The organism is Priestia sp. 40 (genome assembly GCF_049368575.1).
Lineage (GTDB): Bacteria > Bacillota > Bacilli > Bacillales > Bacillaceae_H > Priestia > Priestia zanthoxyli.
The window spans coordinates 57,459-115,129 of sequence record NZ_JBMPZA010000025.1; the positions used below are offsets into that span (position 1 = coordinate 57,459).

Sequence of the window (57,671 nt, forward strand, 5' to 3'; positions counted from 1 at the left end):
AATCCGAAGAATCTCCGGGGCAAATATGCTTCCCAAAACAGCAAGCACAATTCCGACTAAAAAGGTAAAAGTGAGCGTGGTACCGATAATTTCTTTGACGCGTTTTTCATTTTGTGCCCCGTACGCTTGCCCGATTAAAATGGAACTTCCTGAACCAATTCCAATTGAAAACGACACGAGCAGAAAAAACAGAGGAAAAAAAGCGGAAATAGCGGCTAACGCATCAACTCCAAGCGCTCTTCCGACAATAATACTTCCCGCCAGCTGACCAACGGACTGCATGGCATTACTTAACATGAGCGGAATCAAAAACACAAGCATCAGCTTACTGACGGATTTTTCTGATTCCACTACTTCACTTTTCACATCTTGATTCTTCACACCTATTTCTCCTTTGTATCAGCTTTCGGCGAATGATAGCCTTTTTCGCCGTAAGGCTGCAGCTTCTCTAACCATTTCGCTTCTAGTTTTAGCAAATCCTTTTTTGAAAGTGCTTTTTCTTCTTCTCTTTTAATCGTTTCCAGCATCTCAATTGAAAAAGCATCCGCACCATACGTATTCCACTCATCTTGAAGCTCTTTATTTTGATGAGTGTTCGTCTTTAACGTGAACTTTACGCCGTTTAACGTTTTGACGTTAGGCGTAGAGCCAATGTAAATCTTATCGTTTTGAAGGTTTTTAATTTGATACACGCCGCCTTCTGTTTTTACTTCTTTCGCTAGCTGCTTCATTTGTTTTTTATAGTCTTTCGAATCAGTACTCATCTCTGTCTCTCCTTTTCTCCAGTAGCTGCTTCCGTCTGCGCTGCGCTCTAAGAAACCGTACTCAATTAAATAGCGTCGCAGCACCGCATAATCGTCATAAAAAGGTGTTAACCTATCATTTACTTCTTTTTCGGTATACGTGCTACCAAAATCAAAATGCCCGCTTAATTCTTCAAGAACAACAAGACGGTGTTTTTCTTGCAAATGAAAAGTACGAAGCGGTCCGTTTAAACCTTGAGGAAAATTCTTCGCTAAAATTTTTTCACGCTCTTCATCACTGATGCTGTAGCGCTGACTTCTTCTAGGCGCCGTATTTGTTACGGGTACCGCCTTCTCTTCTTCCTCGTCGTTTAACAGTTCCATCAGCGTTAAAAACACTTTTGCCTGACGCTCTTTTTTCTTTAACGTAAAGCGGTGATTCCGAATGGTGGATGAACTGCCGATTCCCATTTCTTTTTGAATATCACTATCGCTTTTTCCTTCTTTAAAAAACTTCACTAAATTTTTTTGATGATCAGAAAGACCGGTTACCTCTTTATCTAGCCCTATCAAATGATGAAACACAGACCCGTGCTGCTGTTCAACATGAAGCTTCATATAGCGTTTTGCTTCATAAAAAACACCTTCCACCGGATAAATAATGCCTTTTTCAATACTTTCACCGCACAGTAAGCAGTGGTAGTGATCTTCGCTTTCCCCGTATCCTTTTTTCATATCTTCAAAAGATGATTCCCAAAACAAGTCGTTTACCATTTAAATAGACACCTTTCTATTTTGTTTATTAATTTATAAACAAATATATTATATGTTTATTAATATGTCAATTTTACGTTTATGATACATAAAAAGGGTTGAGACATAACGAAATGAATCCAACCTAAAGATGAACAAACGGGATACACGAGCTCGTATAAATCGCTTATGACACCGCAGTTGATTTCCGTGCAAGGCTTCGCTTTCCGCGGGCGGGCGCTGAGCCTCCTCGTTGCTTTCGCTCCTGCGGGGGCTCACCTGTTCCGCTTTTCCCGCAGGAGTCTTCGCCTTGCCCTCCAATCAACTGCTAGAAAGACCTATACATATGAAACCTACGTTTACCATAACTAAAAAAACGAACCGCTAATCAAACACGTTGATCAGTGGTTCGTTTTTCACTTGGGCTAAAATCATTTCGTCCCGGTCTCTTTGTTCCATTCACTTAAATACGGAAAATCCTTAGATACGACAGGCTCATCATTCAAAAGCGTAATTAACTCCAAGCTGTTACCGTCAGGGTCATTAAAATACACGCACGCCGCCGGCATCCACGTATGAACAATTGGCTCTGTCTGCGGCTTTCCAAACGACGTTTCTTCCGGTTCAATACCTTTTGAACGCAGCCACGTTAACGCTTCATGAATATCTGCTGCTTCAATTCCAAAAGCAAAATGACTTCTTTTCAACTCTTTTTCGTCCGTTTCCCAAAGACCAAGCATCTGCTTTTGTTCCCCAACAAAGAAAAAAGCACAGCGCCGCTCTTCAATTTTATGAACAAACGTCAGCCCAAGACGTCTATAAAATTCAATCGAATCCTCCAAATTCCGAACCTTCACATGCGTCTCATAAATACTCTTAATCATAGCCTCTCCTCCATCCTTTCCTACTACTATAAGCCATTTCACACCAAACAGCTTCCTAACAAAGAATGAAAAACAATCAGCCTTAAGAACGAGAAACACTCACACAAACGTACAGCTTGGAAATCCCGAAGAGCACTGTGGGTTTGACTTTGACTTTGAATTTGACTAAGGGTTTGAGGCTACCCCGCAAGGGGTGCCTCAAACCCTTAGGTCTAGAAAAACCCCCATGGCTGCACTTTAGCCATGGGGGTTTTTCTACATGGATAAATTAAGCGTGGGCTTTTGCGAGGCCTATGCAGATACCGCCTGAAATAATCAGTACACTCGCAAGAGATACATAGAATAATTGACGCTTCGTTTTCTTTTCTCCCAAGAAGACAATACCGCCAAAGATAGAAATAACGATACCCATTTGCGATAATGAAAAGCTTGTTGCTACGCCTAGTCTTGATTGAGATAAGAATAAGAACATGTTTCCAGATGCCCAGATTAGACCTGGTAAGATATTACGAATCGTATATTTGTTAAATGGCTTATGTTTGTATGTAATGATTAGACCACCAATTAACATACCGATTGCTTGCGGGAATAAAGCTGCCCATGCGTCTACGTTGAAAATACGTGCGATAACTACGTAAACTAAGAATCCAAGACTTGAAATGATAAGAGTGATAACTCCTTTTTTCGTTTGCCCTGGAGTCCCTTGTGCTCCTTCTTTTTTACCGTCTAATGAAGAAAGCACAACGCCTGCTAGTATTAAAAGAATCGCAATAGATCCAAGGACAATCGTTTGAAGCGTTGACCATTCTTTAAATACAATAACACCAAAAAGAGCTGTTGATACTAATTGCATACCCGTTGAAATCGGCATTGACTTTGAAACCCCAAGGTATGGAACACTTTTAAACTGATTGCTTTGACCTACTGACCAGAACAAACCTGAAACAATTCCGACAATAACAAGCGTTGGCGTTAACACCGGCTGAACAATCATAAACTGAACAAATGAAAGAATCAAAGCTCCAATAATTGTTCCCAGCGTTTGACTGTAAGGTCCACCGCCCATCTTCATACTAACTAAAATCATGCTTCCCCACGCAACGGAAGGAAGAACACCTAACAAAATATCCATCTTTCTCTTAACCTACTTTCCTATTTCTAATCTATGTACGTAGTACGTAATAACTTACTGCTTTTCTTTCACCAAGGGCTACACGCTTGTTCTCTCTCGAATATTCCCCCAAAGGTCTAGAAAATATATAACGTTTTCATAAATAGTGGTAAAACTGCTATTTCTTGCTGCTCGTATTATACTAACACGACCATTTATTATTTAGCTAGAAATTTTTTTGATTATTTTTTAAAAACAGAAAAAATTTTTTTCTTCTTGCTCCGCAGCCTGCTTCTCCCTCTTATGTGATCTGCAATCAGCAGAAACGGACGCCTCTGCTGATTGAAAATAAGATGAGATAAAGCCTTTTCATTTTAGTTAGCTACAGGCTTACAAAATTGCTCTACTACTTCTTTGGCTGGAATTGAACTGATCGCACCTTTTCCAGTTGTCGTTAAGGCACCGCTTGCATTTGCAAAGCGCAAAATAGCATCGTGGTCAGAGTCAAGAATAGCCGTTAAGTTTTCTTGTGACACATCGCGGCTTAATAGCTGATAAAGGAATCCTCCAATAAACGCATCTCCTGCACCTGTTGTATCAACAACTGCTACTTTGTAACCGTTTGATTCATAGACAGCTTCTTTTGTATAAAGCGTTGCGCCTTCTGCACCTTTTGTGAACACAACTACTTGAACGTCACCTGTAAATAGAGACTGAATCGCTTGCTGTTCATCTTCAATGCCTGTGATAAACGCTAGCTCGTCGTCTGAAATTTTGACAATGTGCGCTTGAGGAATAAATTCTAAAATTGTTTGACGGCATAGCTCATGGTCTTTCCACAGTGGAAGACGTACATTTGGATCAAAGCTGATAACGCCGCCTTTTTCTTTCATGCTTTTAATCGCTTTCATATGAGCGTATTTCATAGGACTTTCAACTAAATCAACCGAACAGAAATGAAGAAGATCGTTGCTTGCAAACCAATCAGGGTTAATTTCGTCTTCAGTTAGCAATAAATCTGCTGAAGGATTACGATAGAAGCTGAAATCTCTTTCTCCGTCTTCACGCAGAGAAACAAAAGCTAAAGCTGTGTTCGCTTCTTCTGTACGATAGACCATATCAGTACCTACTCCTACTTCACGAAGCGTATCTACTAGAAAGTCTCCAAACGCATCTTCTCCAACTTTTGTAATAAGCGCTGACTCATTACCGTATGTAGCAACAACTGCCGCAACGTTTGCCGGCGCTCCGCCTGGCACACGCGTAAACGATTCCACTTCTTTTAATTGAAGACCTTTTTGAGCTGGAATCATATCAATTAATACTTCACCGATACTAAATAACTTACCCATTCTATTCACCTTACTTTTCTTTTTTGTCATATTGTCATACTATGTTCCAAAAAATCCTTAAATCAAATTATACGTCCCAACCATCTTTTTCGTAAAGAGAAATTTCCAATTTATTTTAAAAAAATCGTAAATGATCGTTTTTTTCTGACAATCCTTTATTGGCCAAATCGCTTCCATCCCTTGTCAAATCTGGGATTAAAATGACCTTCTTACATAAAGATAGAGGGATAAAAAAAGCAATGTCCAGTTTTAACTGTTTATCTACTCATTTTTCGTTCGACATTTCCTCTCTTATTTCCTGTTTATTCGCCTCAGATATGCAAATAATGATAAAATTTCGTGTTTTTACCCCTATTTAAGAAGGAATAGCTTAAAACGTGTCGAATAGACTTAGGTAGGTATATGACATTATGTATGTTACACTAAATACAAGGCAAGGAAGGGAGAATCAGTCATGAAAATCAATGTTTTTCTAGACGACTATCGCAAGTGCCCTGACGGTCATGTTTTAGCCGAAACGATTGATGAATGTATTGATCTGCTAAGATCATTCGATGTTGAACATTTGTCACTCGATCACGATTTACTCAGCAAGACACGGAATGGATTAATGCTCGTGCATTTTATGGTAAAGCATCATTTATATGCCGATCGAATTACGATTCACTCCGCCAATCATCTAGGCAGCAAAGCAATGTACAACTGCTTTAAGGAAGCTCAAAAAGAGCATAAAATGCCAAACAACATTAAAATTCTAAGATGCCCTCTGCCTCTTCGATGATATCTGCACCCTCACACATTCATTTCAACAGAATCTGTCCGATTCAATTCTCACAGACATCCTGTTTCTATAAAATGAAGAACAATACTGCTTGTTCAATACGTATAGATGTGAATACGCTTTAAGCAGTTTATATTATATAGAAGAAAACCGCTCTAAAATACCGTTATGATAGCTTTAAAAGCAGACTATATGGTACAAAGAGCGGTTTTTTTGCTATTTAGACAGTTTTGCAGAATCCAAATCAGCTGAGAGAGCAGCCGGCTGTTTTTTAACTTCTTTTAGCTGCCTAGCGTTCACGAACCAGTAAATGCTTCCTACAAAAAGTCCTCCCCCTAAGATGTTTCCGAGTGTAACAGGAATTAAATTATGCAATAGTCCAGCAGCCGAAATCGTATCTGGATGCGGAAGCAATAAGGCTAGACCAAGAAACGTCATATTTGCCACGCTGTGCTCGTATCCTGAAGCAACAAATGCAAACAGCATCCAAAAAATAAGCATGATCTTTGCCGCATCGCTTTTAGTGCGCGAAGCGGTCCAAATCGCCAGACAAACAAGCCAGTTGCAAAGGATGCCCCGAAAAAACAATTCACTGACCGGCAAATTCATTTTTTTAGCTGCCATCGCCATAAGTAAATGATTCAGTTCAATTCCTTTAAACAAACCGGTTCCGGTAATTAACAAACAAAGCCCAAACGCACCTATCGCATTTCCGATAAAACACCACGTCCAGTTTTTAAACGTATCTTTCCATGTCGTGACTCCTGATAGCGTACTGACCGTATAAATCATATGATTCCCCGTAAACAATTCGGCTCCTGCAAATACGACAAGCAGGAGAGCAACAGCAAATGATAACCCCATCACAAGAGAAACGACCGGTAAAGAAGCAGAAGCTAAAGGTCCTCCTACCGATAGAGCTAATATAACGCCAAGACCTACGTAAGCACCCGCTAGCACGGCTAACAGCAAATAACTCGGCAAATGATCATTCACGAGCTTCGTTTTTTCACGGGCTAACTCATTCATTAACTGCAGTGAATTCTTAAGCAAAAGTGTTTCCTCCTTTTATTCATCTTAGACGCATACTTTTTCTTCTCTTTTTTCCAAAAACCAAGAAAGAGCAGAAGCTTGCTTTACCACTTCACCAATCACAATCATCGCGGGATTGCTCACTTGCTGCTCAGCAGCCGTGTCTACGATTGTACCAAGCGTACCTGTAACCGTGCGCTGATAAACCGACGTGCCTTGTTCAATAAGAGCGACCGGCGTATCCGCGCTTTTTCCGGCGTCTAAAAGCTGACGGCAAATATAAGGCAAGTTTTTAACGCCCATGTAAACCGCAAGCGTATCAACTCCTTTTGCTAAATGCTCCCAGCGAATACTTTCCGGCTTTCCGCTCAAACAGTGTCCCGTCACAACGGCAAACGAACGGCTCAGCTCACGATGCGTCACAGGAATTCCAGCATAAGCCGGTGCCGCGATGCCTGCTGTAATACCTGGAACGATTTCAAATGGAATTCCATGCTGAGCGAGCACTTCTGCTTCTTCACCGCCTCTTCCGAAAATAAACGGATCTCCGCCTTTTAACCGCACGACGGTATTTCCTTTTCTTGCGTAGAATACAAGCAAATCATGAATATCCTCTTGAGAAACGCAGTGATCACCAGGCTTTTTCCCGCAGTAGACGAGTTCTGCTCCTTCTTTGGCATACTGAAGAAGAACAGGGTTCACTAATCGGTCATATAAAATAACATCTGCTTTTTCTAAACATTTGGCTGCTTTTATTGTTAGCAAATCTGGATCTCCTGGTCCGGCTCCTACAATGTACACTTTTTCTGTTCTCATTTTTGCTTCGCTCCTTTTAGTGTGTCCCCTTGAATTTTTGTGGCGCGTTGAAAATCAACGCGCCGCGCTACTTATTCTTCAATTAAAAGATACAGCAAATCTCCTTCAACAGACGCTTCGTACGTGTTTACACATCCGCTATCAGGCTCTTGTACGTTACCGTCATGCAAGCAAATTTTCCAGTCGTGCATCGGACAAAACACCGAGTCGCCGCTCACGATCCCTTCACTTAGCACCCCGCCTTTATGCGGACAGCGATTTTCAATTGCCCGTATTTTTCCGCTTGATAGCTTAAACACCGCAATTTCTTTTCCGTTTACTTTCACTGTTTTACCAAGGCTTACTGGAAAATCATGAATCGATCCTACGCATACTTTTGTAATGTTTTTATTCACCATCTTTACTTCCCCCCAGCTTTATGATGTGACAACTGTTTCGAACAGCTCTTTTTTCGTCTTTTTGCTTTCGACGATTTCTTTCCAAGGATCACGGTACGTAGATAACGCTTCGTCCATACGCATATTCAGCTCTCTTCTCGTCTCAGCGTCATCAAGCACTGACTGGATGTGCGAAAGTCCCATGCGCTCAATCCATGCAGACGTACGCTCTAAATAATTAGCCGTTTCTCGGTAATACTGCAAATAAGCTCCTGTGATGTCCATCAATTCTTCGTCTGTTTTTACTTTATACAACAAATCTCCTCCCCGAAGATGCGTACCTCCATTTCCGCCCACGTAAATTTCCCAGCCGCCGTCAATTCCAATAAAGCCAATATCTTTAATGCCTGACTCAGCACAGCTTCTTGGACAAGCAGATACAGCCATTTTCACTTTATGAGGCGTCCATAGTCCTTCAAATTTTTTCTCAAGCGCAATTCCAACGCCCATTGAATCCTGCGTGCCAAAACGGCAAAACTGTTCGCCGACGCATGTTTTCACCGTTCGTAGCGACTTACCGTACGCGTAGCCAGAAGGCATATCTAACTCTTCCCATACGCTAGGCAAATCTTCTTTTTTAACACCAAACAAATCAAGACGCTGACCACCCGTCACTTTTACGAGCGGAATTTCATATTTATCAACAACATCTGCAATTTTTCGTAAATCTTCTGCGTTTGTGACGCCTCCGTACATGCGAGGAACAACAGAATACGTGCCGTCTTTTTGAATATTTGCGTGCATGCGTTCATTCACAAATCGTGATTCGCGTTCATCAACGTATCCGGTTGGATTCACCATACCTAAATAATAGTTTAGCGCTGGACGACATTTCGAACAGCCTTCTTCATTGTTCCAGCCGAGTACATTCATCACTTCACGCGTATGCGAAAGACCTTTTGCTTTGATTTCTTCGACAACTTCATCTCGTGAAAGAGTCGTACAGCCGCAAATCGCTTCTTTTTGAGCCGCTGCGTCAAAGTCAGCGCCAAGAGTATGCTGAAGCACTTCCGCTACAAGCGGTTTACATCCTCCGCAGGAGCGAGAGGCACTTGTACAAGCTTTGATTTCATCAACCGATGAGCATCCTTGTTTTTGGATAGCTTCCACAATCGTACCTTTTGTTACGCCGTTACAGCCGCAAATAATATCATCGGCGCTCATGCTTGCTACTAAGCTTTCACCCGCGTTACCGCCAGGTGGCTGTAAAATCGACACTTTTGCGACATCGGATACATCTTCTTGCTTTTGAATCATTGAAAACAGTCGATTTCCGTCGCTGCTGTCTCCAAAAAGAACGGCTCCTACGATTTGATTGCCTCGCAGAACAAGTTTTTTATAAATACCGTCTTGTTCATCGAACACTTTGATTGCTTTTTTCTCTTCATCTTCCGTGAAGTCTCCTGCCGAAAACACTTCAACACCTGATACTTTTAGCTGCGTGGATAAAACCGATCCTTCATAAGGCACTTTTTCTGCCCCGCAAATCGCTTTTGCTAATGCTTTTCCTTGTTCATACAAAGGTGCCACTAGTCCGTATACCATTCCTCTATGCTCTGCACATTCTCCGACAGCGTAGATGTTTGGGATATCCGTTTGCATATAGTCATTCACAACAATTCCTCGGTTTACGTCAAGTCCCGCTTCTTTTGCAAGCTGGACATTTGGCTTAATTCCAACCGCCATTACGACTAAATCAGCTTCTAAAAACGTCCCGTCTTTAAAAGATAATCCTTCAACTCGCTCATAGCCGACGATTTCCGCCGTTTGTTTTTCAAGCAAAAACTTCATGCCTTGTTTTTCTAATTCGTTTTGAAGCAATTTGCCGGCTGTTGGATCGAGCTGACGTTCCATTAAATACGGAGCTAAATGAATTACAGATACGTCCATTCCCAAATTTAACAGTCCGCGCGCCGCTTCTAATCCAAGCAGTCCGCCTCCAATAACCGCTGCTTTTTTATACTGCTGAGAGGCCTGCAGCATTTCATCCGTATCTTTTATATCTCGAAAAGCCGTAACTCCTTTTTTATCAGACCCTGGAATCGGAAGAATAAAAGGAAGAGAGCCCGTTGCTAAAATCAACTCATCATACGATTCTACTCTGCCGCTGTTTGTCGCTACTTCTTTTTTTACTGAATCAATACTCGTAACCGTTTCGCCCGTATATAATGTAATATTGTTTTCTTGATACCAGTTCCAATCGTTTAGCGTAATGTCTTCAACATTTGTATCTCCTTGCAGCACTTTTGACAGTAAAATACGATTATAGTTCGGATGCGGCTCGCTTCCGAAAATCGTAATTTCAAACGCTTCGCTTGAAACCTTCAATACTTCTTCAATCGCTCGAACTCCAGCCATTCCATTTCCAATCAATACGAGTTTCTTTTTTTGCATCTTCCATTCCTCCCCTGGCGTCTATACCTGCTTGTTTCAAAGATATATTTTTCATGCATCTTTAAAGATATATTTAAGATATATGAATTTTCTGAATCGTTCAACTTATGTGTTAGATTACCTAACACAGTTACGATATGTATGCGATTCCATTACTTTAACAGCAAGCAAAAAAAAATAAGTGGTCTAATTACTTTTTAATTTGGATCATCCTTTTCATTTTATTTTGTGATGTTTTTCACAACGTTAATGTAACAAAATGAAATAACCTGAGCTATGATAAAAATCACTCCTAAATGTTGATAAGCAGAAAATAAAAATCTTAAAAGTTCTTTATAAAGAATCAAAAAAATAAACTGTTCTTTATAGTATTTACTATCTCCCTCCTATTCTTTATAATGAATAAGAAAAAACCTTTATTAAGAACAGAACGGAGAATTAGCATGCCACTCGTAAACATCAAGAAGGTTTGGACCCCTTTAGAGTTTTTTGGCTTTAAGCTTTATAAGTGTAGAGATACAAAAAGCTACTACTATAAAACGAGAAAAAGCCACAATCTAGCAAAATTGTAAAAGAACAAGCCCTATTTCTTTTGAAACAGGGCTTGTCTTTTATTTTCCTGTAAACCAATTCACAATATACTCTCCCCACACCTCATTCCCTTTTTTCGTTAAATTACCGCTGTCTTTATTTATATACTCTCCTAAATGAAACGGCCAAATGAGCGAGTGATTCATATAATATACCCAGTTTGCTTCAGAGACTCCCCTGATTGCTTCTACCCCTTCTTCATAGGACTCCGTTTGTGAAATATATGGCTGTGACGGCTGAATCATAAGGGTTTTTTTCAAGTCTTTGAGCTGATGAATCAGCTTGTCTGTATTTTCAAGCGTCTCATCTAGCGTAAGGTGCTGATAATCATTTTTAAGAGGTGCTTCAAACAAAATAATGTTTGGCTGAAGTTGATCAATTTGATCGGCAATATGCGAGGATAAAAGCTCATCCGTTGTCCCGTTACCATATGAAAGGGTTTTAACCGTAAATACATCGCTTCCATATGTAGCTGCTAGCTCTTTTTTTAACTGCTGTGGCCACCCTGCTTCCTTTGCGGATGTGGCAATTACAAGAGTCAGAGGTTTTTTATTTGCGATAGATGACTCAATTTGCTTTGTGATAAAGTCTGGAAGATTTTTTGTATAAGCAGATACATCGGAAAACTGTTTTTCTTTATGTACAACAGCGGACTTCACTTCACTTGCCTGTGCTTCCGTTTGCTCTTGCCAGTGCTGCGTCCCCGCATACATCACCGCCCCGCACAAAATAGCCGCCGCCACATTTACCCCAACCATCGCCTTCATTCAATCTCCCCTTTACCCGTTTTTAAAAACAAACTATATTCTGCCCACCCAACTTACATTTAATAGAATAAACAAAAGGACAACCACAAAAATACTCCACTGAATTTGCCCAAAAAGGTTTACCTATGCGGCAGGCGCAAACCCGCAAGGGAGGGTGGCTGCCGCTTAGGTCTAGCAACTCTACCATCACCGCTCTTCCGTGATGGTAGAGTTGCTACATCGATATATAAATAGTATAGATTAGTAGAATTTGGAATGGGGGACCTTTCGTACGTAAAATCTCTACAAATACACGTATACTTCGCATATTTCCTAGCGAAACGTGAAGTTTCCGGGGAAATTACGTCACGTTTCTTAAAAAGAAAACATAATGTACGCTCATTCGCACATGTCATCTTCCCCTTGTACAGTAGAGATACCGGCGGAATACAGCAAAAACGCGTTTTTGAAAAAGGAATGCTACATGCAAAAAAGCTCGTTTGATCAAATCGCTTCATCTTTTCATCCATTAATTGTGTCGATGATTAAAAAATTTCACATTTACAAAGACTACGACGAATATTATCAAATTGCGTTGATTGGTTTATGGAGAGCGTATCAAAAATTTGACGAAAACAAAGGATCTTTTTCTGCTTATGCCTACACAACCGTGCGGGGTACGATCCTTTCTCATTTAAAAGGCACCATTTTATACGAAGAACGGGAAACACCGGCTGAGCAGAACCTACTTTCACTAAACGAAGATCTCGCTCTTCCCGTTCCGCTAGAAAGTGAAATCATCGAGCAGCATATCGAACATTTAACGGGAAGAGAAAAAACCTATGTACTCGAACATCTGTTAGAAGGCTACTCGTATAAAGATATTGCCTACAAATACGGAGTCTCCACGGGAGCCGTTAAAAACTGGGGAAAAGCAGCCCGCAAAAAGCTAAAGGCCTCGCTTCTTCAGGAGTAAGAAAAGGAGGAAGCTTATCATAAGCTTCCTCCTTCCGTTCATATGTGTAGTCCAAGCGATTGTTCATATGTAGGACAAGTTTATTCGATAAATCGAACGCATTATGCCAAGACAACCGGACTTTCTAAACAGTAATTACGAATAACAGCAGCTCTGGCCAGCTTTTTTTCTAAACTATAATAAGAAAGCTTAACTGGAATGAACGTTCCGTCTTTGAAGTGAATCAGCATGGAGGTTGGATCAACTGTAGCAAGCGTGTGTGAAGTATGAACATGAGAGGCAAAAATCCAGGTGCAGCTATAGTCATTTGGCGAAGATGTCGGAAACGCAATGATGGCTTGTGAACGACTAATGACAAGCGGCGTAAGCTGTTTGTACGGAAACATTTTTCGAACGGCGGCAATGGACCCCTTAAACGTACTTAATTCTCGAATGCACGCTTCTTCTAATAATTGCTTACAGGTCTTGCTTAGCATGTATTCTCCTGATGCATCTAGCACCTTTGTGCGGTGAATAGGATCATTCACTGGAATTAATGCTTTTGTCGTCAAACCAATTTGATACTTTTCATCATTTGTCATACATCTACCCCCTTTGCTACTTTATAACTATTCTATACTATCGAAACGGGAAAAATCTAGTATTTTTTTCTCATTATTTGAAATATTTTGAATATATTTCATATCCAAAGAAAAAAGCGCTGAAACCAGCGCTTTTTCTTTTAAATAAAAATGTCTAAAATAAGAACCATTGCAAAAGCAGCAAATGATAGAATCGTTTCCATCACTGTCCACGTTTTTAACGTTTGGGCAACTGACATGTTAAAGAATTCTTTGATTAACCAGAAGCCAGAATCATTTACGTGCGATAGCATTACAGAACCTGCGCCTGTTGCTAGCACCAATAGCTCTGGGCTTACGTTTGGCATCGTTGCTGCAATTGGTGCGACAATACCTGCTGCTGTTGTCATTGCTACTGTTGCTGAACCAACTGCTGCACGAATTAACCCTGCAATCACAAATGCTAGCACGATAGGAGAAAGATGTGCATCTTGAGCAAATCCTGCAATTGCGTCACCTACACCGCTTGCTGTTAAAATTTTATTAAAACCGCCCCCTGCACCGATGATTAAAATGATCGAAGCAACGGGTCCAAGACATTCATTTGTGAATTTTAATAAATCGTCTTTGTTGTACCCTCTTGCAAAACCGAACGAATAAAAAGCAAACACTAACGAAATTAAAAGCGCTACGATTGGACTTCCAATAAAGTTTGTTACGTAGCGAATCGTACTTGTTTCTGGATAAACAAAGCCAGTTATCGTTGCTAAAAGCATTAATAGTACTGGAAGTAAAATCGTGAATAACGTAATCCCGAAACCAGGAAGATCTTTATGCTTTGACTCTGTGAACTGCTCCATAATTTCACCCGTTGGCTCTACGTGAACGCGGCGTGAAATGAACGATCCGTAAATAGGACCTGCCACTGCTGCAGCTGGAAATGCCACAACTAATGAATACAAAATCGTTTTACCTAAATCTGCTTTAAAGATATCCACCGCTAGCATCGCTGCCGGATGCGGAGGTACTAAACTGTGAACAACGGCTAAGCCGGCAATTAATGATAACCCAATTTTAATAAGTGACGTACCTGTATGCTTGGCAATTACAAATACAAGTGGAATTAATAACACAACGCCAACTTGGAAAAAGACTGGGATACCGCAAATAACGGCTACAACCATCATGGCCCAGTGTACGTTCTTTTCACCGAATACTTTAATTAACGTGCGGGCAATACGCTCGGCTCCGCCTGACTCTGCCATCATTTTACCTAACATCGTTCCAAGACCAAGAACAATCGCGATAAATCCTAAGACGCTCGCTACTCCTTCTTGGAAAGCTGTTACGATATCAGGCAGCTTCATTCCTGAAATAAGACCCATAAACAAAGCCGCAACAATTAGCGCTACGAACGGATTTGTTTTAAACTTAGCAATTAAAAAGATTAGTCCGACAATCGACACAATCGCATACAGCAAAAGACTTGCTTCATGACTTAATCCGAATACTGAATTCATATGTTCATCCCCTTAGTGTGACCATTTTTCATGTACGTACATCCAAATAATGTATACGCTTTCAAATAATTTCTAAAGTGAACGCACATCGTACGTTCACTTCTTTCTATTTACTTAATAACTCAACCGTTTCTCTAAGCGTTGTTTTGGCTCCGACGTTTCCAGGGAAAATGATGTACGCAATGCCTGGAAACTTGCTTTCCTCTCCCGTTACCCATACCGGAATGCCCGGCTTGATTTGTCCAGCAACCGTCGCACGCTTTACAGATAAGCCGTTTACGCCAATATCACTTGACGTAATGCCGCCTTTTGCGACGATAAAGTTTGGACGAACGTTTAAGCGACGAACAATGCTTGTAACCGCATCTGAAATTTTTACCGATAATTTAAGCTCTTCTTCTTTTTTGCCTTCGCCAAGATCTAAGCGCTCGCGTCTTGTATACACAGCTACTGTTTGACCTTTAGAAATAAGCCTCTCTGCTTCATTGATAATACGATTCACTTCTTCTTCAAACTTTTCAGGTTCTAAGACAAGATGACAGTCAAATTCAATAAATTCAATGAAGCTGCATTTCTTTAATTCTTCCAGCTGCTCCGTTGTTTTTTTGACGTGTGAACCAACCATAATTAATCCGCCGTTTGACGACTTCTCTTTAATGAGCTCTTCTTTTGTTAAAAGGTCTTTGTCGCTCACGCCGCCCATTACTTTTGTTAAAGCCGCAGCGCTTCGATACATAAAATGTTTTCCAAGCTTCATCGCACGAAGAAGCGCAATCGTCACAACTTTTACGTCCACATAATCTACTGCGTTCACAACTACTTTGTTAAAGTCTTTCACTTCCATTAACTGATTTGTGATCGTCACTAAATCAAGTGCACGAATGCTCCCAAGGGAAATATACGTCGTATGACTTGCTTTAAATTTCCCTTCTGACTTTTCTTCTACCCACTCGCCTAAATGAGACTTGCTGTAGCCAAACGTACGGTCTTTTGCAAACTCCGTTTCTCCTGCCGGCACTAAGTAGTCTTCATCCTGCACGTAGTGAATGTTATCAACTGTGAATCGTCCGCCTTCTTTGAAGAAAGGAAAGATCACTTCGCCATCAAGCACTTGATTGGAGTGCTGTTCAACGTTTTTCTTTAATACTTCTGTTTCTAACGGATAGTGGCCGCGAAGAGTGGAATCACCTCTGCTGATAATTAAAAACTCTTTATCGACTTCAGCCGCTACCTCTGTAATAACAGCCGCAATGTCTTCGTGTGCTTTTTCCGTTTCAGAAGCGGTAAATCCGCGTGAATTTGTTAGAATAAAAAACATTGAATTTTCTTCTGAAAACCCTCGCTTGATGCTGTCTTTACTCCAGTCTGTGTACACGGAAATGCCGTTAACGGTTTGAACACCAGTTGGATCATCATCCAGTACAATGATTTTTTGATTAAACGTAAGCAGCTCTTCGTCGAGCATTTTTTGTACAAGCGCTTCATCGACCGCTGGAATGTTTTTAAACACATCGCTTACAAGACGTTTTTCTTGTTGTTTAATCATGCTTCCACCTTCTTTTTCACTTCAACGTTTGCTAACTTTTCATAGTACTGCACAATTCCGCCGTGATCATCGCTTGCTTTTCCGTCTACTTTTAACGCATGGAAAATTTCCACAAGCTGACTTGAAAGCGGAAGCGGTACGCCAATGTCATGAGCCGTTTCCATCACGTTTGTCATATCTTTCAAGTTAATATCAATGCGTCCGCCTGCTACAAAGTTGCGGTCTAAAATCAGCGGTACTTTTGCATCTAATACAGCGCTTCCTGCTAATCCGCCGCGAATCGCTTGATACATTTTTTCAACGTCAATGCCTGCTTTGGCTGCTAGTACAAGCGCTTCAGACATTGCTGCAATGTTTAAGTTCACAATCACTTGATTTGCAAGCTTAGCCGTTACGCCGCTTCCATTGTCCCCAACAAGCGTTACTTCTGTTCCCATCGCATGAAGAATAGATGAAACGCTTTCAAAGATATGTTCATTTCCTCCGACCATAATCGCAAGCGTGCCGTCAATTGCTTTTGGCTCTCCGCCGCTAACCGGAGCGTCTAGCATGTGAATTCCTTTTTGTGCAAGCTCAGCCGCAATTTCTTTTGATGCTACCGGCGAAATGGAACTCATATCGATGATAACGCTTCCTTCTTTTGCGCTATGAATCAACCCTTCTTCTCCAAGAACTACGCTTTTTACATGATGTGAAGCTGGAAGCATCGTGATCATCACGTCGCTGTTCACTGCAACTTCAGCAAGACTTTCTGCTCCAAATCCTCCTGCTGCTTTCACTTCTTCCACTGCTGCTTTATTAATATCGTAAACCGTTACCTCAAAACCTGCTTTTAATAAATTGAGCGTCATCGGTTTTCCCATAATTCCAAGTCCAATAAATCCAACGCGTTTTGTCATTTTCGTTTCCTCCCCTTGTTGTATACGTTTTCAAATACGTTTAAAAAAATAATGTATACGTTAAAATATTTTTTGTATACATTTCTGATAATTTTGTATACACTCATCATATTCGCATTTTATTTATTTGTCTAGCCTTTTTTTAAATGAAATTTATTTCTAAAAGCGAAACTTTCCATCCCACCTTTTCACAAGTTATAGTATGATTTGGGTATACGCGTACAAAATGATAAAAAATAAAGAGAGAAAGAGACGAGATTTCCTCGTATCGAATGCTAGAGGTGAAGTAGAGTATGTTAAGAAATCAAGGTTCTCGTTCGTCTCATCACCCTTCTTATGAGATGATTCGAGATAAAATTTTAAACGGTGAGCTTGAAGGCGGTACAAAAATCGTCGAAGAAAAATTAGCGAGCGAGCTTGGATTCAGCCGAACGCCGATTCGTGATTCCATCAGACGCTTAGAATATGAAGGACTGATTGTCCGAAAAAAAGTGGTGTCGCCCACAGAAAAAGACTTGCGCAACTTGTTTGAAGTGCGAATGCTGCTAGAAGGCTCAGCTTCTAAAGCTGCGGCAACTTTTTTATCTGATAACGAATTAGAAGAGTTAAAGGAATGCGTAGACATCGGAAGAAACGGCTCGTTTGAAGACATTATGAGCGCGAATGAGCGTTTTCACGCCATCATTGTGAACGCAAGCAACAATGACGTCATGATTAATATTATCGACCGCATGCAGTCCATCATTTACTTATTCCGTCATACCGTGGTGTTTTACAACCGCCCGTTTTTAATTGACGAACATGAAGAGATTTATAATGCGATTAAAGAACGCAATGCTGAAAAAGCAGAAGCATTAATGCAGGAACACCTTCAAAAAGACTTAGAGTTTTGCCTGCATTTACTTCAAAGAAGACAATAAAAAAGCTGCCAATCGGCAGCTTTTTTATACGTACATCTTTTCCTTTGTAGAAATATCAGCTAACTGTCCGCTGCTGTTTTTGAACACCACGTGTTTCTTTGAAAACTTCGTTGGCGAATCAATACCGGCAGCTGCCGCTAAATTAAACAATCCTTCACGTAATGACAGCACGTAGTTACACACGCGGTATGACTTTTCTTCAATAATAAGCGCTTTTTGCAGCTTCGGATCTGTTGTGGCTACGCCCACTGGACAACGATTATTATGACAAACCTGCGCTTGAATACAGCCAACTGAAAACATAAAGCCTCTGGCAATATTAACGCAGTCGGCACCTAGCGATAAAGCCGTCGCAATTTTATCAGCCGTTAACAGCTTGCCGGATGCAAAAAGCTTCACTTCATCGCGAACGCCATACTTTTTAAGCAGTTCATCCACAAAAGGAAGTCCTGAAAACAGCGGCACGCCGGCTCCGTCCGCTAATTCTTGAAACGATGCGCCTGTTCCGCCTTCTGCTCCGTCAATCGTAATAAAATCAGGACCGCTTCCCGTCTCTTTCATATACGCCGCCATTTCTTCAAGATCATTTGTGTTTCCGACAACCATTTTAATACCTACTGGCTTGCCGCCTACATCTCGAAGTTTTTCAATAAACTGGAACATTTCAGGATACGAAGCGAATTCTTTGAAACGGTTGGGGCTGTCTACCGATTCTCCTGGCTTCAAGTTGCGGATTTCGGCGATTTCTTCCGTTACTTTTGAACCGTCTACGTGACCGCCTCGCGTTTTGGCTCCTTGGGCAAGCTTAATTTCAAACGCTTTGATTTGTTTCATTTCACTTTTCTTTTTAAATTCTTCCCATGAAAATTCGCCTTCTTTTGTCCGGACGCCAAAAAGCCCGGGACCAATTTGAAAAATGATATCCACATTTCCTTTTAAATGATACGGTGACAGGCCTCCTTCTCCCGTGTTCATCCACGTGCCGCCTGCTCGACCTAATCCTAGTGATAAAGCGGTAATCGCATGGTCACCAAGCGCTCCAAAGCTCATGCCGGATTGACCGATTAATCCTTTTACAACAAACGGATTTTTGCATGAAGGCCCTATAACGATCGTATCTTCATCTCGCAAATAAAACGGATCCGCTTCTTTCTCTTCTCGGTGCTCTCTTCGGCTAAATAAGTTATCAGCGTCCATTTTATATACTTTCGTTTTAATTTTTTGCGTATTATCCGCTTTCATTTCGTCGCGCTGCTTTGGAAACACCGCGTTTCGAATGTAATAGCCGGGTTCATTAAAATCACGCTCTGAGCCAAACCCCATCATCCGGTTCAAGTATTTACCTGACTTAACGGTTTGCTCGTATTGATTTCTAGAAAACGGCTTGCCTTCGTTATTATTTAAAAATAAATACTGACGCAGTTCAGGCCCCATTTTCTCAAAAATATAGCGCATTTTCCCGAGCAGCGGATAATTTCTCAAAACCGAATGCTCTTCTTGTTTTTCATCTTTCATCCAAAGAACAATAGCAATAATAACCGGGACTACAATCACAAGCATCATGACCGCACCAAAAATAAGTAAAATGATTTCAAACACTCCCATAATATCCCTCCTAAAAAGACTCTCCTGTAAGGAGAGTCACTGATTAAAGCATTCTGCTTAGTCCTTTGCGAAGCGGCGGCATTTCGAGCTCATGTTCTTTAAAGAACTTTTTCATAATATGCTTCGAATAATTGGCCGCTTGTCCAAATGAAATTTTGCCTGGAAGCGGCGGTTCATCCGCGACAACAACATCAATTACCACAGGAACATTCGCAAGAGAAGCTTTTTCAAATGCTGTTTCGAGCTCTTCATACTTTTCGACGCGGTAGCCAATTCCGCCGCACGATTCAGCGAACTTCGCAAAGTTCATTTCACCAAGCTGCGTTTGATAATCCAAGTGACCTTGAATCGCTTGTTCATATTTAATCATCCCGATTTCACTGTTATTAAGGACGACTACAACAATCGGAAGCTTGTACTTCACAGCCGTCACAAAATCTTGCATGACCATCGTAAAGCCTCCGTCACCGCACACGGCTACCGATTGTTTTTCCGGATGGGCAAGCTTTCCTGCGATCGCAGCTGGAAGTCCGCAGCCCATCGTTGCCAGCCAGCTTGAAATCACAAATTTTTGATTCGTCATGCGGAAATGTCTCGCCATCCATACCGTAACGTTCCCGACATCAACAGATACAATCGCATCATCGTCAACAATTTTTTGCAGCTTAGGAATGACTTGCTGCGGCTTGATTGGCGTACTCACTTCGTTTTCTTCTTTTTCTACGTGTTTCCACCAGTTTTCCATATTAACTTGACACTCTTCTAAGAAACGGCGGTTTTCTTGGTAATCTAAATTATGCGCAAGCTGTGACAGCGTCGTTTTAGAGTCTCCGACTAATCCAATCGACACAGGATAGCGTCTGCCGATTTGTGTGGCGTCAGAATCCAGTTGAATTGCTTCAACGCCGTCCGGTAAAAATTCACGGTACGGAAACGACGTACCCACCATAATCAATAAATCGGTTTCTTCCATCGCTTCATACGCCGGCTTCGTCCCAATTTGACCGAGCTGGCCTAAATTATAAGGGTGATGATCCGGCAGTATCCCTTTACCCGGAAGCGTAAAGATAATCGGCGCCGCTATTTTCTCTGCAAACTGCGCTAATTCAAGTTTGGCGTGCTTGGCACCTGTTCCTGCTAAAATAACCGGTTTTTTTGAATATTTAATCGCTAGAAGCGCTTTAGCTACATCTTCCGGGTCACTGTGAGAAATGGTTTTTGATACATTAGCAATTGGCGTTTTTTCATCAATTTTAATCGTTGAAGACGGAATATCGTCTGGAATCACTAGCACCGCGACGCCTTTTTTGGCATAAGCCGTTCGAATCGCTTGCTGCAGCAGATGCGGAAATGATTCAGGGGAATCTACTCGGTGATTAAACACCGACACATCGTCAAAAACACGTTCTAAATTCACTTCTTGAAACGATTCATTGCCAAGCTTCGCACGAGGCACCTGTCCGGCTAGCACTAGCACCGGTGCACCGTCTGCTTTCGCATCATATAAGCCGTTTAACAAATGAATCGCACCCGGCCCTCCAATTGACAGACACACGCCGATTTTACCCGTGATTTTAGCGTAAGAAGATGCTGCAAGTGCGCCTACTTCCTCGTGACGGACTTGAATAAACTCAATTTCATCTTTTTCACTTCGCAGATTGTCCATAAAATGATTGATTGAATCTCCCGGCATACCGAAAATGTGATCAATCTTCCATTCTTTTAAAACCGACATAGCTGCTTTTCCAGCTGTAGTTTTTATCATATTCAGCCTTCCTTTCTTTAACTTTGTTTCTATTCCATACCACAATAAAAGAAAGACAAAACAAGGGACTTTCCCGTTTTTATGGAAAAGTCCCTTGTTTTCAGCTAAATAATTTAAATAAACTAAATTTTTTCATCGGCTCAGGCTCTAATTGATGCACCGGACGACCGTCGATAATCGCTTCTGCATTTTCAATAAAAAAATAAAGTTCTGACGCACCGTACATATCGGAAATATAATCATACGCTTTTGAAAGTGAATAGTCGTGGTAATTGCGAGCATGAACGCCAGAGGCAATCACGTGGGCGAAGCGGTATTTAATAAACATACACGCCGCTTTTCGTTCTTTTTTTCCGTTTAAACCAAGAATACTAGCCGCACTTAGCTGAACGAGTACGCCTTTTTTAACGAGCTCATACAAACGCTCCGGATGATCCCGGAAAATCGGATGACATTCTGGTGAACGAAGAATTGGCACAACGCCTTTTGTTAGAAGATCATACAGTATCTTTTCAAAATAAGGTGAGACATCATATTCAGGCAGTGAAAGAAACAAATATTTATCGGTGTGATTAAGTGTGAGTAGCTGATTTCGCTCATAGTTTCGCAGAAGTTGAGGTGATAAAGGGACAAGCTGGCCTGGTAATACTTGAAGAGGAATACATGAATTCGTGAGCCATTCGTTAGCTGCATTCACATAGAGAAATAAATGGTGTTTCATAAACTCTTGATCGCTATCATAAAGCGGCGTCGCCACAACAGACTGAACGCCTTGATCCGTTAAGGAGCGTGCCATCTTCAAAAAGCCGTCTACTTCCTCAGGTCCGCTATCGATATTAGGCAATATGTACGTATGAATATCAATCACTTTATTTCCCTCCCTGCGCTTTGTATAGCTCTATTCTACGACGATTTTAAATGTGAAACTATGTATTCTTCTCGACATTTACCACCACGAACCCCGGAAAACCGCGTACTTTCCTGTCATCTACTTAACTAACAATATTTTACTATCATTCTTCATGAAAACGCAAACACAATTTGTAAAATAACTCCAAATATTGATGATAAAAGAAGTGTCTGGAATAGGTCTTTTTATGCAAATACCCTGATTAAACAAATGTTAATCAGGGTACAAAGGGAAAGTTTAAAAGATTCCTAGAAATTTTGTTTTTTTGATGCGTTCAGGCTCTTGTTTATAGACAGCCTTCCCGCTCGCAATAGCCTCAGCATTTTCCATGAAATGATAGAGCTTGCTGTTGCCGTATTTTTTAGAAACGGCTGAATAGGCTTTTTGCAGGCCGTACTGCTGGTAATTTTCACGATTCACGCCAGATGCAATAACGTGTGCTAATCCGTGATCAATGAACTGATAAGCTGCTTTTTTAGCTTTACTGCCGTTGCCGCCCAGCACACTTTGTGCAGATAGCTGAACGACTGCTCCATTTTTTACGAGCTTGTACAAATGCGCGGGATTCTCTACAAATAATGAATGGCGTTCAGGCTCATTTAAAACCGGTACAATACCTTTTAGCTGAAGCTCGTAAGCAATATTTTCTAACACTTCAATTTCCACGTCTTGTGGAATGTGTAAAAACATATATTTTTCATTTTCATTTATTGTCATCGTGTAATACTCTTCATTTGATAGAATCATATTGGTAGAGGCAATTACTTTTTGACCTGGTAAAACGCTTAGCGAAATAGAAGATTTTCTTAACCATTCATTCGCAATATCGACACCTTCTCTATAGCTGGAATCTTTTCCGTCATAAAGAGGTGCTGCTACGACTTCTGTTACTCCTTGTTTCACTAATACATTTGCCATTTCTAAAAATTCTTCTACACTTTTGGGACCACTGTTCACATTTGGCAAGATATTGGTATATATATCTATCATTTTTTTCTCCTCTTTCTATGCCTCAGATCATGGATAGTATTCCATGAATTATATTATATCACAGGGCTTTTTTTCTATCTTCTAGCATAAGTATCTATTTTTGCTCATGCTCTCTTTTGGGATTGATAGACGTTCCTTTTGTATTGAAATGTAGCATTCTTTTCTTGAAGAAAATGTTAAAAATAAATAATGGAAAATTAACGAGATAGAAAATGAGTAAATATACCTAAACACTGATTGACTTTTCTCTTCTTCTTCGTTTATAGTTTTTCTATATGTGTCTAAAAATGAGAAAATATTGTAGGAGTTGTAGATGAATTTGAAGAAGAAAATTGACATTCTAGGAAGCTGTGTTTCTAGAGACCCTTTTGCTATGTTTGACCATCAATATGAAATTAATGAGTATTTTGCTAGGACGAATATTATATCGCTAGCATCCAAACCTGTTGGACTTTCTATTCGAGGCATCCACATTGAGTCCAAATTCCAGCGTAGAAGTGTATACAATGATCTTAATAAACTTTTCTTAAAACATGTAGATGAAGAGCCTGCCGACACGTTAATCATTGACTTACTGTCTGAAAGATTAAGACTTATGAAACGCGGAGAATCTTACATTGCCCTTTCCAAAGAATTTGCTCAATCTAATTTAATGAATGATTTAAAAAGTAAAAGAATTGTAGAACGCACTGATGAATTATGGGAAAGCTCTGCTGATAAAATATGCGAAAGAATCAACGCAAGCAGCATTTCAAAAATCATTATTCATAAAGCGTTTTGGAAAGAAAAATATGTAGATAAAGAAGGAAACGTTCAAGTTTTTGAAAATCAAGACGAAATTCTGCGTCACAATCAGCAATTAGAGTATATGTATACATACCTTGGCAACAAAATTAACAACAGTACATACCTTGAAATAAAAGAAGAATTTATGGCAGATGAAAACCATAAATGGGGTCTTACGCCAAGACACTATGAGCCAGCTTATTATGAAAGATTTCTAGAACAGCTTAACGCTTTACTTTTACCTGTTGTAGCAAATTAAAAAATAAAAGCACGCACCTTTTTTTATAAGGCAGCGTGCTTTTTCATTATGAATTCGTAAAATACTCAGAGAGAAATTTAAACCATACCTTCTCCCCTTCTTCGTTCGGTTGACCATTTTCATCAGATAAATACTTTAAAATGTCTTCCTGCTTATAATCTGGCCATGCACTCCAATGATTTACAAACTCGTATCCATTTTCTTTAGCAAAGGTTTCTAAAGCCTTTACGTCATTAGGGTAATTTTGAGCTTGATAGACCGGAGCTGATGGTTGAAAAATAGTAACTAGGTCTTTATTTTCACTTTTAATATGCTTCATAATGATGTCTAAATTATCAACTGTGTTATTAATGCCTACTACGCCGTTATCATTTAATAAAAATGGTTCAAAAAGCAAGATATCAGGCTTTGCTTTTGTAATTTCTTCATACGTTTTCGTTTTTACAAATTGTAACGTATTCATTTGTTTGTATTCATACAACTCTACATTTATCAAATCTTTCCCATATGTATTTTCCACTTTTTCTTTTAGTAAAGTTCCCCACGTCTTTATATCGTGCTCAGGAGCGGATCCTACAATCACAAGCTTTACAGGATTTCCTGTTTTCTTTGCCGTCTCTAATTTCTTTACAATTGATTCCGGCAGATTCTTAGTCTCGGTTTGCATATCTTTTTCTGTTTCTGCTGCGCTCACTCTCGTAGGCTTTGTTTCAAACTGCTTGTCTAATTGATGGTTCCAGTACATCTTTCCTGCTACTAAAGACGAGATAAAGATGAGAATAGCAAATACGTTAATTAAAATTTTCATAAAATGTCTCCCTTACTATATCTTTCTTTTTTTCTTTTATTATAATATAATTTTAAAGTACATGAAGAAATTTGATTAAATTTGTCATTTTTTTAATCATTTTGACGTGTTTTACGATAAAAAAGATAAGAATAATGGCTTACATAGAAGACATTTATTTTATCAATACACAAAGAAAAGGAAGAGAGGCCCCACATGGAAGAACAAGTACAATCTCCAGAAGCGCGCAGACGCAAACGAAAAAAACCGAAAAAGAAACGCGCGTTTAAAATTATTCTTGGTATTATTTTAGTATTAATTCTAGGTGTAGCAGGCTATGCATATAGCATATGGCATTCCGTTGAAAAGACATTCACACAAACTCACGAACCATTAAAACGTGATGTATCTGAAAAACGTTCAAGCAAAGTGAGCCTGGCAAATGGAGATCCTATTTCTATTTTACTATTAGGAGTAGATCAGCGCGCCGGTGACCGAGGACGTTCAGATTCTACTATTTTAATGACGGTAAATCCAAAGACACAGTCTATGAAGATGGTCAGTATTCCACGTGATACGCGAACTGAAATTGTAGGAAAAGGAACACAAGATAAAATCAATCATGCTTATGCTTTTGGAGGCGTAGACATGTCCGTAAATACGGTAGAAAAATTCTTAGACGTTCCTGTAGACTACTACGTTCAAGTGAATATGGAAAGCTTTAAAGACATTGTAGATGCTGTTGGTGGCGTAACTGTAAATAATACTCTTGCATTTGATTATGACGGCTACAGCTTCCAAAAAGGACCTTTAACGTTAGATGGTAAAGAAGCACTAGCATATACACGCATGCGTAAACAAGACCCTCGCGGTGACTTTGGACGTCAACAACGTCAGCGTCAAGTAATTGAAGGCGTTATTGATGAAGGAGCTAGCGTTCAGTCTTTAACAAACTACGGTACGATTTTAGATGCAATTGGCCAAAATGTAAAAACAAACCTTACGTTTGATGATATGAAGCAAATTCAATCAAATTATAAAGACGCACGTAAAAATTCAGAACAGCTCCAAATAGATGGAAAAGGCGAAAAGATTAACGGTATCTATTACTATGCCGTATCTGATGACACGCGTAACCAACTATCTGCTGAATTAAAAGAAAGTTTAAATCTAAAATAATAAAAAAGATCGCGGGATGTATCCCGTGATCTTTTTTATTTATTATGATTTTGTTACTTTTACCAATTCTGTGCTTTTAGCAACAGCTTTTTCTTTTCCAGCTTTCACGTATACGCGCACACGATAGTCGCCAGACTTCGTTAGCTTATAAGCCAACTCTTTTTTTGTAGAGTAAGGGATTTTTTGGAATAGCTTGCCGTCTTTATAAACGGAGTAAGCATATTTAAGGTCTTTCCCTTCCGCTGTTGTTTTTACTTCTAAGCGCTTGTCTCCTACATTTTTAATCGATACTTTGTTTAATGCTGTTTTTTCTTGTTGAGTTTGTTCCGTTTTAGTTGGTTTGCTTGCAGTTTCTTTGTCATTGCTGCAGCCTGTGAATAATAGTGCACCTGCTACGATTGGAATTAATACTTTTGCTTTCATTAGAGATCCTCCTTGAATAGTAGATATATCAATCTACACATCTATTCTCAATATTATTAAAATGCTTTATAAACCTTATGTATAAAACATTAAAATCGCTAAAAACAAAGACAGCATAGATAAAATGCCTACTTGAAAATAAAGCTTAAACGTTTTTCGCCTTTCTTTTTTTCGTTCACGTCGCTTCGTACGCTGCTCTAATGAGTATAATGGCTGATTATACTCACTCTTTTCATTCATCAAGGCATATTCATCTTTTGCCTGATTAGCCAGCATATCTAATTTATACTGCTTTTTCTCTTCATCAGTTAATCCATTAAACCATTTAACAAACTCTTTATATTTTTCTAAAACAACACGAGTGCCGCCAAATTGCTTTAACTCTCCAAAGTGAATCCACATGACCTTGTTGCATACACTGCGGATTTGAGTCAACGAATGACTTATAAAGAAAATAGTTTTACCTTGTTCTTTAAATTCATTAATCTTTTTCAAACATTTATCGTAAAATGTTTGATCTCCTACTGATAAAGCCTCGTCTACTACCAATATATCGGGGTTGGTATGAACAGAAATGGCAAATCCAAGCCTGGATTTCATACCGCTCGAATAGTTTTTGACAGGCTGAGTAATAAACTTTCCGATATCAGCAAATTCGATGATATCAGGAGTGATTTTTTTAATCTCTTCTTTCGTTAGTCCATGCATCAGACACTTCAATTCGATATTTTCTAATCCATTTAAGTTATTATTTAACCCTACCGAAATAGCAATCAACGATGTTTCGCCATTGATTTTAATATCACCTGACGTCTGAGGCACAACTTGCGACAGCAAGTTAGAAAGAGTTGATTTTCCTGATCCATTAATTCCTACAACACCAATTGTTTCTCCTTCATTTACGGAAAAAGAAATGTTTCTTAGTGCGTAAAAGCTTTCATTTTTCTTTTTTGGAAAGAAAATTTCAAGCAGTTTATCAGATCTTTTTTTATATAAAACATACTTTTTACTAACGTTCTCAAATTGAACTTTTAGTGCCATAGATTACGCTCCTAGATTACAAGTAATCGATGAATTTATTTCTGAATTTCAAATGCAGGATTGATCCTACTGTTAGTATTAATAATGTGATAACCCAAAAATATAATGTGTATATCCAATCCTCATAAAACCAACCGTAACCTAACAATGAATATCTAAATCCTTGCACGATGTAAAAGAGTGGATTTAATTTTAAAATCGTTTCATATACATGTGACAATTTAGACGTATCCCATAAAATAGGCAATAAGTAAAGCACCATTCTCATTAATGATTGTAATATTTGCTGAAAATCTCTTATTAACGTTGAAATAGTTGATGTTAGCAGCGTGAGTGCAAATAAAAATACAAATAATGCTACTAAATAATATGGCAATTGAAGTAAATACCATCCCGGATTAATTCCATAAATGACGAAGATAACTCCCATAACCAGCATCATAATGATGAACTGAAAACTGTTACTGACAATCGTGACAGTTGGCAGTACACTGACTGGAAACTTCATTTTTGAAACCAAACTTACCCTTGCATACACACTGTTTGAACCTTGAGTAATGGAAGGGCTAATAAAAAACCAAGGGATTAACCCTGCAATTAGCCATACAAAGAATGGAATTCCATGTACGGGTGCCCCTCCACGAATTCCTAATCCAAAAACAAGCCAGTACAGAAGAATCTGTATGGCAGGTCCTAAAAACTGCCATACAGCTCCAAGATAGTGCATTTGGTATTTACTTTTTGCATCATAAAGAGATAATCTCAATATTAAATGAAAATTTGAGGATTGTTCTTTCAAAATCCTCCCTACAGAATTCATGCCATTACTTCTTCCTTCTTAAGGAATGCATGTAGGTTACCATAGTTAATGTAGCTGAAATCGTCAGAACGGTTAGCTACCACGTTTTTCGTATCGAAAATACGTTTTGTTGCCATACCTTCTAATTCGCTCCAGTTTAATTCTTTGAATTCATTATGGTCTGTTAACACAAGAACTAGGTCAGAATTGCGTACAGCTTCCTTGATATCTTGTTCAACCCAATCTTGTTCCACGTGAGGATCAAATGCGCGAATTTCGTATTTGCCTTCTGCTTTTAATAAATCATAGATTTCCATTGCTGGACTTTCACGGATGTCGTCTACGTTTCCTTTATATGTTAAACCGAATACTGTCACAACGCGGCCGTCCACTTTTTCCATTAGAGCATTTGTGTTGTCTACTACGTATTGAGGCATAGACGTGTTAATTGTTCTTGCTAGATTAATAAGCTGAGCTGTTTTAGGCGCTTTCGCAACGATAAAATATGGATCTACAGCCAAGCAGTGTCCGCCTACACCTGGTCCTGGTGTATGAAGGTTTACACGCGGATGCTTGTTAGCCATTTGAACAACTTCTAACGCATCGATTTCTAATTCGTTACATACTTTTGTTAATTCGTTTGCTAGCGCGATGTTTACATCACGGAATGTGTTTTCCATTAGTTTTGACATTTCTGCTGTTTTTGCATCTGTCTTAATGATTTCACCTTGTACAAATGTACTGTATACCATTGCACCAGCTTCTGTACAATTTGGCGTAAGTCCCCCAACAATACGGTTGTTGTGGATTAGTTCGTGAAGAATTTGTCCTGGAAGTACACGTTCTGGACAATGTACTAAGAACACGTCTTTTCCAACTTCAAAGCCAGCTGCTTCTACTAGCGGTTTTACATGGTCATCCATGCTGCGAGGTGCAATTGTAGATTCTACGATTAATACGTTTCCTTTTTCTAAGTAAGGAATGACGTTGCTTACAGCGCTTAATACATATGATAGATCACATGATTTGTGTTGGTCATCATGGTTTGGTGTTGGTACAGCTACGATGAATGCATCTGCTTTTTCCGGCTGTAATGCTGCGCGGAATGTACCTTTTTCAATTACTTCATTTAATGCCTCCTGCAAACCAGGCTCTTCTAAATGGATTTTTCCATTGTTTAATGATTCAATTACGCGTTGACTTACGTCGACACCTACAACATCCACATCATGTTTTGCAAACATAATAGACGTTGGTAATCCAATATATCCTAATCCTACTGTACAAAGTTTCATTTTATTTCCTCCTGTGTTAACTGCTTAATAATGTTTTATATAAAGACACTATTCGTGTCTCTAACCGCTTTTTGTTTGTATTGATTTCTTACAAAAATTCTACATCTGTATTCGCCTTTAGCTCTTGGCTTATAGCGGAAAATTTCTTCCTCGATATAAGACGTTTTATGAACAATTTTATCGTCTTTGTAAATGTAGTATGCGTACTCCAAATTGCCGTGGCCTTCTGTATCACATCTTGCAATAAAGTAGCTCTTGTTATCTTTTAAAAGAGCTCTTTTAATTTTAAATGGCACATGTTCGACATACTGCACATCTAAAATTTCGCTAATCGTTCGGCCAAGATACAGAGGAAAATAACCTTTTAAGTCTTTATGATTCGCTCGATCTTCTAAATCTAGCGTTACTTTATACCCTCTGTCTTTTAGCTGGTGATACAGCGGAAGGACATGACTTTTGTGATGATAATCCCACGTTCCTACATACAAACGGATGTCTGGTGCGCTATCTACAGGCTGATCTAGTAAGTTAAATAGAATTTGGTTTAAGTATTCTTTGTTTACATTATCCGAGCCTGAAATATACTCTGCAATGTTGACATGCTCTGCCTGATCAATCAAAAAGTCTCCTAATTTACTTTGAGGAGCACCGGCAATTACTTGTCCAAAATGATACTTAATTCCATAGTATAACGCCGCATAGCCGCCTTTAGACGAGCCTACGGTCATAACATTTTTGTGCGTAAAATCGTGCTTGGACATAATATATTGAATAAGCGAAGATACGCTTGTTTCAATCACATGATTTCTATTTTTGCCTAAGTAGTAAGAGCCTTGTTCACCAAAATCATCTAAAATGAAAAGTTTATTTGCTCCCACTTCATCTAACGTTTTCATATAATTATATACATAATGATATTTATTAGCTAAAGCAGAAAAGACAATAACCAATTTATCCTGTAATGTCTCATCAGCTGCTGGAACAAAATGATACTTCACGCCATTCATAGATTGGTAATGTGACTCTAATTCAAATGGCCCTTGATCTCTTGCTGCGATTTTATAATTCGCCAAGCGGAATTCTGTTACTACTTCAACCGAATCTTTGCCGCTGCTGAAATCCAGCTCAAGCACAGTAGCAGGTTTTTTCGCTTCCATTTTAGGAAATACCCATCCTTGCACATGCGGAACTGTTTGTTCACGCACAGCTCGTATATTCACATCTGTAGTAGATGTAATTTCAAGTTCAGCTACTTTGTTATTGTTTCTAAATAACTCGACAATTTGATCTCTTACGTGAACTTCTAATTCCGGAGCTACATGCCAAAACAGCTTGTATTGATGAGTATCTTCTGAAGCGACTTGATCACGTACAGTGATATGCTCAAGCTGCTTGTTATAGCGTACGTTACGTGTGTGAGTAACTCCACTATAACGTTCATTCACTCCCGTTGCTTCCGAGTAGTCTTCCGTTAGCTGATAATCTTTTATATATACTTTTTCGTGCTGATGATCCACTCGAGGAAGACCGCGTCCGTCCACGATTAGCGTGTTGTGTCCAAATGAAGAATATGCATATTTCGTAAACTTATCTTTGTAATTATATCCATTTGGCCCAGCTTCTGTAATGATATCACCGTTTGAATAAATGTGCATATTTAAGTCATCACTGTGCTTATGGTAACTAGTATGATAAGCTGCAGAAAACAGTACGTACGTTTCTTTTTCTTTTCTTTCCCATCCGCTTCTGAAAATTGCATAACCCGAGTCTTTGAACACCGCATCTTTTTCTACAGGCATTCTGCCCGCTTTCCCTTGATGAACTGCATATAAAAACTCTTCACTTTTGTACAAGCTTCGGTAGCTGCTGTTTACAACAGGCTTAGACTCTGTATCACAAAGAGGCGGGAATAATCCGTCTGGTCGAATAATATAGGTTGCGTATTTTTCTGTCTTTTTAAATAAATCAACGAAAAACTTTGCGTGGTTAGGGCTCAAATCCTTCAGCCATACAACCAATTTATTTAAATAATTGGATACGAGAAAATGATAAGACGGCGAATGTTCCTTATGTACGCCTTCTTCTGTATACACATAGGTAAAGTAATCAACAAGACGCTTTAATGCAATATCACGATAACGATCCGACTCATTATCTGCTTCTTCAAAATACATTGCGTAAGCAAGCAAAGAAATATCTTGGAACATGCCGTGATTTGTATTTGTTGAATGAAAATCATCTTGAGACAGTAAATTAGCTGTTTTAGCCATATTCTCTAAGAGAAGCTGTTCATCCGACGAAGCAAGCTTGTCCTTCGCTAAGATGTATAATCTCAACCAATACTGCAAACGCATTGCCGTTGTTTCATCGTGAAAAGCCATTTCATTTGAACCATTAGGATAAGGGTTTTTCTGAATCCAATCTTTGACTAAACCAATGGCTTTATCTTTGTACTGCTCTTCTTTTGTTTCTTCGTAAGCATCCGTCAAACATCCTAAAAAAGTATGACCATGAATCAAGCGTAAAAAACTTCTAGATTTATCTTCATTCCATAGAATTCCTTTTGGGTATCGAATGACCCCAAAAGGCGGAAGCGGATATTTATTACCCATAATGTTTTTAGCAGCTGCTAGCGGATCTTTATTCCGACTTTTCGGTAAGATCCTCATCAGCTTTTGAATTTTTTCTTCATCCAATGCCGTTAATGCTTTTTTTGTATTTATCATTCAGTCATTTCCCACTTTCTCATATGCGCGCTGTACGCATACAAACTATAAATTTCAAAAGGAACTTATAGATTAACTTAAAACAGGTTCCGCAACGTTCACAATTAACTCTTCCCATTGATTCGCTACTTTTTCAGCTCCAAAGTGCTGCTTTACATACTCTTTTAAAGAAGCTTGAAGCTCTGCATCTGTTTCTTTTGAGTTCAGTGCTAGAATACGCGCTACTGCTTCCTCAACATCAGATAGAAGATACTCTTTCGGATAGATCGTATCACTGCCATCCCAGTTGAGAATGATTGGATAAGCACCTGAAGCCATCCCTTCACTTGGTGAAAGGTGGAAACTTTCAAAATCACTTGTTGATAGAACAATTCCTACCTTTGAAAGCCATTCAGAAATATCGCCGAACCCTTCAAAAATAACAGCGTCTTTCCACGGAGCTTTTTCGATACGATTAAAAATTGCTTCGTAATATTCACGCTCTTCTTCTTTATTCCATAGCCACGAATATTCCTGCGGCATTTTTCCTTTAACAAACAGCTTATAGCGATTATCTTGATGCCATAACTTATCTAGCATATCTACAGCCAAGTCTAGACGCTTTCGCTGCGGACAAATTCCGATGATGCCTAAATGATACTTAGCGTCTTCCGTTTTAGAACCATCCACTTTTTCTGTATCGACTACGTTATAAATCATCGTCATCTTTTCACGCGGAAAATTAAACGTTCGATAAAATTCTTCATATACGTATGGAGAAATCGCGATAATTTTATCGATATTTTCCATGTTAAAACTATGAGGGTAAATCGTATCACGCTCTTGAAGATGCATGCGTACAATTAACTGCTGATGAGGCTTTTTATGATGAGAATACCACACTGCATTTCCAAGTCCCCATTCGCAAACAATAACGTCTGCCCACTCTAAGCAAGCTTGGCTCTGTTCTTCATCATGAGCATTATGGCCACTCCACTCGTCCGTTTTAATTTCAAACCCAGGACGGCTTGCCAAACGGTCCATAATGATACGTGCAAATTTCAAATCATGTCCTGCAAATAATATCTTTTTCATTTTTGTAACCTCACAGCTCTATTTTATTTACCATAGCAGTGATGTCGTCCTTACTGCTATCTTCTAATTTCAAGTAATTAAATTTGTCATTACTAAAGAACTGCTTGCCGTATTTAGCATATGACGCAAGACTTTGATCTTGTTCAAAGAGATTAATTACTTGCTCAAGTGAAAGATTGCTGTATACATTTGTTTTAGCAACGGAGCTCTGTGACGATAACTCTCTTACAAACTCGTATTCTTGACCTGCATTTTTCTCTTCAAGCTTTCCGTTTTCCACACTGTAGTGAGTTGTTTTACCAATAAAGTCACTGTCCGTAAACGTTGTGCTCAGCATTAAATCTAGTAAATAATTTTGCCCGTAATAGCTGTCTTGGCCAAAATACGTTACATACTCACTTGAAATCCAATCGCGAATGTTTAAGTAGTTGTGCATATAACTGCGAACAAACGTGTGAATGGTTTTTGTGTTGTATTTATTATAAAGATCTAAATAGCCATCAAATGTATCTACTAAAATATATAATTGCTTATTGTCATAAGCTTGACGGTTAAATTGATCAATGATGTTCTCAAACTCTTGACGCGTATTAGCAATCGCGACTACCGTAACTGTTGGCAGTTCAAAAGCAAAGTTTAAGCCCACTTTCTCAATAATGTACTCTAAGCGATGCGTATACGTATGCTTAGTTAATACATCTCGAATACCCGTTAATGCTTTTTCTTCGTAGTAACGCTCATCTTCTAACAGTTGCTTAAATTCTTCATGCAAACTCATTGGATCTTCAGACATATAAACAAGATCACCGAAAATTTCTCCAATTCCCTGTGCGTACGTACTAATAACAGGCGTTCCACATGCTAACCCTTCATATACACGGCGAGAGAACATAGTCGGAGATTCTTTTACTGTATTTACGTTAATCATAACTTTGTAGCCTTTATATGCTTTGTCAATTTCGTAATACTTTAAGTTTCCTTTTACATAAGGAACAAAGCGATCTGGGAATTGATGATTTGGCATAAGCCCTTTTAAGTTTTGAATATAGTTTCGATCATAAATATCTAATCCCACTTTAGCCGCGGCATCTAATAATCGATCCATATCAATACATCTTTCTTCATGGTGACGATAATAAGATCCCGCGAAACATGCTTTGTTTTCGCGTTCGTCCACAATTTTAATCGGATTATGAATAGCCGGCTGCGCAGCAAACGGCAGCGCAAATGCGTTTTGATGTCCAGCTCTTTCTTGGTAGTAAGGAACCATGTTTTCATCCGTTGTGAAAATGTAATCAAATCGTCTAGCTGTTTCAATAAAACGATTAAAGTGAACAGGATCTTCCTTGTTCCAGAATACGGTTGGCACATTATGCTCTTTACACCAAGCTAACAGTGAGTAAAGAGGCTTCATATTTTCTTCTCCGTAGTAACCAACACGCTTATTCCAAACGCCTCCGTTACCACGCCAAGCAGATTCAACCATTAGCAAGTCTGGCTGTTCCTTTGTCATAACCTCAAGCCAGTTATCCGGCGTCATTTTAATTAATTTACACTCATGTTCATAAGAAGCCGTCGTAAATTCGTCAAAAATAACCGCCATCTTCATTTCTTTGATAGGCTTTGGAGGAAGCATGTTAAATGCATCTACTTCTTGTTTTGCTACGTAATCTAATGACTGCTCTCGTTCAATGCTTTTCATTTCATTAATAGAAATCGTATGAACATCAAATTCACCTTTTCCAGAAACGCGTAAAGCAATTCGGAACTGTGTAATATCAGGATGAATTTGAACTTTTGTCATTGAGTTAAATTTTAGCTGCAGCACTTGAAGCTTTTCTTCATCTGAATATCCAATAAACATTGGAATCACAGCTACATCTTCATCTGCTTTCCCTTTTACAGTGAACTCATATTCAAATCCTTTTTGCATCGTCATGATATGATGAGTCGGAAGCATTTTAAAACTGTTATTTGTTTCTTTATACGAAATATAGCTGTTTTTTCCAGCTTCAATATTTACTGAACCGTGCAGTCCTTTGTCTGATGTAGAAAGCTGTATTAATTTCTTCGCGCTTGCAAACCAATCTGAAGCTTGTAACTCTAGCTGTGCACTGTTGGTAATTTCAATTGGCTTTTCTTGAATGTTAATTTGCAGGCCTTTAAAGAATCCGCTCTCTGTCACACGTATTAAAAACTCAACGTGTTCTGTATCTTTTTTGAAACGCAGTTCAGCTTTTTCATTCAGTTCAAGCTGATGAATTTCATTTTGCTTGCTGTTTTTATATCCTACGGCATATACAACTAACTCAATACCTTCGTACACTTCACCTGCTGGCGTAATAACATACGTAGAATCATGATCAACAGCTACTGAGATATTTTCACTTGTGTTAAAGTGCTGAGCTGTTAAATGAATGAATTCCTGCCCTTTTAACTTAGATTGAAACAGCTGGTTCCAAGGATGATAAATAACACCATTATTTGACTCTTGCCATCCTTTAAGAGAGTGTTCGTTAAGAGCATATTTAACAGGTGCATCAACCGTCATTTTAGGAACGGTTACTTCAACATCATGAACCCACCAATAAGAGACGTTGTTGATGATGATATCATCAAGCTTAAATTCACCTTTACCAGATACTCTCACTGCTAGACGAATAGCGTTATATTCTTCTTGGAAATGAATCAGCTTTTTATTGTTTAACTTTAATTCATCTGTTCCTACTTTTTTCCCGTCTTGGTAAAAGACAATAGCAAGACGTACATCAACAGAATTCTCTTTCTCGCCTTGGAAGCAAACCGATAGTGTGTCGTCATGAACAGCCACTGGACTTGCAGGCTGAGCAGAGAAAGCAGCATTTCCTTCTCGGTGCGTTACATACGCGAATTGCTTATCTTCAAAACTTACGTTGAACTTTTTGTTAAATGGATCATAGTATAATTGATCGGATTTAGGCATGTACCACTGATTTTGTTCTAAAACAATATAATTTCCTTCTGTCAAAAGCTCGCTTTGATTCCAGAATCCTCGGTCATTGATTAACATGCTCTCAATTTTAAATGTTCCCTGCCCTTTCACGCGCAGCGCTAAGCGGATAGAATCAGTAGATTGAGAGAACGGTATAATACCTTCACTGTTCATTTCAAATCTATGTATACCTACTTTTTGACGATTTTTATATTCAATAATGAATAACTCGACGGAGACACTTTCACTTTTTGTCCCTTTGAAGACAAGCGTTTGCTGACTTGAAAAGTCAAATGCAATATTTTCTTCTAAAGGAGCTTGTCGAAAGTCGATATTCTGCTCGCGATAAGTTAGATACGTATAGTTGTTAGAATTCAAATCAACAGTAAAACTTCGGTCGTCTTCATTAAATGAAACAGCAACTTGATGCTTTTTAAACCAGCCGCTGTTCGCTTCGACTTCTGAAAACTCTAGGCTTGGAATGCGATGTGCTTTTGCCCAATCTCTTTTTTGCGTAATCGACTTCATACGCTTTTGAATATCACTGATCATTATCTATGCCCCTTTGTTGCTTTATTTGTACCCATTCGCTTTCGAACCGTCCAGTACTTTAGCGTTAACTTTCCTAGAAAAGAACGGCTGATAGCCGCATATCTTTTTTCTAGCATCGTATAGCGCTTTTGCAAATCCTGGTACTCTTTTAATTCTTTTTCTCTTATGTTTAATTGTTCGATTAGTTCCGATTTAACCACTTGAAGTTCTTTTTCCAGAACTTCTACAGATACATGGCTATGGAGTTTGACACCCATACGCGTAAGTTCCTCCTTTTACGTTATATTGCTTGATAGACTTTCAAAAATTGAACTTGTTCACTTTCCCAGTTGTACTTGAACTTCGCTGTTTTACAGTTGCTGCTCATCGTTGCGCGCAGCACAGGATCTCGTAATAACTGATTGACAGCACTCGCAATCTCTTTGTAATCATGCGAATCTACACACAATCCAATCTGCTCTCCTTCTACTACTTTTTTAATCTCTGGAAAGTCGCATGCTACTACCGGTACATCGCTCATGATGTATTCAAATAACTTATTCGAAGAAGCCGAGTAGTGATTAAAGCACACATTATTTAATACTTGAAAACCTAAGTATGCATTTTTTGTATACTTCGGCAAGTCTTGCAAGGGCACTTTTGGAATAAACTTCACTTTATCTTCTAACTTCATTTCAGCTACCATACGCTCTAGCTCTGGCTTGATGCGTCCGTCTCCAATAAAGACTAACGTTCCTTCTTTAAATAACGGAGCCGCTTGAACAAGCTTTTCAAGGCCTCGTCCCGTTTGGATGCCGCCTTGATACAGCAGAATTTTTTCATTTTCAGGAAGCCCTAAGCGTTCGTGTAAATTCACTTGTTGCTGCTGCTTCTTTTTTGGGCGAAACGGATAGTTATAGACAACGTTTGGATAAAAGCCGTATAAATCTTCATTGTATTTTGCACGTGTATGATTTTCTACAATCATAGAGTCAATTTTATTAATAAAGAACGACTCCATTTTTGCGTATACGCCGCTGTCATAGCCCGTTCTGCTCGTTTGCACCTCGTGAGAATCATAGACAAGATACTTACGCTTAAAGCGAAGCTTTGAACAGATAAATCCTTGAGGAAGCGTATTTAAATCATTCGAGTGATAAATCTCGTATTTCTTCTTCCTGCCTTTTAAAATCATCCTTAAGATAATGCTTCCTCTTACCCAAACCACTTGCAGCTTCGTTTTTAATAACAGCGCGGCTACGATCGTAACAGGAAGAACTACATAAGGAGCTACGTACGCTGCTCCTAACCACAGCAAAAAAGCGATCAGAGCGAGCACTTTATATTTTAGAAGGGCACGGTACGCTTTTTTCATAAAAAGCAGTGAAGAAGGATAACGCTTTACGCGATGGACGTGAAAATGTTCATTTACTTCTTCATACTGTTTTAAATCCGGATTGTTCGGATCGTGAATACAAATTAAATCAACGGCGTAACCATTCTCTGATAAAGCCGTACATTCGCGCAGGACGCGCGCATCATTGGTAAAATGATTCCATACAAACATACAGACATTTTTTTTCATAATACTTCAACCTTATCCACTGATTCTGTCTGCTCCACATGAAGCGGTTCAGAACTTTTATTCTCTATTAAACGTATTAATACTTCGATGTTTTTCTCCCAGAAGAAATGCTTTTTTACATAATTTAAGCTATTGCGAGACATTTCGCCTCTTTTAGAAGGGTGCTGATACAAGTATAGAATGTGTCTGAGCATCTCATCTGCTGTATTTGTCTCTGATACAATTCCAGCTTCATGTGAAACAATTACGTCTTTGGCATAACCAGAAACCGATGCGACAATCGGGATTCCACACGTCATGTAATCAATGATCTTACCAGGAAGAACCGTTTCAAATACTTGCTTACCGTTCAACGTCACAATTCCAATATGATGTTCAGAAATAATATGTAAACATTCTTGACGAGTAGTTGGCTTAATAAATCGAACATTTGTTAACTTATGCTCTTTGGCAAAGCTTACAAACTCTTTCTTTTTAAACCCATATCCCATAACCGTCAATTCAATATTATACTCATTTAGTTCTTTTGCAAGGTCCATTAGAACCGTTACATCTTGTGCTAAACCAATATTGCCTGCATACATAACTTTAAATACATCGCTTCCAGATTCAATCATTGAAATTTCGTTACGATTTGCAGCATTAGGCATAAAATGAATTTTGTTTAAAGGAATAGCATATTTCTCTGTCATAAACCGAATAAAGCCTTCGCTGTTTACGATAATATGATCAGCTTTCACATAGAGAATTTTCTCTAAGCGACTGAAAACAGAAATGACGACAGGATAATTGAACACACCTACGCCTTTTAACGATTCAGGCCATAAATCTCGAATGTCTAAAATAAGCGGCCTTCGATAACGGTATTTGGCAAGCAGCCCGACGACAGCAATAAAAATAGGCGGAGATGTAACGAAAACCACATCGTACTGTTTTCGGTCAGTTAAAATGAATAACATCATTTTAAAAGCAATTTCTAAATAATACATTAAACGATTGATAATACTTCTAGAATACTTGCGATTTTTCACACCAATGCGCGTTACATCATTTTCTTCGTCAATTGACTCATCATCCCAAAACTGTTCGTCATGATAGATCTTTTTATTTGGATATGTGGGCTCAGTCGTCAGTACATTTACGTCATAATTTTCATCTTTTAAAAGTTTATATATATTTTTTATACGATTTCCTGCACTACCGATTTCAGGATAAAAATGTTGAGAAATCACAAGTACCCTTTTTGTCAAAGCAACTTCACTCCAATACAATTTCACTAGCTCGCCAAGCGAACTAGTGAAACATCAATTAAGCTTTTACGTTTTCTCTTTGTAATAGCTCATCCATAAATGTAAGTAAATCATCACGTAAATCTTCATGCTGAAGAGCAAATTCTAGCGACGTTTGAATAAAGCCGAGCTTTTCACCCACATCGTAACGTTTGCCTTCAAAGTCGTAAGCAAATACGCGCTGAATTTCGTTCAGCTTTTGAATCGCATCCGTTAATTGAATCTCTCCACCGGCGCCTACTTCCTGCTGTTCTAAAAACTTAAAGATTTCAGGCGTGAAGATATAACGTCCCATAATAGCTAGATTAGAAGGAGCTGTTCCTAATGCTGGCTTTTCAACAAATGTATCCACTTGATAACGGCGACCATTGCTTGAAATAGGATCTACAATTCCGTAACGGTTCGTTTCGTTTTCTGGAACCGTCTGCACACCAATCACAGAAGATAACGTTTCGTCATACTGATTCATTAACTGACGCAAGCAAGGCGTGTCTGCTTGAACAATGTCGTCTCCTAACAGTACAGCAAACGGCTCATCTCCAATAAATTTGCGCGCACACCAAACCGCATGCCCTAATCCTTTTGGCTCTTTTTGACGGATGTAGTGAATTTCTACGTTCGCTGATTGACGCACTTTCTCTAGAAGCTCGAACTTTTCCTTTTCTACAAGGTTTTGTTCTAGTTCAGGAGCATTATCAAAATGATCTTCAATCGCACGCTTTCCTTTACCAGTTACAATAATAATATCTTCAATACCAGACTCAATTGCTTCTTCGATAATGTATTGAATGGTCGGTTTGTCTACAATTGGAAGCATTTCTTTTGGCATTGCTTTTGTTGCCGGTAAGAAACGTGTACCTAATCCTGCAGCTGGAATAATTGCTTTTTTTACTTTTGACATGATTAAACTTCCCCCATCTACTAATTACTTATTTTGAGCACTAAAATATTCGCTAATTGCATCGGCAATACGTTTTGATGCGAGACCATCACCATACGGATTCGATGCTTTAGACATACGCGCATATTCTTCTTCGTTTGTTAAAAGCTCTTTAGCAAGTGAATAAATCGTTTCTTCTTCTACACCTGCAAGCTTTAACGTTCCAGCTTCAATTCCTTCAGGACGTTCAGTTGTATCACGAAGTACTAATACCGGTACACCTAATGAAGGAGCTTCTTCTTGCACGCCGCCTGAATCCGTTAAAATGATATGAGCACGTGAAGCGAAATTATGGAAGTCTACTACTTCTAGAGGTTCAATTAATTGAATGCGAGGATCATTTCCTAACACTTCGTCTGCCAATTCACGAACAACAGGATTTAAATGCACAGGATAGACAACTTGTACGTCATCATGTTCCTCTACAATTCGTTTGATCGCACGGAACATATTGCGCATTGGTTCACCAAGATTTTCACGGCGGTGAGCAGTTAACAGAATTAAACGGTCATTGCCCACACGATCTAGTACCGGGTGAGAATATTCTTCTAATACGGTTGTTTTTAGTGCATCGATTGCCGTGTTTCCTGTAATAAACAACGTTTCTTCTTTTTTGTTTTCTTGCAATAAGTTGTGCGCAGATTTTGTAGTAGGAGCAAAATGAAGATCCGCTAATACACCTGTTAACTGGCGGTTCATTTCTTCCGGGTACGGAGAATATTTATTCCATGTACGAAGCCCCGCTTCTACATGGCCTACTTTGATTTGATTATAAAAAGCCGCAAGACCTGCGACGAAGGTTGTTGTTGTATCGCCGTGAACAAGTACGATGTCAGGCTGAACTTCTTTCATGACTTGATCTAGGCCTTGAAGTCCGCGTGTTGTTACGTCCATAAGCGTTTGGCGATCTTTCATAATGTTCAAGTCGTGATCCGGTGTAATATCAAACACACGCAGCACTTGATCTAGCATTTCACGGTGCTGAGCTGTTACGGTCACAATAGATTCAAATTCTTCTGAACGTTTATTTAATTCTAATACAAGGGGAGCCATTTTAATGGCTTCTGGACGTGTTCCAAAAATCGTCATTACTTTAATACGCTGTTGCAATGCAGTCACCTAGTTTCATTAAATTATGTATAAAAGCACTAGTATTTTTAATAGAAAATACTAGTCTCTTTTTTTATAAAGTTCTTGTTCTTTCTGCTGAATGGCATGTGCTAAATGTTTCTTTAAAATCAGCAGCTGATCGTAAGATGCATCTTGGTAAATATACCGCACAGCCTTCTTTACACTCTTAGGTAAATGGTCAAATTCTTTCATGGTTTCTATACTGCTCAATAGCTTCTACCCTCTATACTTTAAAAAATGCCTAGAAACTTTTTCCGCATAATTTTTTCTGGAGATTCTTTGTAACACTGTGTACCGTTGATAACGCACTGAGCGTTTTCTAGAAACATATAATAATAATCTCTTCCATGCTCATTCTCAATCACGTTAATCGCCTCTTGCATATGAAAAGAGCGATGTTGAAGGTTATGGGCGTCTGAGGAAACAAAATGCACGAGGTTGGCGTCTATTAACTGGTGAGAAAATTTCTTTATTTTCTTTCCAAAGTGTCCAACCAAGCTAGAAGCTGTAACTTGAGCTAATGCTCCTTTATTAATAAAGTTATAGAGAAAATCAGGGTCTTCTAACAAACGGCTGTTTCGTTCTGGATGGACGATAATAGGGATGATTCCCTGTGATTGAATATCAAACAGCAGCCGCTCTGCGTATCGAGGGACTTGACTCGAAGGAAATTCAACAAACAAGTATTTTCCCGTATTGTTTAAAGTGAGTATTTTGTCTTGATGATAGTCGTCTAAGATTTCACCGTAAATACGGTTTTCTTGACCAGGTAAAATGGTTAATGGCACTCCTTCACGAACTAATAGACTATTTAATTGTTCAACACTCTGTAAAATAGCTTCTTTTTCATTGAGATATCTGCCATTCTGATGATGAGGCGTAGCAACAATAGCCGTAATGCCTTCTGATACCGCTCGTTTTGCCATTTCAATACTCATCTCGTTACTTGCAGAACCATCGTCCACTTCAGGCAAAATGTGACAATGTAAGTCAATCATCTACCCTCACCCCTATCCTTCTTAAGACCTAATAAAAGCAATACTTATGTTAGCATATTATAACATGTATTTCTATGTCTTTTTTTGTCGAAACATCTGCTAATCAACGTCCTGTAAATATTTAAGAATAGTCTGAATATATCTATTCATTTCATTTGAACTACTAAACAAGCCCTAAAATGTGCTGTTCACCGAGAAAAACCTACTTTTTAGCTATAATGTAAACACATGAATAAACAGCAATTTTTTACTAATTCCTTATAAGTTCTTCAGCCATGAAAAATCTCACATTTTAAACTTTTTATAACAATAGTCATAATTCCTTATACGTACTTCTATAAAAACACGTCAAAAAGCCTCCTCGCTAGCACATGCTAGCGAGGAGGCTTTAATTAATTGGTACCATAATAGTAATAGTAGTTTCCTTCTTCTACTTTGCGGTTATTTAACACAACCCCAAGCAGTTTGCCTTGTGCATTGCTTAACAGCTCTTTCGATTTTAAAGCAGCGTCTTTCTCTGTTTTACCGCTGCTGACAACTAAAATCGTGCCGTCTACTTGATTCGCTAAAATCTGCGCATCAGTCACAGCTAAAATTGGAGGCGTATCAAAAATAATCATATCGAACTGCTCTTTCATTTCTTTTAACAACTCGGTCATCTGAGCAGATGCTAACAGTTCAGATGGATTCGGTGGAATCGGACCGCTTGTTAGAACAGAAAGATGAGGAATTTCTGATTCTTGAACCGCTTGCGCTAACGTAGATTGACGAGTTAATACATTCGTCAGGCCAATGTGGTTTTCTAATCGGAACGTGTAATGACCCGTTGGTTTACGTAAATCAGCATCAATTAGCAATACCTTTAATCCTTGCTGTGCGTAAACCGTTGCTAAATTAGCAGAAGTAGTAGACTTTCCTTCTTCTGCTCCGCTTGATGTTAAGACAATTGTTTTAATGTCTTGATCAACGTTTGAAAATTGAATATTCGTACGAATCGTACGGTACTGTTCCGCTACAGGATCTTTTGGACTGTTATGAGCAAGCAAACGTCTTTTTAACGTCATCATTTTGTCGTTTTTTTGAGCTTTGTTTTTACGAGCCATACGTCTCACCTCTTTGCGGTACACGAGCAGCTACATCTGGTCGCGATACGTTTGTTGGCTTAGGCACATCTTTAATATTCGTGATAACCCCAATCACAGGAAGTCCTAGAATATTTTCAATATCTTGCTCCGTTTTCAACGTGTTGTCTAAGTATTCAAGTAAGAATGACAGTCCAATACCTACCATTAAACCAACTACTACCGCAATCGCAATATTTAAAAGCGGCTGAGGTTTGATTGGGCTTGCACTTTCCCCAACCGTTGCTTTTGACAGCACTTTGACATTGTCTACATTCATAAGTTTAGGCACTTGTTTTTGGAAAACCGAAGCCGTTGTATTTGCAATTTGAGCTGCACGTTTTGCACTTGTATCTTGTACGACAATCTGTGCTACCTGCGAGTCCTGTGCGTTTGTCACTTGAATTTGACCGCTTAGGGATTTAGCGGACGTATCAAGTTTTAACTCTTTGATCACTTTATCTAAGATAGCCGGACTTGTAATGATGTCATTGTACGTGTTGATAAGCTGTACGTTCGTTTGAACTGTTTGCGTATTGTACAGCTGCTGATCATTTTTAGCTTGATTAACTAAAATTTGTGTTTTTGATTCATACACAGGTGTTAATACAAAAAAGCTAACTACTCCACTTACGGTTGCCGCGATAATTGTAATTAATACAATAAGCCAAAGACGCTTACGAAGCACTGCAAACAAATCTCGCAAACCAATTGTCTCTTCCATAGTTGACCTCCGAACTTAGTAACTTCTAAAAATTCAATATACTGTTCATTATAGTTGACAAAAGATTCTTTTACTATATTCTTTTGTAAATTAAATGAAATATTGACAGTTCTTATTTTTTCTTTCTATTTTTATATCGACATAACATGTAAAATATTTATACTATTTATGATAAATGACTTATTATCTTCTTGCACAACTCATTAAATTTCCGCCATATCTCCAGCGATATGTGCAGTTTCGTATATACGCTTACTCTTCTCATTTGGATAAGAGGCAATAACTTGAAGCTGGCCTGTCAAAGTGAATGCTTTAATCGCATTTGGCAAAATAAAATGGTCTCCTTTTTGCAGCGGAAATTCTCCTTCTTCTGTCCAAAGCGTTCCGTTTCCTTCAATTACACTTCCTAATGTAAAATGCTGCGTTTGAACTAACTCAATGGAAGACTGTATGTCCCATTTATAGACAGAAAAATAATCTTCTTCTAAAAAAGTAGTGATGGTGCCGCCTTTTTCTTGAATACTAATAGGCTCTATATGCGACTCAGTATGAGGAATGGTTGTCACATCAATCGCTTTTTCTAAGTGAAGTTCTCGCAGCTTTCCTTCTTGTCCGAGGCGATTATAGTCATACACACGATACGTTGTATCTGAACTTTGTTGCGTTTCGAGAACTAGAGTTCCTTCACAAAGAGCATGCAGCGTACCGCTTGGAACATAGAAAAAATCACCGGGCTTGATTTTTACACGCTGCAATAAATCATTCCAGTGACCTTCGTTTACTAACTGCGTAAATTCTTCTTTGCTTTGTGCGCGATGACCAAAAATCATCGTCGCATCTTCTTTACAGTCTAGGATGTACCAACATTCCGTTTTTCCGAGCTCACCATTTTCGAACTCCTGCGCATACTCATCACCTGGATGCACTTGAATGGATAAATCATCATTAGCATCTAAAATTTTTGTTAAAAGCGGAAAGCAAGGGCTGTTAAAATGCCCAAATATCTCTGGATGCTCATCCCAAAGCTCACCTAGCGTTTTGCCGGCATAATGACCTTCTCGAACTGTATTCGGACCGTTTGGATGAGCAGAAATAGCCCAGCACTCGCCCGTTTGAGCAGAAGGTATACTATACCCGTACTGACTTTTCAACTCTGTTCCACCCCAGATACGTTCGTGAAATAGAGGCGCTAAAAAAATAGGTGCTTTTTTCATCGTTTTGAATGAACTCCTTACTTACTGTTTATTTTTTTATTGATTTCTTCGGCGATATGCATCGCTTCATTTTTATAGCGATTGATTTGCTGCCGTCTGCATGTTTCAATGAGTAAAGGAGTCACTACTAAGCTTTCTAACTCCTTCCACTCTATGAGGTCGCATAGCTGATGATGAACTAAATAATCAATCGTATGACGGTCTTCTTTCATGCTACTGCGATTTGTAATCAACAGCGGCACACCAGCGCAAACCGCTTCACTGATCGTCCCCCACCCTGCTTTTGTTAAAACAAGATCAGCCGCTGCTACATAGTGCTGCGTTTCTGTTTCCTCATGAGGAATTTTATATACATTGGGATGAGTAACATTGACATTCGATGAAATAATAAACTTGCAGTTTGGACTTTGCCAAATGGGCAAGTCCGACAACGTTTCAATATCTACTTTCATCCCCAGGCCGAAGTAGATGATGTGACTGTCACCTTCAGGGTCAATCTCTTTACGAATACGCTTTACTTCAGAATCGTTTATTTCTCTTGAATAGAAACCGAAGCTTTGATTTTCTTTGATACCCCAATGTGGCTCATCACTGCATGCTAGCGAAAACTGATACGTCATCTGCTTATAGCGTTCTTCTAAAAATTCCAGCGATAGCTCTCCAATTAACCCTTCATATGCTGTAAACCAAGTGAAATTTGATATTCCTAAAGAAGGCAGGTTTAATAGATAGGCACCCGCGATTCCTAACGGAGAAATATCCGAAATCACAAATGAAACATTGGCTACTTTCATAAATCGCTTTTCATACACAAGCTTTGTATGAAAGCTTGAGACGTAAGAAGCAACTTTATAGTTTAACAAATCAGCGTCTGGTTCTAATGAATTTTCTTTTAGTACGTAGCCAACATCCATTAAAATCTCTCGAAACCTCACACGACGTTCATATTTAAAAGATTGTCTAAGAAACTCAATCGCAAATGAATGACAAATAATGATTTCTATTCCTTCATCTTGCTTTAATAATTCACGAATAATGGCCGTACTTCTAGTCGCGTGGCCATATCCGTAGTCTGAAATATAATAGGCAATTGTTTTCAACCAGAAGCACCTCCTCATTGGTTGCATAAAAAAAAGTAGAAGCTTTGACTATATCTAAGCTTCTACTTTTTATAGAATCACCTGCGGTCTTGATGATTGGAATTGTTTAATCACATCGTTCCATTCATAAATAAGGCGAATAGTATCTTCATTTGAAATGACTTTCCCCGTTTGGACTTCAATAAATTCAAGGTCAGTTAACCCATGAATTCCATGCTTTTTACCAGCCGGCAAGTGAATAATGTCCCCTGCTTTCACGCGGCGAATGTAATCATCAAGCGCAAGCTCTCCTTCTCCACGTACAATCGTCCATACTTCATCACGCAAATTATGATAGTGATATGTTGAGTTCTTTCCTTTCGAAATATGAATACGTTTTGTCACCATTTCTGTTTCTTCATCATATTTCGCATAATCTAACACGCGGGACCAGCCCCAAAGGCGTTCTTCATACATAGGAGGATAATTCCAGTCACCAATAATTTCTTTAATCTTAGGACTAGATGCTTTATCCGCCACTAAAATTCCGTCTGGACTAGCCGCAACAACTACATCTTTTACGCCTAATACCGTAACTGGAATATCTAACTCGTTTACTAAATGCGTATTATCCGAGTCATCTGTTAACACACCTTTTCCAATTTGAGACGTCGCCATTTCTTCCGTTAACGTATTCCACGTACCAAGATCTTTCCAATAGCCATCATAAGGTAAAGCAACAATGTGACTTGCCTTTTCCACCACTTCATAGTCAAAACTAATTTTAGGCAATGTTGTATATTCTTTATGCAGCGTTTCAAATTGAAGCGGAAGGTTTTTTTCTTGTAAAATTTGAAGCAAATAACCTAAACGAAACGCAAAAACGCCGCAGTTCCAAAGCGCACGCTGATTAATTAATCCCACAGCTGCTTCTTCACTAGGCTTTTCTGTAAAACAATCCACTGTAAAATAACTATCCCCCTGTACTTTTCCTTCCGGCACGATGTATCCGTATTTAGATGAAGGATACGTAGGTGTAACACCCATTAATGCTAAATCAGCTTTTGAATTACGAAGCACACTTTCTAAATCTTTTACACGTTCAAAAAATCCGTCTTCAACGTACGGATCAACTGGCAGCACCACAACGATTTCATCTTCAGATGCTTGCTCCTCAGAATGAAGATATGAAGCAGCTAAAGCAATAGCTGGAAACGTATCGCGGCGCTCAGGCTCGATAATTAACGGAATGTCGGTTCCGACCTGACCTCGAATCATATCACGCTGAAGCTTAGAAGTTGCAATGACTGTTGATTCGTTTAACCCAACCGCTTTAATTTGATTCCAGACGCGCTGAACCATTGATTCTTTCTGTCCATCTCGTCCTTCTAATACCTTTAAAAACTGCTTTGAACGCGTATCATTTGATAACGGCCATAGACGCTTACCAGATCCACCTGATAACAACACAAGTTTCATTCATTTCCCTCCAATAAAAAAAGACTTGTGTATACAAGCCTCATAATTTCATAATTTTTGTAAGAACATTACGGTATTTATTGATAGATATCTCTCGTTTTAAATGTTCGTCTAAATAATCCCTTCCATTAGCTCCCAGCCTAGCCAACTCTTCTTCGTTTATACTATAGAAGTAACTTATCTTATCGATAATTCCTTGGTAATCTTGCGGTTCTACGACAGCACCACATTCACTTTTAGCAATTAACCTTTCCGCTTCACTTCCTTGTTCTAGTACACCTAAGATAGTTTTGCCTGCTGCCATAATACCATAAATTTTACTAGGCACTGATACTCCTTTTATACCCTTTTGATTTACAACTAAATGGACATCAGCAGCATTCAAAGAATACTTAATAAATTCCTTCGGTTGATATGGAAGAAACGTTACATTTTCAATATTTTCTTCCTTTACAAACCTTTGCATATCCTGTTTTACTGCACCTTCACCAATGAATACAAATTCAAGATTTGCATATTCTCTAAAGTACTTAGTTACCTTAATAATATTTTCTAAATCATAATAAAGACCAATGTTTCCTGAATACATTATAATGAATTTATTATCTAAATTATTTGCTTTAAGAAAATTTGCTACACTTTTATTGTCTTTGGCTAAAGGCAAAATTTCATCTTCGTTTGTCCAATTATTAATAACTACATGATATGGAACCTTTTCATCTTTGAATCTTTCTTTTAAAGTTTCACTCATATCGTTTCCAACGACAATTACACAATCAGAATATTTACAATTAAGCATATCTATTTTTTTAGCTATTTTAAAAATGAATTGTTTGTTGGTATAACTAACAGCTGCTGCTTGCTCTGGATTAAAATCTTGAATGTTATAAATATGCTTAGATCTCTTTAAAAATTTCCCTATTGTTCCTATAAGTCCTCCTAAGATAGGGGGTTGAGAGATTGTGTAAATAGCATCCACACCTCTCTCTTTCCACAGCGCAAAATTTGCCAAAGTAAAATATGTAAAGATATATTTCATCCTACTTACCTTAGATTTTTTATTAACTTTTGGTAGGCGAATCCTTATGACTCTAATATTCTCCAAGAAATCTTGTTCAAATAATTTATTGGTTGTTATTTGTTGGCCAGCATAACCAGGCTGAGCTGCAATAACAGTGATATCAAAATCATCTTGAAGATTCAAACAAAGTTCTGTAAGCAACTGACCCGTTGATGCAAAATCAGGATAAAAATAATTAATAACAAATACCAATTTTTTTTTTTTCATATTCTTTCTCCTATTTAATCAATAGCTTTAATTATATTATTGATATATTTTTCATCAGAAAAATTATCTAAATAATGCCTACGGCTTTCTTTACTGTACATCTCTATATTTAGTGGATTATTGATAATGTTTATAATTGCTTCCTTTATCAAAGATGAAGTTCCATCCTTCAACAAAATACCATTATTCTTAACTAAATCTTCAATACATCCTCTTTTAGTAGAAATTATAGGTAATGCTGCTGCCATACCTTCAATAATAGAAATTGGCTGGCCTTCTACAGCATAATTTGAAGGAAGAATCATTATATCCGAATCTAACAACAGGTTTTTCTTTTTTTCATCTGTCACAATTCCAACATACTTAATATATTTCTCAAGGTTCTTATCTTTTACAAGTACTCTCATTTCCTCATAATCTTTTGAATTATGTATAGCACCAGCTAAAACTAAATTTATAGCATACCCATCTATAATTAATTCAGATACCCCTTTTATTAGTTCCATATATCCTTTTTCTTTCATAAGGTTACTTAGATATACTATGTTTAATTGAGAGTTATTCTTGTTCAATTTTGCTTTTGAAATATCATTTTCAGAAATAAAATTTGTATCTATGCCATTAGGTACAACTTGAATATCTCTTATAAAACCTCGATAATTCTTTTTTAGATTCTCTCCCAGAACAATTCCAGTTGTAACTTTATTTAAAATTCTTTTAGCGATTTTCAATTGAAATAGTGATAAAGAATCTAGAACATTCCCTAAGTTATTTCCATGTAAATGGATAATGGTTTTCGAAGCAAACTTATTTCCCAACTCTATGATTATTAAGTCCCTAAACAACCCTAATTTAGTTTGAGATATTGAGACATACAAAGCATGTTTTTTTGAAGTTATTAGACTAAAAAAAGTTTTAAATATTACTATTATATCCTGGAATATTTTCTTAAAGGAAAGCTTACCAACTTTCTTAATTACTGCTCTATTAGTATTTATAACAATTAATTTATATTTATTATTTATTCTTTCTGATCTAACAATTTGGTTTAAGGCAATACTCTCACCATGGATAGGAGGAGGAATAGGACCTATAACAATGACTTTTTTCAAAGGTGACTCACCTACCTAATTTACCTAATTAATATATTCTCAAGCGCTAAGTATTTAACTTAACTTTTCTTTTAATGTTGATCTAATTTGCTCAATTTCCTCTTCCACTCTTCCTATAGGGTAATTCTTTGTATCAATTAGATTCTCGATATTGCTGTATACTTCGTCTATTGAAAAATCATGAACATCATATACATAATCTTGAAGTCCTAATTTTTTAAAGGTACCTTTAGTTTTAGGCTGATATGCCAAAGCTATAGTAGGAGTACCACCAGCGAGAGCAAAAATGGTAGAGTGCATTCTACTTCCTATAAATAAGTTCATGTCACCATATAAATATACTAACTCTTCCGGTCTATTGCTAAACTCATCTAAGTTCACTATTCTAGCATTTTCAGTATGAATTTTTTGTAATAAACTTTTAGAAACTTCGTAGTCTGTATCTCCATCCCCGACAGTCACTTGAGGAAAAATATAAAATGAACATTCACTGAATTTTGAAGATAACCTATTGCAAACTTCGGCTACTTTACTTACATATTCATCAATCTCGTTATCTCCAATTCCTTTCATGGCAAACCTCCAGTCTAATAATGTTAACCCCACTTTTAATTTAGAGCTATTCCTATTTTTCCAATTCTCAACTTGCTGACTAGGTAACGTAAACCCTATATCAGCAATTTCAACGACATTATTAAGCCTCAATTCCTTAAGGAACTTAGTAGAAATCTCTTCTCTACTGATAAATAGATCTAACTTTTTTATTACCTTTTTCACTATAAATTTATCAATATGACTATCTATAGGTCCTACACTTTGAGGAAAAGCAAGAGTTTTCTTCCCTTTTTTAGTTGCAACCCACAAATGAAATAGAGAATTTAATAAACCAATTCCTAAAGGGCCTTTTCTAGAGGAGTAGAGATATCCTCCTCCTACACTAAGTACCATATCTGCTTCTTGATAAGCTTGAATTGCTTTAGTACGTCGTTTCAATGCTACTTTTAAAACTGATTTAACTCCGTTAATATAACGTCTCACACTTTTCTGTTCCTTTTCTAACTCCCAAACTGGAGCTATAGAAGAAACTCCGTACTGTTCATAGAACTTCTTATTCTCCCTCCAATGTGAGGACATAACTTGAATATCTGCATCAGGATCTATACTTTTGATTAAATAAATCATTCCTACAACTATACCTGCATCTCCTCTATTTTTTGAAGAGTATGCGTTAATAAATAAATATCTCATATTTTTCTCCTTAAGTTTCTAATCTAAATTAAATATAAAACTACTTACTAAGGCTAGCTTTGCTAATTTCTTTATTAAATGATCTTCTAAAATAAACTGTAATACAAATTCCTGAAAATGCTATCGCAACGGCTGAGCCCAATTCATGAAATTTTATAGTTAAAAATAGACCTATAAATATTGTCACTACCGTGCCAATAAAATTCCCTGTAAAAAAGTGTTTAGTTTTATTTAAAGCACGCAATCCTACTACCGATGGTCTATTTAATCCTAAAGCTAGTTGGTATACACCAAATATCATTGTAAGGTATTTGTATTGTTCGAAATTTTTCCCAAAAACAATATCAAACGAGAAATATGATATTGTTGTTACTACAATAATTATTATTAAGTATATAGGAGTAATTTTAGAATGAAGACTATGAATGTATCTATTTACACTATCAACACCTTCATCTTTATATAACTTAGAAATTTTAGGAGTAAAAGTGTTTTCAAAAAGAACAAGTAATATTGTAATTAATCCTAGCAAATTCATTGCTGTTCTTAACCCACCTAACTCCTTATCAGATATATAATTAGCAATTAAAATAAAAAAGCCTTGAGTGCAAGCCCAATAGAGTAGATTGCCAACTACAGTCCATTTGGCAAACTTCCAATGTTTATTTATGACTTTCTTTTTATCTAAGTAAGAATGTTCTTCCTTTTTGCTATGTTTTATAAAGTCGAATAAAACTGTTGCGAATATACCTAATAAATAACTGCTGGATAAAACCAGAAAACTTGTTTGAACACTCATTGAATCTTTCCATATCAAATTCAATGTGGAAAAACATCCAACTAAAGCTATACTCCCTACAAATATTCCCTTAACCGTACTACGTCCATAATTTAATTTTCTTAATAATTCGTACTGGGTCCATGCAATCGAAAATATTATAGAATACATACCTTCTATTAATGTTAAATTTAGTATATACAAGTTCATAAGCCATAGTACAATGAGGGTTAAAAAAAACGTAAAACCAATATTATATCTAGTAATATAGCGTATATAAGCTAGCTCATAAATCTTAAACTCTACAGGTAAAAATACTAATATTGGTGCTGAAAAAAGACTTGAACAAACTAAAAATACTAAACTAATTGCTGAATAAATCAACACAAAATCTGCAAAGCTTTCTACAGCCATAAATCTACTGTAAAATATAATTATTAAAAAATTTAATAGTGACATTATACTTTGTTCAATTAGTCCATATCTAAAGAACGCTAACTTTGAGAACATTTTAAGCATTATTCATATACTTCTCCTACTCTTCTTATCTTTAAAATAAAAAAGTCAGTAGTATTTAACTAACTACTGACTTCTTAAGCTCCACCTAAGTATTATAATAATTAACACTATTGGAACAATATCTTGCATATAAAAAATATAAAAGTTAAAAAGATCTCCTCTTAATAAACTAGTAAGTCTTACAATTGTAATAGCGTAAAGTAAAGCCCAAAATCCACTGCCTTTTGTTAAAAATCCTCTATATAACATGCCCAACCCTATACCAAGTAATAAGAAACCAGTTATAATCCCTAACAATCCAAAATTCAAATACAATTCCCCTAAAAATGAAACATTAATTTCAACGTGATTTGGATAATAAAATTCGGGGAAGAATTTTTCAGTAAAATACGTCATAGCCCCGTATCCTTTATCTGGAAACCAATCTCTAGGTAAAGGTGACATTATAGTAGCTAAAATCGTATCTCCTAATAAGAAATCATATGTGTCTTTTTGACTTAATAGCGTTACTAGAGCATCGAATTGTACAGTGTCATATCCACCAAAGAAGTACCTTGGAAAGTCAGAAAGAGAATTATATAATATATCTCCAAAGCTCAAATTGCTGTTTGAAACAAAAAATTTATCCCTAAGTACTATTCTATAAACAATTACAATTAAAAAAAATAATAAAAAGCCAAGTGACATAACATTACGAGTTTTTATCTTTTTGTAAAAGTAATGTTTAATTATCATCAAGATTAAAATTCCATACAGAATTGAAGACCTTCCACCAGTTAATATTAGAATTAATAGAGTACTGATTAGTAAAATCAACCATATAAAAACATCAACTTTGTAATTTCTTTTTAAAAATATTAATCTAACTGTATAGATAAATAAAATCAATTTACAAAAATTAGCCAAAATCAATAAATAGCCTGCATCCTTTAAATAAACGTTCCTTAAGGCTAAATTATTAACATAATTGCTAAAGCCTCCAGCTTTCATAATTAATGACATGATAATCCCAAAAGCAAATATTATAGATAATATGGCCATGAACCTAATCCACTTATTTAAAACTATCATTTCAAAATTATTTTTTAATTTATTTTTATTGAGTGCTAGTACATCTTTAGTATTTAAATTCACTAAATAGTGTAACGAAGCATTATATACGAATATACCTATTAAAATGTATTGCAGGGCTTGATCGAAGACTTCTACCTCTTTATCTGCAAGTTGGTGTACATTAAATGTACCTACACCAATTTCACCCGTTGTTAATACATAAATCGGTTTAAACACATATATAATTAAAAAAAGCACATTTGGAATTACAAATGGAGAGAATACATCAAATTCTCCTAATTGTTTTATATTTAGATATATAGAAAACACTATAATTCCTGCGATAACTACCAAATATATAGGTGCTTTTAAGTTAATTTCTGCTTCTACTAAATTAGAAAGGTACGGAATGCTAACTCCTACCCCTATTGCCAATAGAAAACTTAAGATAAGTACCTTAAAATTATTTAATAACATTTTTCACTGCCCTTATAATTGAGTTTCAAAAGCTAATTCTAAATGTGATTGTTCAATTAATAATTTAATCCTTTTATTTTGAGTAATCTATTAAAAGATTAGCTTACATAAGTCCAAAATCCTCTTTTATTATAAATGAAACAATTTTTTAAAAGCTTATCTCATAAGCATTCAATTATGATAAATAGTAAAACTTAAAATTCTGTTTCATCGAGAAGCTGGCTTTTAAACAAGCCCCTTGTAGAAACCATTAAATGATGACCTTATTAATCAAACATTACTTTAACCTTATCTTCCTTCTCAACTTTCTTCGTATCTTCCTCAACCATAATACGAATCAACTCTTCAAATGAAGTCTTCGTTGGATTCCAGTTTAATAGCGTCTTCGCTTTGGTCGGATCGCCTAACAATTGATCAACTTCTGCAGGTCGGAAAAATTTAGGGTCGATTTCTACGATGACTTCACCCGTTGCTTTGTTGGTTCCTTTTTCTTCTAAACCTTCACCGCTCCACTCAATTTCAATACCCGTGTGTTTGAATGCAAGCTGGACAAATTCGCGTACTGAGTGCATTTCCCCTGTTGCAATAACGAAATCTTCCGGCTTGTCATGCTGAAGAATTAGCCACATACATTCTACATAGTCTTTTGCATAACCCCAGTCACGTAAAGAATCTAAATTTCCTAGCGTTAATTTTTGCTGTTTACCTTGTGCAATCCGTGAAGCAGCAAGCGTGATTTTACGCGTTACAAACGTTTCACCGCGGCGCTCTGATTCGTGGTTAAATAGAATTCCGTTTACTGCAAACATGTTGTAAGATTCACGGTAGTTCTTTGTAATCCAGAAGCCGTAAATTTTCGCTACGCCGTATGGAGAACGCGGGTAGAAAGGTGTTGTTTCTTTTTGCGGCACTTCTTGAACCTTCCCGTACAGCTCAGATGTAGAAGCTTGGTACACGCGCGTTTTATCTGTAAGTCCTAAAATACGTACAGCTTCAAGAATATTTAACGTACCTTTTGCGTCAACGTCTAATGTATATCCAGGCATATCAAAAGACACGCGTACATGTGATTGTGCAGCTAGGTTGTAAATTTCATCTGGCTTGATGTCACCAATAATTCTCGTTACGTTTAGTGCATCCGTTACGTCACCATAGTGAAGATGGAAGTTTGAGTTATTTAATAATGCGCTCGCTGCCTCCTCTGTTAAAAGATCTTCTAGACGTTCTTGGTTATAAGAAGAGCTGCGGCGGATTAACCCGTGGACCTCGTAACCTTTTTCCAGTAAAAATTCTGCTAAATATGATCCGTCTTGTCCTGTTACACCTGTAATTAATGCTGTTTTCATCGTATCCTCCATATATATCAACTGTTATTTTTATTATTTAGTTTAGTGCAAAGTTTCTACTTATTTTGCTGCTGCTAGTTCGTTATCTAGAAACCATTGATAGGCTTGTTGAAGGCCATCTTCTAGAACAGTTTCTGCTTTCCAGCCAAGACCGTTGAGCTTTGTTACGTCTACTAGTTTACGAGGCGTTCCGTCTGGTTTTGACGTATCAAATTGAATGTCTCCTTCGTAACCAACAACTGCTTTTACCTTTTCGCCAAGCTCTTTAATTGTAATATCTTCTCCCACACCGATATTTACGATTTCATTGCCTTCGTATGTATTCATTAAGAATACGCAAGCATCCGCTAGGTCATCTGAATATAGAAATTCGCGTTTTGGAGTGCCTGTCCCCCACATTTCAACAAACGGCGCATTGCTTTCTTTCGCTTCATGGAACTTGCGAAGTAGCGCAGGAAGAACGTGTGATGTATGAAGGTCAAAGTTGTCATTTGGCCCATAAAGGTTAGTTGGCATTGCTGAAATGTATTTTGTTCCGTACTGACGATTATAAGATTCACACATTTTAATACCAGCAATTTTAGCAATCGCATACGGTTCATTTGTTGGTTCAAGCGCACCTGTTAGCAAGTATTCTTCTTTTAATGGCTGAGGCGCTAATTTTGGATAAATACATGTACTTCCTAAGAATAATAGCTTTTCTACGTTATTATGGTAAGCTGCGTCAATGATATTTGATTGGATTAATAAGTTATCATGAATAAATTCTGCAGGATATTCATTGTTTGCCACAATACCGCCTACTTTGGCTGCTGCTAAGAAAACAAATTCTGGCTTTTCTTCAGCAAAAAACACGTCTACTTGCGGTTTGTTTCTTAAATCTAGCTCCGCACTTGTGCGATACACTAGATTGCTATAGCCTTTTTCTTGCAATTTTCGTACGATAGCTGAACCGACCAGACCTCTGTGACCAGCCACATAAATTTTTGAATTTTTATTCATTTTAAGACACCAGCTTTCCTTATGTTAATAAGCATTTTTCGAGCCAAATAGCATAAAAATAGTTCGACATATAATTTTAATATCAG

At 37.8% G+C, this 57,671-nt stretch carries 51 protein-coding genes and 1 pseudogene (2 of these 52 cut by a window edge); 5 read left to right on the forward strand and 47 right to left on the reverse strand.

Annotated elements, in window-relative coordinates; genetic code table 11:
- The 6 genes and pseudogenes from ACO1DI_RS25045 to ACO1DI_RS25070 form a co-directional block, all read right to left on the reverse strand.
- A protein-coding gene (locus ACO1DI_RS25045; RefSeq protein WP_205689713.1) for an MATE family efflux transporter crosses the window boundary here: on the reverse strand, window positions 1-321 show its beginning. The gene continues 1,002 nt to the left of window position 1, outside the view; 321 of the gene's 1,323 nt are visible here — the first part of the coding sequence; the start codon lies at window positions 319-321; the stop codon falls past the left edge of the window.
- A gap of 62 nt (window positions 322-383) precedes the next feature.
- Window positions 384-1,517, reverse strand: coding sequence for a DUF2087 domain-containing protein (locus ACO1DI_RS25050; protein WP_423145689.1), 1,134 nt, complete (start codon window positions 1,515-1,517; stop codon window positions 384-386).
- 59 nt (window positions 1,518-1,576) lie between these two features.
- Window positions 1,577-1,821 (reverse strand): annotated as a pseudogene (locus ACO1DI_RS25055) (hypothetical protein).
- Between the two features lie 106 nt (window positions 1,822-1,927).
- Entirely contained in the window at window positions 1,928-2,380 is a 453-nt protein-coding gene (locus tag ACO1DI_RS25060; RefSeq protein WP_243548946.1) for a VOC family protein, read from the reverse strand.
- A gap of 268 nt (window positions 2,381-2,648) precedes the next feature.
- Complete coding sequence (locus ACO1DI_RS25065; protein ID WP_014461163.1) at window positions 2,649-3,512, reverse strand: GRP family sugar transporter; 864 nt, start codon at window positions 3,510-3,512, stop codon at window positions 2,649-2,651.
- A gap of 353 nt (window positions 3,513-3,865) precedes the next feature.
- Entirely contained in the window at window positions 3,866-4,843 is a 978-nt protein-coding gene (locus ACO1DI_RS25070) for a carbohydrate kinase family protein (protein ID WP_014461164.1), read from the reverse strand.
- Between the two features lie 454 nt (window positions 4,844-5,297).
- On the opposite strand from ACO1DI_RS25070, the gene ACO1DI_RS25075 reads away from it, so the two are divergent.
- The gene (locus tag ACO1DI_RS25075; protein WP_014461165.1) at window positions 5,298-5,624 is read left to right on the forward strand and encodes a cyclic-phosphate processing receiver domain-containing protein; all 327 of its coding nucleotides are present in this window, start codon (window positions 5,298-5,300) and stop codon (window positions 5,622-5,624) included.
- Between the two features lie 216 nt (window positions 5,625-5,840).
- Here the strand turns inward: ACO1DI_RS25075 and ACO1DI_RS25080 are convergent, their stop codons facing one another.
- From ACO1DI_RS25080 to ACO1DI_RS25100, 5 genes are all read right to left on the reverse strand, one after another.
- Window positions 5,841-6,677: a formate/nitrite transporter family protein gene (locus ACO1DI_RS25080; RefSeq protein ID WP_328171797.1), complete on the reverse strand. Its 837-nt coding sequence runs from the start codon at window positions 6,675-6,677 to the stop codon at window positions 5,841-5,843.
- A 24-nt stretch (window positions 6,678-6,701) separates the two neighbouring features.
- Window positions 6,702-7,472 carry a uroporphyrinogen-III C-methyltransferase gene (gene cobA, locus ACO1DI_RS25085; protein ID WP_328171798.1) on the reverse strand — a complete coding sequence of 257 codons (771 nt, stop codon included), beginning with the start codon at window positions 7,470-7,472 and terminating at the stop codon, window positions 6,702-6,704.
- 71 nt (window positions 7,473-7,543) lie between these two features.
- Window positions 7,544-7,870, reverse strand: coding sequence for a nitrite reductase small subunit NirD (nirD, locus tag ACO1DI_RS25090; protein WP_208732609.1), 327 nt, complete (start codon window positions 7,868-7,870; stop codon window positions 7,544-7,546).
- 18 nt (window positions 7,871-7,888) lie between these two features.
- Window positions 7,889-10,303 (reverse strand): nitrite reductase large subunit NirB, encoded by a 2,415-nt coding sequence (gene nirB / locus ACO1DI_RS25095; protein WP_208732610.1) that lies wholly within the window; start codon window positions 10,301-10,303, stop codon window positions 7,889-7,891.
- Window positions 10,304-10,914: 611 nt separating this feature from the next.
- Window positions 10,915-11,661, reverse strand: a complete 747-nt coding sequence (locus tag ACO1DI_RS25100) for an SGNH/GDSL hydrolase family protein (protein WP_208732611.1) — start codon at window positions 11,659-11,661, stop codon at window positions 10,915-10,917.
- A gap of 463 nt (window positions 11,662-12,124) precedes the next feature.
- Between ACO1DI_RS25100 and ACO1DI_RS25105 the strand changes: the two genes are divergently transcribed.
- Window positions 12,125-12,616, forward strand: coding sequence for a sigma-70 family RNA polymerase sigma factor (locus ACO1DI_RS25105; protein WP_423145691.1), 492 nt, complete (start codon window positions 12,125-12,127; stop codon window positions 12,614-12,616).
- Window positions 12,617-12,717: 101 nt separating this feature from the next.
- Here the strand turns inward: ACO1DI_RS25105 and ACO1DI_RS25110 are convergent, their stop codons facing one another.
- The 4 genes from ACO1DI_RS25110 to garR form a co-directional block, all read right to left on the reverse strand.
- On the reverse strand, window positions 12,718-13,197 hold the full coding sequence (locus ACO1DI_RS25110; protein ID WP_423145692.1) for a competence protein ComK: 480 nt from the start codon (window positions 13,195-13,197) through the stop codon (window positions 12,718-12,720).
- Between the two features lie 140 nt (window positions 13,198-13,337).
- A complete protein-coding gene (locus tag ACO1DI_RS25115; protein ID WP_013055857.1) occupies window positions 13,338-14,696 on the reverse strand; it encodes a gluconate:H+ symporter in 1,359 nt (452 codons plus the stop codon).
- A gap of 106 nt (window positions 14,697-14,802) precedes the next feature.
- Window positions 14,803-16,242, reverse strand: coding sequence for a four-carbon acid sugar kinase family protein (locus ACO1DI_RS25120; RefSeq protein WP_423145693.1), 1,440 nt, complete (start codon window positions 16,240-16,242; stop codon window positions 14,803-14,805).
- Window positions 16,239-17,141 (reverse strand): 2-hydroxy-3-oxopropionate reductase, encoded by a 903-nt coding sequence (gene garR / locus ACO1DI_RS25125; protein ID WP_154991577.1) that lies wholly within the window; start codon window positions 17,139-17,141, stop codon window positions 16,239-16,241. Before garR ends, ACO1DI_RS25120 begins: the two co-directional genes overlap by 4 nt.
- A gap of 293 nt (window positions 17,142-17,434) precedes the next feature.
- Here garR and ACO1DI_RS25130 point away from each other — a divergent pair, with 293 nt between their 5' ends.
- Complete coding sequence (locus tag ACO1DI_RS25130; protein WP_028414247.1) at window positions 17,435-18,061, forward strand: GntR family transcriptional regulator; 627 nt, start codon at window positions 17,435-17,437, stop codon at window positions 18,059-18,061.
- Window positions 18,062-18,085: 24 nt separating this feature from the next.
- Here ACO1DI_RS25130 and ACO1DI_RS25135 read toward each other — a convergent pair whose 3' ends face one another.
- The 4 genes from ACO1DI_RS25135 to ACO1DI_RS25150 form a co-directional block, all read right to left on the reverse strand.
- Complete coding sequence (locus tag ACO1DI_RS25135) at window positions 18,086-19,666, reverse strand: FMN-binding glutamate synthase family protein (protein ID WP_209368485.1); 1,581 nt, start codon at window positions 19,664-19,666, stop codon at window positions 18,086-18,088.
- Between the two features lie 43 nt (window positions 19,667-19,709).
- Window positions 19,710-21,431 (reverse strand): pyruvate oxidase, encoded by a 1,722-nt coding sequence (locus ACO1DI_RS25140; RefSeq protein WP_243557281.1) that lies wholly within the window; start codon window positions 21,429-21,431, stop codon window positions 19,710-19,712.
- Window positions 21,432-21,531: 100 nt separating this feature from the next.
- Window positions 21,532-22,299, reverse strand: a complete 768-nt coding sequence (locus ACO1DI_RS25145) for a tyrosine-protein phosphatase (RefSeq protein WP_155017096.1) — start codon at window positions 22,297-22,299, stop codon at window positions 21,532-21,534.
- A gap of 279 nt (window positions 22,300-22,578) precedes the next feature.
- Window positions 22,579-23,331, reverse strand: a complete 753-nt coding sequence (locus ACO1DI_RS25150; RefSeq protein WP_423145694.1) for a CpsB/CapC family capsule biosynthesis tyrosine phosphatase — start codon at window positions 23,329-23,331, stop codon at window positions 22,579-22,581.
- Between the two features lie 313 nt (window positions 23,332-23,644).
- Here ACO1DI_RS25150 and ACO1DI_RS25155 point away from each other — a divergent pair, with 313 nt between their 5' ends.
- Window positions 23,645-24,376 (forward strand): DUF6270 domain-containing protein, encoded by a 732-nt coding sequence (locus ACO1DI_RS25155; protein WP_208732619.1) that lies wholly within the window; start codon window positions 23,645-23,647, stop codon window positions 24,374-24,376.
- Window positions 24,377-24,422: 46 nt separating this feature from the next.
- Here ACO1DI_RS25155 and ACO1DI_RS25160 read toward each other — a convergent pair whose 3' ends face one another.
- On the reverse strand, window positions 24,423-25,184 hold the full coding sequence (locus ACO1DI_RS25160) for an SGNH/GDSL hydrolase family protein (RefSeq protein ID WP_208732620.1): 762 nt from the start codon (window positions 25,182-25,184) through the stop codon (window positions 24,423-24,425).
- Between the two features lie 195 nt (window positions 25,185-25,379).
- Between ACO1DI_RS25160 and ACO1DI_RS25165 the strand changes: the two genes are divergently transcribed.
- Complete coding sequence (locus ACO1DI_RS25165; RefSeq protein ID WP_208732621.1) at window positions 25,380-26,342, forward strand: LytR family transcriptional regulator; 963 nt, start codon at window positions 25,380-25,382, stop codon at window positions 26,340-26,342.
- 42 nt (window positions 26,343-26,384) lie between these two features.
- On the opposite strand, the gene ACO1DI_RS25170 is transcribed toward ACO1DI_RS25165, so the two are convergent.
- The 27 genes from ACO1DI_RS25170 to ACO1DI_RS25300 form a co-directional block, all read right to left on the reverse strand.
- Window positions 26,385-26,765, reverse strand: a complete 381-nt coding sequence (locus tag ACO1DI_RS25170) for a triple tyrosine motif-containing protein (RefSeq protein WP_057274486.1) — start codon at window positions 26,763-26,765, stop codon at window positions 26,385-26,387.
- Window positions 26,766-26,840: 75 nt separating this feature from the next.
- The gene (gene tagH / locus ACO1DI_RS25175; RefSeq protein ID WP_049166343.1) at window positions 26,841-27,806 is read right to left on the reverse strand and encodes a teichoic acids export ABC transporter ATP-binding subunit TagH; all 966 of its coding nucleotides are present in this window, start codon (window positions 27,804-27,806) and stop codon (window positions 26,841-26,843) included.
- A gap of 16 nt (window positions 27,807-27,822) precedes the next feature.
- Window positions 27,823-28,626, reverse strand: coding sequence for an ABC transporter permease (locus ACO1DI_RS25180; RefSeq protein ID WP_049163404.1), 804 nt, complete (start codon window positions 28,624-28,626; stop codon window positions 27,823-27,825).
- Window positions 28,623-29,900: a nucleotide sugar dehydrogenase gene (locus ACO1DI_RS25185; RefSeq protein WP_043979840.1), complete on the reverse strand. Its 1,278-nt coding sequence runs from the start codon at window positions 29,898-29,900 to the stop codon at window positions 28,623-28,625. The genes ACO1DI_RS25180 and ACO1DI_RS25185 overlap by 4 nt, the downstream gene beginning before the upstream one ends.
- A gap of 35 nt (window positions 29,901-29,935) precedes the next feature.
- Window positions 29,936-32,626 (reverse strand): accessory Sec system protein Asp2, encoded by a 2,691-nt coding sequence (locus ACO1DI_RS25190; RefSeq protein ID WP_208732622.1) that lies wholly within the window; start codon window positions 32,624-32,626, stop codon window positions 29,936-29,938.
- 72 nt (window positions 32,627-32,698) lie between these two features.
- Window positions 32,699-33,700 (reverse strand): glycosyltransferase family 4 protein, encoded by a 1,002-nt coding sequence (locus ACO1DI_RS25195; protein WP_155010331.1) that lies wholly within the window; start codon window positions 33,698-33,700, stop codon window positions 32,699-32,701.
- 10 nt (window positions 33,701-33,710) lie between these two features.
- Window positions 33,711-37,223: a CgeB family protein gene (locus ACO1DI_RS25200; protein WP_423145695.1), complete on the reverse strand. Its 3,513-nt coding sequence runs from the start codon at window positions 37,221-37,223 to the stop codon at window positions 33,711-33,713.
- Window positions 37,223-37,480, reverse strand: a complete 258-nt coding sequence (locus ACO1DI_RS25205; RefSeq protein ID WP_043979847.1) for a hypothetical protein — start codon at window positions 37,478-37,480, stop codon at window positions 37,223-37,225. The genes ACO1DI_RS25200 and ACO1DI_RS25205 overlap by 1 nt, the downstream gene beginning before the upstream one ends.
- A 23-nt stretch (window positions 37,481-37,503) precedes the next feature.
- Window positions 37,504-38,790, reverse strand: coding sequence for a glycosyltransferase (locus ACO1DI_RS25210; RefSeq protein WP_208733497.1), 1,287 nt, complete (start codon window positions 38,788-38,790; stop codon window positions 37,504-37,506).
- Window positions 38,784-40,037, reverse strand: coding sequence for a glycosyltransferase family 4 protein (locus tag ACO1DI_RS25215; protein ID WP_049163383.1), 1,254 nt, complete (start codon window positions 40,035-40,037; stop codon window positions 38,784-38,786). The genes ACO1DI_RS25210 and ACO1DI_RS25215 overlap by 7 nt, the downstream gene beginning before the upstream one ends.
- A 58-nt stretch (window positions 40,038-40,095) precedes the next feature.
- On the reverse strand, window positions 40,096-40,977 hold the full coding sequence (galU, locus tag ACO1DI_RS25220) for a UTP--glucose-1-phosphate uridylyltransferase GalU (RefSeq protein ID WP_208732624.1): 882 nt from the start codon (window positions 40,975-40,977) through the stop codon (window positions 40,096-40,098).
- 24 nt (window positions 40,978-41,001) lie between these two features.
- Window positions 41,002-42,126, reverse strand: coding sequence for a non-hydrolyzing UDP-N-acetylglucosamine 2-epimerase (gene wecB, locus ACO1DI_RS25225; protein ID WP_423145746.1), 1,125 nt, complete (start codon window positions 42,124-42,126; stop codon window positions 41,002-41,004).
- A gap of 60 nt (window positions 42,127-42,186) precedes the next feature.
- The gene (locus ACO1DI_RS25230) at window positions 42,187-42,357 is read right to left on the reverse strand and encodes a hypothetical protein (protein WP_156602958.1); all 171 of its coding nucleotides are present in this window, start codon (window positions 42,355-42,357) and stop codon (window positions 42,187-42,189) included.
- A 20-nt stretch (window positions 42,358-42,377) separates the two neighbouring features.
- Window positions 42,378-43,145 (reverse strand): tyrosine-protein phosphatase, encoded by a 768-nt coding sequence (locus ACO1DI_RS25235; protein ID WP_423145696.1) that lies wholly within the window; start codon window positions 43,143-43,145, stop codon window positions 42,378-42,380.
- A gap of 392 nt (window positions 43,146-43,537) precedes the next feature.
- Window positions 43,538-44,248, reverse strand: a complete 711-nt coding sequence (locus tag ACO1DI_RS25240; protein ID WP_423145697.1) for a CpsD/CapB family tyrosine-protein kinase — start codon at window positions 44,246-44,248, stop codon at window positions 43,538-43,540.
- A complete protein-coding gene (locus ACO1DI_RS25245; protein WP_208732627.1) occupies window positions 44,238-44,990 on the reverse strand; it encodes a YveK family protein in 753 nt (250 codons plus the stop codon). Before ACO1DI_RS25245 ends, ACO1DI_RS25240 begins: the two co-directional genes overlap by 11 nt.
- Window positions 44,991-45,193: 203 nt before the next feature.
- On the reverse strand, window positions 45,194-46,204 hold the full coding sequence (gene manA, locus ACO1DI_RS25250; protein ID WP_423145698.1) for a mannose-6-phosphate isomerase, class I: 1,011 nt from the start codon (window positions 46,202-46,204) through the stop codon (window positions 45,194-45,196).
- Between the two features lie 17 nt (window positions 46,205-46,221).
- Window positions 46,222-47,304 carry a glycosyltransferase gene (locus ACO1DI_RS25255; RefSeq protein WP_208732629.1) on the reverse strand — a complete coding sequence of 361 codons (1,083 nt, stop codon included), beginning with the start codon at window positions 47,302-47,304 and terminating at the stop codon, window positions 46,222-46,224.
- Window positions 47,305-47,373: 69 nt separating this feature from the next.
- Entirely contained in the window at window positions 47,374-48,762 is a 1,389-nt protein-coding gene (locus ACO1DI_RS25260) for a sugar phosphate nucleotidyltransferase (protein WP_423145699.1), read from the reverse strand.
- A 40-nt stretch (window positions 48,763-48,802) separates the two neighbouring features.
- On the reverse strand, window positions 48,803-50,050 hold the full coding sequence (locus tag ACO1DI_RS25265; protein ID WP_208732631.1) for a glycosyltransferase family 4 protein: 1,248 nt from the start codon (window positions 50,048-50,050) through the stop codon (window positions 48,803-48,805).
- A gap of 14 nt (window positions 50,051-50,064) precedes the next feature.
- Entirely contained in the window at window positions 50,065-51,162 is a 1,098-nt protein-coding gene (locus ACO1DI_RS25270) for a glycosyltransferase family 4 protein (RefSeq protein WP_208732632.1), read from the reverse strand.
- 54 nt (window positions 51,163-51,216) lie between these two features.
- The gene (locus ACO1DI_RS25275) at window positions 51,217-52,410 is read right to left on the reverse strand and encodes a polysaccharide pyruvyl transferase family protein (protein ID WP_208732633.1); all 1,194 of its coding nucleotides are present in this window, start codon (window positions 52,408-52,410) and stop codon (window positions 51,217-51,219) included.
- A gap of 40 nt (window positions 52,411-52,450) precedes the next feature.
- Window positions 52,451-53,602 (reverse strand): lipopolysaccharide biosynthesis protein, encoded by a 1,152-nt coding sequence (locus ACO1DI_RS25280; protein ID WP_423145700.1) that lies wholly within the window; start codon window positions 53,600-53,602, stop codon window positions 52,451-52,453.
- Window positions 53,603-53,770: 168 nt separating this feature from the next.
- Window positions 53,771-55,237, reverse strand: coding sequence for an O-antigen polymerase (locus tag ACO1DI_RS25285; protein WP_208732635.1), 1,467 nt, complete (start codon window positions 55,235-55,237; stop codon window positions 53,771-53,773).
- 266 nt (window positions 55,238-55,503) lie between these two features.
- Complete coding sequence (gmd, locus tag ACO1DI_RS25290; protein WP_208732636.1) at window positions 55,504-56,583, reverse strand: GDP-mannose 4,6-dehydratase; 1,080 nt, start codon at window positions 56,581-56,583, stop codon at window positions 55,504-55,506.
- 60 nt (window positions 56,584-56,643) lie between these two features.
- Window positions 56,644-57,585, reverse strand: a complete 942-nt coding sequence (gene fcl / locus ACO1DI_RS25295) for a GDP-L-fucose synthase (protein WP_208732637.1) — start codon at window positions 57,583-57,585, stop codon at window positions 56,644-56,646.
- Window positions 57,586-57,609: 24 nt separating this feature from the next.
- Window positions 57,610-57,671, reverse strand: the 3' end of a protein-coding gene (locus ACO1DI_RS25300) for a sugar transferase (protein ID WP_208733498.1). It continues 592 nt past the right edge of the window; the window shows 62 of its 654 coding nt (coding positions 593-654); the start codon falls outside the window, past its right edge; its stop codon occupies window positions 57,610-57,612.

Bases quoted from the DNA above. Each gene is read 5' to 3' on its own strand.
- ACO1DI_RS25050 (WP_423145689.1), bottom strand. From the start codon at position 1,517: ATGGTAAACGACTTGTTTTGGGAATCATCTTTTGAAGATATGAAAAAA.
- ACO1DI_RS25060 (WP_243548946.1), bottom strand. From the start codon at position 2,380: ATGATTAAGAGTATTTATGAGACGCATGTGAAGGTTCGGAATTTGGAG.
- ACO1DI_RS25065 (WP_014461163.1), bottom strand. From the start codon at position 3,512: ATGGATATTTTGTTAGGTGTTCTTCCTTCCGTTGCGTGGGGAAGCATG.
- ACO1DI_RS25070 (WP_014461164.1), bottom strand. From the start codon at position 4,843: ATGGGTAAGTTATTTAGTATCGGTGAAGTATTAATTGATATGATTCCA.
- ACO1DI_RS25075 (WP_014461165.1), top strand. From the start codon at position 5,298: ATGAAAATCAATGTTTTTCTAGACGACTATCGCAAGTGCCCTGACGGT.
- cobA (WP_328171798.1), bottom strand. From the start codon at position 7,472: ATGAGAACAGAAAAAGTGTACATTGTAGGAGCCGGACCAGGAGATCCA.
- nirD (WP_208732609.1), bottom strand. From the start codon at position 7,870: ATGGTGAATAAAAACATTACAAAAGTATGCGTAGGATCGATTCATGAT.
- nirB (WP_208732610.1), bottom strand. From the start codon at position 10,303: ATGCAAAAAAAGAAACTCGTATTGATTGGAAATGGAATGGCTGGAGTT.
- ACO1DI_RS25100 (WP_208732611.1), bottom strand. From the start codon at position 11,661: ATGAAGGCGATGGTTGGGGTAAATGTGGCGGCGGCTATTTTGTGCGGG.
- ACO1DI_RS25105 (WP_423145691.1), top strand. From the start codon at position 12,125: ATGCAAAAAAGCTCGTTTGATCAAATCGCTTCATCTTTTCATCCATTA.
- ACO1DI_RS25110 (WP_423145692.1), bottom strand. From the start codon at position 13,197: ATGACAAATGATGAAAAGTATCAAATTGGTTTGACGACAAAAGCATTA.
- ACO1DI_RS25115 (WP_013055857.1), bottom strand. From the start codon at position 14,696: ATGAATTCAGTATTCGGATTAAGTCATGAAGCAAGTCTTTTGCTGTAT.
- ACO1DI_RS25120 (WP_423145693.1), bottom strand. From the start codon at position 16,242: ATGATTAAACAACAAGAAAAACGTCTTGTAAGCGATGTGTTTAAAAAC.
- garR (WP_154991577.1), bottom strand. From the start codon at position 17,141: ATGACAAAACGCGTTGGATTTATTGGACTTGGAATTATGGGAAAACCG.
- ACO1DI_RS25130 (WP_028414247.1), top strand. From the start codon at position 17,435: ATGTTAAGAAATCAAGGTTCTCGTTCGTCTCATCACCCTTCTTATGAG.
- ACO1DI_RS25135 (WP_209368485.1), bottom strand. From the start codon at position 19,666: ATGGGAGTGTTTGAAATCATTTTACTTATTTTTGGTGCGGTCATGATG.
- ACO1DI_RS25140 (WP_243557281.1), bottom strand. From the start codon at position 21,431: ATGATAAAAACTACAGCTGGAAAAGCAGCTATGTCGGTTTTAAAAGAA.
- ACO1DI_RS25150 (WP_423145694.1), bottom strand. From the start codon at position 23,331: ATGATAGATATATATACCAATATCTTGCCAAATGTGAACAGTGGTCCC.
- ACO1DI_RS25155 (WP_208732619.1), top strand. From the start codon at position 23,645: ATGAATTTGAAGAAGAAAATTGACATTCTAGGAAGCTGTGTTTCTAGA.
- ACO1DI_RS25160 (WP_208732620.1), bottom strand. From the start codon at position 25,184: ATGAAAATTTTAATTAACGTATTTGCTATTCTCATCTTTATCTCGTCT.
- ACO1DI_RS25165 (WP_208732621.1), top strand. From the start codon at position 25,380: ATGGAAGAACAAGTACAATCTCCAGAAGCGCGCAGACGCAAACGAAAA.
- ACO1DI_RS25170 (WP_057274486.1), bottom strand. From the start codon at position 26,765: ATGAAAGCAAAAGTATTAATTCCAATCGTAGCAGGTGCACTATTATTC.
- tagH (WP_049166343.1), bottom strand. From the start codon at position 27,806: ATGGCACTAAAAGTTCAATTTGAGAACGTTAGTAAAAAGTATGTTTTA.
- ACO1DI_RS25180 (WP_049163404.1), bottom strand. From the start codon at position 28,626: ATGAATTCTGTAGGGAGGATTTTGAAAGAACAATCCTCAAATTTTCAT.
- ACO1DI_RS25185 (WP_043979840.1), bottom strand. From the start codon at position 29,900: ATGAAACTTTGTACAGTAGGATTAGGATATATTGGATTACCAACGTCT.
- ACO1DI_RS25190 (WP_208732622.1), bottom strand. From the start codon at position 32,626: ATGATAAATACAAAAAAAGCATTAACGGCATTGGATGAAGAAAAAATT.
- ACO1DI_RS25195 (WP_155010331.1), bottom strand. From the start codon at position 33,700: ATGAAAAAGATATTATTTGCAGGACATGATTTGAAATTTGCACGTATC.
- ACO1DI_RS25200 (WP_423145695.1), bottom strand. From the start codon at position 37,223: ATGATCAGTGATATTCAAAAGCGTATGAAGTCGATTACGCAAAAAAGA.
- ACO1DI_RS25205 (WP_043979847.1), bottom strand. From the start codon at position 37,480: ATGGGTGTCAAACTCCATAGCCATGTATCTGTAGAAGTTCTGGAAAAA.
- galU (WP_208732624.1), bottom strand. From the start codon at position 40,977: ATGTCAAAAGTAAAAAAAGCAATTATTCCAGCTGCAGGATTAGGTACA.
- ACO1DI_RS25235 (WP_423145696.1), bottom strand. From the start codon at position 43,145: ATGATTGACTTACATTGTCACATTTTGCCTGAAGTGGACGATGGTTCT.
- ACO1DI_RS25240 (WP_423145697.1), bottom strand. From the start codon at position 44,248: ATGGCTCGTAAAAACAAAGCTCAAAAAAACGACAAAATGATGACGTTA.
- ACO1DI_RS25245 (WP_208732627.1), bottom strand. From the start codon at position 44,990: ATGGAAGAGACAATTGGTTTGCGAGATTTGTTTGCAGTGCTTCGTAAG.
- manA (WP_423145698.1), bottom strand. From the start codon at position 46,204: ATGAAAAAAGCACCTATTTTTTTAGCGCCTCTATTTCACGAACGTATC.
- ACO1DI_RS25260 (WP_423145699.1), bottom strand. From the start codon at position 48,762: ATGAAACTTGTGTTGTTATCAGGTGGATCTGGTAAGCGTCTATGGCCG.
- ACO1DI_RS25265 (WP_208732631.1), bottom strand. From the start codon at position 50,050: ATGAAAAAAAAAAAATTGGTATTTGTTATTAATTATTTTTATCCTGAT.
- ACO1DI_RS25275 (WP_208732633.1), bottom strand. From the start codon at position 52,410: ATGAGATATTTATTTATTAACGCATACTCTTCAAAAAATAGAGGAGAT.
- ACO1DI_RS25280 (WP_423145700.1), bottom strand. From the start codon at position 53,602: ATGGCTGTAGAAAGCTTTGCAGATTTTGTGTTGATTTATTCAGCAATT.
- ACO1DI_RS25285 (WP_208732635.1), bottom strand. From the start codon at position 55,237: ATGTTATTAAATAATTTTAAGGTACTTATCTTAAGTTTTCTATTGGCA.
- gmd (WP_208732636.1), bottom strand. From the start codon at position 56,583: ATGAAAACAGCATTAATTACAGGTGTAACAGGACAAGACGGATCATAT.
- fcl (WP_208732637.1), bottom strand. From the start codon at position 57,585: ATGAATAAAAATTCAAAAATTTATGTGGCTGGTCACAGAGGTCTGGTC.